At 40.8% G+C, this 57,671-nt stretch carries 46 protein-coding genes (1 of these 46 running past the window's edge); 24 read left to right on the top strand and 22 right to left on the bottom strand.

Annotated elements, in window-relative coordinates:
* The 5 genes from IEY03_RS09525 to IEY03_RS09545 form a co-directional block, all read left to right on the top strand.
* A protein-coding gene (locus tag IEY03_RS09525) for a membrane anchored protein in chemotaxis locus (protein WP_373290857.1) crosses the window boundary here: on the top strand, nt 1-69 show its final stretch. Its footprint begins 363 nt before the window's first position; only the last 69 of its 432 coding nucleotides appear in the window; its start codon lies off the left edge, out of view; the stop codon is at nt 67-69.
* Between the two features lie 49 nt (nt 70-118).
* Entirely contained in the window at nt 119-913 is a 795-nt protein-coding gene (locus IEY03_RS09530) for a ParA family protein (RefSeq protein WP_188841135.1), read from the top strand.
* The gene (locus IEY03_RS09535) at nt 897-2,105 is read left to right on the top strand and encodes a chemotaxis protein CheW (protein WP_188841136.1); all 1,209 of its coding nucleotides are present in this window, start codon (nt 897-899) and stop codon (nt 2,103-2,105) included. The genes IEY03_RS09530 and IEY03_RS09535 overlap by 17 nt, the downstream gene beginning before the upstream one ends.
* Before the next feature lie 2 nt (nt 2,106-2,107).
* Nucleotides 2,108-2,602 carry a chemotaxis protein CheW gene (locus IEY03_RS09540; protein ID WP_188841137.1) on the top strand — a complete coding sequence of 165 codons (495 nt, stop codon included), beginning with the start codon at nt 2,108-2,110 and terminating at the stop codon, nt 2,600-2,602.
* 77 nt (nt 2,603-2,679) lie between these two features.
* The gene (locus IEY03_RS09545; RefSeq protein ID WP_188841138.1) at nt 2,680-3,078 is read left to right on the top strand and encodes a DUF2802 domain-containing protein; all 399 of its coding nucleotides are present in this window, start codon (nt 2,680-2,682) and stop codon (nt 3,076-3,078) included.
* 153 nt (nt 3,079-3,231) lie between these two features.
* Here the strand turns inward: IEY03_RS09545 and IEY03_RS09550 are convergent, their stop codons facing one another.
* The 3 genes from IEY03_RS09550 to IEY03_RS09560 form a co-directional block, all read right to left on the bottom strand.
* A complete protein-coding gene (locus IEY03_RS09550; RefSeq protein ID WP_188841139.1) occupies nt 3,232-4,569 on the bottom strand; it encodes an RsmB/NOP family class I SAM-dependent RNA methyltransferase in 1,338 nt (445 codons plus the stop codon).
* 104 nt (nt 4,570-4,673) lie between these two features.
* Entirely contained in the window at nt 4,674-4,991 is a 318-nt protein-coding gene (locus IEY03_RS09555; protein WP_188841140.1) for an EscU/YscU/HrcU family type III secretion system export apparatus switch protein, read from the bottom strand.
* Nucleotides 4,992-5,009: 18 nt separating this feature from the next.
* Complete coding sequence (locus IEY03_RS09560; RefSeq protein WP_188841141.1) at nt 5,010-7,166, bottom strand: hypothetical protein; 2,157 nt, start codon at nt 7,164-7,166, stop codon at nt 5,010-5,012.
* Between the two features lie 278 nt (nt 7,167-7,444).
* Between IEY03_RS09560 and IEY03_RS09565 the strand changes: the two genes are divergently transcribed.
* Both IEY03_RS09565 and IEY03_RS09570 read left to right on the top strand, forming a co-directional pair.
* On the top strand, nt 7,445-8,233 hold the full coding sequence (locus IEY03_RS09565) for an MlaA family lipoprotein (RefSeq protein ID WP_229778262.1): 789 nt from the start codon (nt 7,445-7,447) through the stop codon (nt 8,231-8,233).
* Nucleotides 8,234-8,277: 44 nt separating this feature from the next.
* The gene (locus tag IEY03_RS09570; protein ID WP_188841142.1) at nt 8,278-9,411 is read left to right on the top strand and encodes a response regulator; all 1,134 of its coding nucleotides are present in this window, start codon (nt 8,278-8,280) and stop codon (nt 9,409-9,411) included.
* A 72-nt stretch (nt 9,412-9,483) separates the two neighbouring features.
* Here the strand turns inward: IEY03_RS09570 and IEY03_RS09575 are convergent, their stop codons facing one another.
* The 3 genes from IEY03_RS09575 to IEY03_RS09585 form a co-directional block, all read right to left on the bottom strand.
* Nucleotides 9,484-9,849, bottom strand: a complete 366-nt coding sequence (locus IEY03_RS09575; RefSeq protein WP_188841143.1) for a cytoplasmic protein — start codon at nt 9,847-9,849, stop codon at nt 9,484-9,486.
* 225 nt (nt 9,850-10,074) lie between these two features.
* On the bottom strand, nt 10,075-11,223 hold the full coding sequence (gene yiaY / locus IEY03_RS09580) for an L-threonine dehydrogenase (RefSeq protein WP_188841144.1): 1,149 nt from the start codon (nt 11,221-11,223) through the stop codon (nt 10,075-10,077).
* A gap of 225 nt (nt 11,224-11,448) precedes the next feature.
* Nucleotides 11,449-12,072, bottom strand: coding sequence for a peptidylprolyl isomerase (locus IEY03_RS09585; protein WP_188841145.1), 624 nt, complete (start codon nt 12,070-12,072; stop codon nt 11,449-11,451).
* Between the two features lie 214 nt (nt 12,073-12,286).
* Between IEY03_RS09585 and IEY03_RS09590 the strand changes: the two genes are divergently transcribed.
* Both IEY03_RS09590 and IEY03_RS09595 read left to right on the top strand, forming a co-directional pair.
* Nucleotides 12,287-13,576, top strand: coding sequence for a DEAD/DEAH box helicase (locus tag IEY03_RS09590; RefSeq protein WP_188841146.1), 1,290 nt, complete (start codon nt 12,287-12,289; stop codon nt 13,574-13,576).
* The gene (locus IEY03_RS09595) at nt 13,573-14,640 is read left to right on the top strand and encodes a CobW family GTP-binding protein (RefSeq protein ID WP_188841147.1); all 1,068 of its coding nucleotides are present in this window, start codon (nt 13,573-13,575) and stop codon (nt 14,638-14,640) included. The genes IEY03_RS09590 and IEY03_RS09595 overlap by 4 nt, the downstream gene beginning before the upstream one ends.
* A 122-nt stretch (nt 14,641-14,762) precedes the next feature.
* Here the strand turns inward: IEY03_RS09595 and IEY03_RS09600 are convergent, their stop codons facing one another.
* The 3 genes from IEY03_RS09600 to nadK all read right to left on the bottom strand — a co-directional run bounded on the left by IEY03_RS09600 (nt 14,763) and on the right by nadK (nt 20,527).
* Nucleotides 14,763-17,567: an FAD-binding and (Fe-S)-binding domain-containing protein gene (locus tag IEY03_RS09600; protein WP_188841148.1), complete on the bottom strand. Its 2,805-nt coding sequence runs from the start codon at nt 17,565-17,567 to the stop codon at nt 14,763-14,765.
* A 67-nt stretch (nt 17,568-17,634) separates the two neighbouring features.
* Entirely contained in the window at nt 17,635-19,290 is a 1,656-nt protein-coding gene (locus IEY03_RS09605; RefSeq protein ID WP_188841149.1) for an L-lactate permease, read from the bottom strand.
* A gap of 358 nt (nt 19,291-19,648) precedes the next feature.
* The gene (gene nadK / locus IEY03_RS09610; protein WP_188841150.1) at nt 19,649-20,527 is read right to left on the bottom strand and encodes an NAD(+) kinase; all 879 of its coding nucleotides are present in this window, start codon (nt 20,525-20,527) and stop codon (nt 19,649-19,651) included.
* Nucleotides 20,528-20,685: 158 nt separating this feature from the next.
* On the opposite strand from nadK, the gene grpE reads away from it, so the two are divergent.
* A complete protein-coding gene (gene grpE / locus IEY03_RS09615; protein WP_188841151.1) occupies nt 20,686-21,300 on the top strand; it encodes a nucleotide exchange factor GrpE in 615 nt (204 codons plus the stop codon).
* 341 nt (nt 21,301-21,641) lie between these two features.
* Here the strand turns inward: grpE and dxs are convergent, their stop codons facing one another.
* From dxs to xseB, 3 genes are read right to left on the bottom strand one after another with little or no spacing between them, the layout of a single operon-like run.
* Complete coding sequence (gene dxs, locus IEY03_RS09620) at nt 21,642-23,507, bottom strand: 1-deoxy-D-xylulose-5-phosphate synthase (protein WP_188841152.1); 1,866 nt, start codon at nt 23,505-23,507, stop codon at nt 21,642-21,644.
* An 18-nt stretch (nt 23,508-23,525) separates the two neighbouring features.
* Nucleotides 23,526-24,407, bottom strand: a complete 882-nt coding sequence (gene ispA / locus IEY03_RS09625) for a (2E,6E)-farnesyl diphosphate synthase (protein ID WP_188841153.1) — start codon at nt 24,405-24,407, stop codon at nt 23,526-23,528.
* Between the two features lie 31 nt (nt 24,408-24,438).
* Nucleotides 24,439-24,669 carry an exodeoxyribonuclease VII small subunit gene (gene xseB / locus IEY03_RS09630; RefSeq protein WP_188841154.1) on the bottom strand — a complete coding sequence of 77 codons (231 nt, stop codon included), beginning with the start codon at nt 24,667-24,669 and terminating at the stop codon, nt 24,439-24,441.
* A gap of 237 nt (nt 24,670-24,906) precedes the next feature.
* On the opposite strand from xseB, the gene pomA reads away from it, so the two are divergent.
* The 3 genes from pomA (at nt 24,907) to thiI (ending at nt 28,431) form a co-directional block, all read left to right on the top strand.
* A complete protein-coding gene (pomA, locus tag IEY03_RS09635) occupies nt 24,907-25,674 on the top strand; it encodes a flagellar motor protein PomA (RefSeq protein ID WP_188841155.1) in 768 nt (255 codons plus the stop codon).
* Nucleotides 25,675-25,676: 2 nt separating this feature from the next.
* On the top strand, nt 25,677-26,603 hold the full coding sequence (locus IEY03_RS09640; RefSeq protein ID WP_188841156.1) for a flagellar motor protein MotB: 927 nt from the start codon (nt 25,677-25,679) through the stop codon (nt 26,601-26,603).
* A gap of 373 nt (nt 26,604-26,976) precedes the next feature.
* Entirely contained in the window at nt 26,977-28,431 is a 1,455-nt protein-coding gene (gene thiI, locus IEY03_RS09645) for a tRNA uracil 4-sulfurtransferase ThiI (protein WP_188841157.1), read from the top strand.
* 178 nt (nt 28,432-28,609) lie between these two features.
* On the opposite strand, the gene IEY03_RS09650 is transcribed toward thiI, so the two are convergent.
* The gene (locus IEY03_RS09650) at nt 28,610-28,846 is read right to left on the bottom strand and encodes a hypothetical protein (protein ID WP_188841158.1); all 237 of its coding nucleotides are present in this window, start codon (nt 28,844-28,846) and stop codon (nt 28,610-28,612) included.
* Nucleotides 28,847-29,027: 181 nt separating this feature from the next.
* Here IEY03_RS09650 and IEY03_RS09655 point away from each other — a divergent pair, with 181 nt between their 5' ends.
* From IEY03_RS09655 to rlmM, 4 genes are all read left to right on the top strand, one after another.
* Nucleotides 29,028-29,939 carry a transcriptional regulator GcvA gene (locus tag IEY03_RS09655; protein WP_188841159.1) on the top strand — a complete coding sequence of 304 codons (912 nt, stop codon included), beginning with the start codon at nt 29,028-29,030 and terminating at the stop codon, nt 29,937-29,939.
* A gap of 1 nt (nt 29,940) precedes the next feature.
* Nucleotides 29,941-30,642 (top strand): alpha/beta family hydrolase, encoded by a 702-nt coding sequence (locus IEY03_RS09660; protein ID WP_188841212.1) that lies wholly within the window; start codon nt 29,941-29,943, stop codon nt 30,640-30,642.
* 52 nt (nt 30,643-30,694) lie between these two features.
* On the top strand, nt 30,695-31,078 hold the full coding sequence (locus IEY03_RS09665) for a DUF423 domain-containing protein (RefSeq protein ID WP_188841160.1): 384 nt from the start codon (nt 30,695-30,697) through the stop codon (nt 31,076-31,078).
* Between the two features lie 81 nt (nt 31,079-31,159).
* A complete protein-coding gene (gene rlmM, locus IEY03_RS09670; RefSeq protein ID WP_188841161.1) occupies nt 31,160-32,263 on the top strand; it encodes a 23S rRNA (cytidine(2498)-2'-O)-methyltransferase RlmM in 1,104 nt (367 codons plus the stop codon).
* 116 nt (nt 32,264-32,379) lie between these two features.
* Here rlmM and IEY03_RS09675 read toward each other — a convergent pair whose 3' ends face one another.
* Nucleotides 32,380-33,390, bottom strand: a complete 1,011-nt coding sequence (locus tag IEY03_RS09675; RefSeq protein ID WP_188841162.1) for an isocitrate dehydrogenase — start codon at nt 33,388-33,390, stop codon at nt 32,380-32,382.
* Between the two features lie 454 nt (nt 33,391-33,844).
* Here IEY03_RS09675 and IEY03_RS09680 point away from each other — a divergent pair, with 454 nt between their 5' ends.
* Nucleotides 33,845-36,595 carry an alpha/beta hydrolase family protein gene (locus IEY03_RS09680; protein ID WP_188841213.1) on the top strand — a complete coding sequence of 917 codons (2,751 nt, stop codon included), beginning with the start codon at nt 33,845-33,847 and terminating at the stop codon, nt 36,593-36,595.
* A 707-nt stretch (nt 36,596-37,302) separates the two neighbouring features.
* On the opposite strand, the gene IEY03_RS09685 is transcribed toward IEY03_RS09680, so the two are convergent.
* From IEY03_RS09685 to IEY03_RS09705, 5 genes are all read right to left on the bottom strand, one after another.
* Nucleotides 37,303-37,716, bottom strand: coding sequence for a DUF3192 domain-containing protein (locus tag IEY03_RS09685; RefSeq protein WP_188841163.1), 414 nt, complete (start codon nt 37,714-37,716; stop codon nt 37,303-37,305).
* A 52-nt stretch (nt 37,717-37,768) separates the two neighbouring features.
* Entirely contained in the window at nt 37,769-38,545 is a 777-nt protein-coding gene (gene xni, locus IEY03_RS09690) for a flap endonuclease Xni (protein WP_188841164.1), read from the bottom strand.
* A 4-nt stretch (nt 38,546-38,549) separates the two neighbouring features.
* Nucleotides 38,550-39,905 carry a nucleotide 5'-monophosphate nucleosidase PpnN gene (gene ppnN / locus IEY03_RS09695; protein ID WP_188841165.1) on the bottom strand — a complete coding sequence of 452 codons (1,356 nt, stop codon included), beginning with the start codon at nt 39,903-39,905 and terminating at the stop codon, nt 38,550-38,552.
* A gap of 50 nt (nt 39,906-39,955) precedes the next feature.
* Entirely contained in the window at nt 39,956-41,512 is a 1,557-nt protein-coding gene (locus IEY03_RS09700) for a GGDEF domain-containing protein (RefSeq protein WP_188841166.1), read from the bottom strand.
* A 227-nt stretch (nt 41,513-41,739) separates the two neighbouring features.
* A complete protein-coding gene (locus tag IEY03_RS09705; protein ID WP_188841167.1) occupies nt 41,740-43,890 on the bottom strand; it encodes a tetratricopeptide repeat protein in 2,151 nt (716 codons plus the stop codon).
* Nucleotides 43,891-44,087: 197 nt separating this feature from the next.
* On the opposite strand from IEY03_RS09705, the gene IEY03_RS09710 reads away from it, so the two are divergent.
* The gene (locus IEY03_RS09710; RefSeq protein ID WP_188841168.1) at nt 44,088-45,914 is read left to right on the top strand and encodes a M61 family metallopeptidase; all 1,827 of its coding nucleotides are present in this window, start codon (nt 44,088-44,090) and stop codon (nt 45,912-45,914) included.
* Between the two features lie 143 nt (nt 45,915-46,057).
* On the opposite strand, the gene IEY03_RS09715 is transcribed toward IEY03_RS09710, so the two are convergent.
* Nucleotides 46,058-46,615, bottom strand: a complete 558-nt coding sequence (locus tag IEY03_RS09715; RefSeq protein WP_188841169.1) for a glutathione S-transferase family protein — start codon at nt 46,613-46,615, stop codon at nt 46,058-46,060.
* A 37-nt stretch (nt 46,616-46,652) separates the two neighbouring features.
* Nucleotides 46,653-47,564: a recombination-associated protein RdgC gene (gene rdgC / locus IEY03_RS09720; RefSeq protein WP_188841170.1), complete on the bottom strand. Its 912-nt coding sequence runs from the start codon at nt 47,562-47,564 to the stop codon at nt 46,653-46,655.
* 304 nt (nt 47,565-47,868) lie between these two features.
* Between rdgC and IEY03_RS09725 the strand changes: the two genes are divergently transcribed.
* The 5 genes from IEY03_RS09725 to IEY03_RS09745 all read left to right on the top strand — a co-directional run bounded on the left by IEY03_RS09725 (nt 47,869) and on the right by IEY03_RS09745 (nt 55,456).
* Complete coding sequence (locus IEY03_RS09725) at nt 47,869-48,798, top strand: porin (RefSeq protein ID WP_188841214.1); 930 nt, start codon at nt 47,869-47,871, stop codon at nt 48,796-48,798.
* A gap of 226 nt (nt 48,799-49,024) precedes the next feature.
* Nucleotides 49,025-49,714, top strand: coding sequence for a phosphate regulon transcriptional regulator PhoB (gene phoB, locus IEY03_RS09730; RefSeq protein WP_188841215.1), 690 nt, complete (start codon nt 49,025-49,027; stop codon nt 49,712-49,714).
* Between the two features lie 148 nt (nt 49,715-49,862).
* Nucleotides 49,863-51,161 (top strand): phosphate regulon sensor histidine kinase PhoR, encoded by a 1,299-nt coding sequence (gene phoR / locus IEY03_RS09735; protein ID WP_188841216.1) that lies wholly within the window; start codon nt 49,863-49,865, stop codon nt 51,159-51,161.
* A 186-nt stretch (nt 51,162-51,347) separates the two neighbouring features.
* Nucleotides 51,348-52,319: a PstS family phosphate ABC transporter substrate-binding protein gene (locus tag IEY03_RS09740; protein ID WP_188841171.1), complete on the top strand. Its 972-nt coding sequence runs from the start codon at nt 51,348-51,350 to the stop codon at nt 52,317-52,319.
* Between the two features lie 1,322 nt (nt 52,320-53,641).
* Entirely contained in the window at nt 53,642-55,456 is a 1,815-nt protein-coding gene (locus IEY03_RS09745; RefSeq protein WP_229778265.1) for a M1 family metallopeptidase, read from the top strand.
* 259 nt (nt 55,457-55,715) lie between these two features.
* Here the strand turns inward: IEY03_RS09745 and IEY03_RS09750 are convergent, their stop codons facing one another.
* Nucleotides 55,716-57,185, bottom strand: a complete 1,470-nt coding sequence (locus tag IEY03_RS09750) for a peptide MFS transporter (protein WP_188841172.1) — start codon at nt 57,183-57,185, stop codon at nt 55,716-55,718.
* Nucleotides 57,186-57,671: the final 486 nt, after the last annotated feature.

Genomic DNA, 57,671 nt, shown 5'->3' on the forward strand with positions numbered 1-57,671 from the left:
ATCCGTTTACCCCATGGTGGCATCCGGGTTACAACACGAGAGCTACCTAAGAAAAATGAGTCACAATAATAAGTAAACTTAATGCGACACACATCATTGCACACTGAGGGATGAATACTTGAAAGTTTGGACTGTAGCAAATCAAAAAGGCGGGGTAGGTAAAACCACTACCGTAGCAAGTTTGGCTGGCGCTTTTGTAAAGCGAGGTCAGCGCGTTTTGATGATAGATACTGACCCCCATGCTTCTCTTGGTTATTATTTAGGGATTGATTCCGAAGAAGTTCCTGGCTCGCTGTATGATGTGTTTGTGAATCACAAATCATTAACTCAAGAGTTTATTAAGCAATATATATTGCCCACTCAAATCGAGGGGCTTGACCTTATCCCTGCAACCATGGCGTTAGCGACACTAGACCGTGCGCTTGGGCATCAGGAAGGAATGGGGTTGGTATTACGTAATTTGTTGGTATTATTAGAAGACAGTTATGATGTGGCGATTATTGATTGCCCCCCCGTGTTAGGGGTATTAATGGTAAATGCTTTAGCGGCGAGCCAGCACATCATTATTCCTGTCCAAACTGAATTTCTAGCGATTAAAGGGCTAGATAGGATGATAAAAACAATGGAGTTGATGGGGAGGTCAAAAAAAACTCGTTACAGTTATACTGTGGTGCCGACTATGTATGACAAACGTACCAAAGCCTCTCCAATTGCACTGGCTTATATGCAAGAAAAATATAATAAGAATCTATGGCCAGATAATATTATTCCCGTCGATACAAAATTCAGAGATGCCAGTTTAGCTCATTTGCCAGCATCGCATTATTCACCATCAAGTCGGGGTGTCAAAGCATACAGTTTGTTATTAGATTATCTTGAACAGCAGGAGTTCGCACATGTCAAAATCGGTTGATGAAACTGTTTTTGATTATTTTGCATTGCTTCTCAAAGAGCCTGCTGAGGAAACTGTTGAGAAACCAAACATTGCGCAATCTAGTTCAAAGACGCAAGGATCTGTTGCGACTCATAATGATGTTACAGCGGCATTAGTGACAAAAAAATCCTCCCAAGTAAATACTTTTGATATTGAAGCTGAACCATTAAAAGCGATTGAGGATTCGATTAAATCAATATCTGCAGAATCACACAGAGATTTTCCTCAGGATAAAGATAAACCACCATCAGATCACTCGGTTAAATCAACTCCAATTAGCCAGTATCAGCCAGCGACAAAAGTGTCTTCTGAGCGAAGTTTTGCCGAACCGATTGAAAATATCGATAAACAATCTTTGGAAAAATTACTTTCGGCAGTGTCAAAACCTGAATATCAAACGACAGTTGATACGCAGGCTAAACCTGCTCCGACGGTGGCTGAAATTAAAGCCAGTGCAGATAAAGTCAGGCAAGCCTTAGGTCTAGCAACCGATGTTGTGGTCAATAAAGCACCTGTTGCTTCAGCTTTAACGCAAAAAAATCTTGTTGCAGATAAAGAAATCAAGCCGTTAGTCGATATAAAGTTAGCAGAAACAACCCCAAGCCCGATAAATCAGGCTATTATTAATGATGAAGAACAACTTGGTCACCAACCTAAAACTCAGTTAGGAGCGGCACCACCAAGTGTTACTGAAGATCTTCAACAAGTCCTAGATGAAGAGTTTCAAGTATTGTTTTTTAAAGTTGCAGGGTTAACACTCGCAGTTCCATTGGTTAGTTTAGGTGGCATAGTGAAGGTTGAACGGATTAATCATTTAATTGGACGACCTAAGTGGTTTCTAGGTGTTCAGCCTCACAGAGAAGAAAAAATTAATGTGGTCGATACATGTGCATGGGTTATGCCTGAAAAGTATTCACCGCAGATGGCAGAATCTATAGATTATCAGTATCTTGTAATGTTAGAGGGCAGTCGATGGGGACTGGCTTGTGAATCATTAGTCAATGCTGTAAAAATTGATAAATCACACGTCAACTGGCGTGAAAAGCCCGGAAAGCGTCCATGGCTTGCTGGGGTAGTAAAACAACAAATGTGTGGCATATTGCATGTACAAGCGTTAATTGACATGCTTGATGCAGGTTTAGGTTGTCAGGATTCGATTGACCGAGGTTAACTATGAGTGATTCTAGAAGTGTAGCAGCTGTCGCTGCAGGTTCAGACGATGCAGTATTACAGTGGGTTACATTTAAATTAGATAATGAAACCTATGGTATTAATGTAATGCAAGTGCAAGAAGTATTGCGTTACACGGAAATAGCGCCTGTGCCGGGTGCGCCTAATTATGTATTAGGGATTATCAATCTTCGTGGCAATGTTGTTACGGTTATTGATACCCGATCAAGATTTGGTCTTCAATCTGCTGATGTCGATGACTCAACGCGTATTGTGATTATCGAAGCGGAAAAGCAAGTGATTGGTATTCTAGTTGATAGCGTGGCTGAAGTCGTTTATCTTCGCCGTTCTGAAATTGATAACGCACCTAATGTCGGTACTGAAGAAAGTGCCAAGTTTATCCAAGGTGTAAGCAACCGTGATAATGAGTTATTGATCTTAGTCGACCTTGATAAGTTATTGTCAGATGATGAATGGGCTGAATTAAGCGACATTTAAATACCTTTTTCAGTGACAAAGCGCCAGCTCATTCAGTATGCTGGCTTTTTTGTTATAGGCCTTTTTGAGAATCAAACATGGGTAATGAATATTTAATTGCAGCCTTAGTGTATGTTGTTTCGAGCGTTGGATTAATGTTTTACTTGCAGCAGCAATCAAGTAAGTTGAAAAGTAAAGTCGATGCGTTAACCTTGCTCGTTAAAGAAAGCGATCGCCAACGTGAGTCGGTAAAAAGAGAGCTTAATGAACTCCGCAGCGGTACCATTGGCATGGGACGAAAGCTGATTGAATTAGAAAAAAAACAAAATGCTCAATCTGAATTAATTGAAGAAACTAGCCAGCAAGATCCCCAAGCTAAGTTATATTCCCGCGCCGTTAAAATGATTGCTTTAGGTGCAGATATTGATGAGCTTATGCGGGAATGTGAATTACCCAAAGCTGAGGTTGAACTATTATTACGTCTACATAAGAAGTAACTACCTCAATAAAAAATGCCATTACAACTGTAATGGCATTTTTTAAAGCGAGTTGAACACGAAAGCCACCTCAAATATCATCTCTTAAAACCATCGCTTAAAGAGGTATACGTCCACTATTGACTAGCGAGAGCAAATTTTTATCATGTTGAATTAACGTTTGCGACGCATTTTGACAACGAACATCCCATCTGTGTCTGCTTGTTGAGGCCATACAGTCAGCATAGTCGTTGTTTCGCCAGTAAACGGATGAATAAGGCGTTCAAGTTCAAAATGTGAATTGGATTTTAAAAAAGCCGCTACAACAGATTGATTTTCAACTTCCATTAATGAACAAGTGGCGTAGACCAATTCTCCGCCCACTTTTACCGCAGCTGCGCTACGCTGTAAGATATCCAACTGTAATTCAGGTTTTTCTGTAATAGCGCTGGAATCATCAATCCAGCGCATATCAGGGTTTCTTCTCCACGTACCTGTACAGCTGCAAGGAGCATCAACCAAGACGCCATCAAAGTAACTTGCTTTTACTGGAAGTAAATCCGTTTTCCAAGGTGCAATGCTGATATGATTAAAGCGAGATCTTTTGGCTCGTTTTAACAATTCAGTAAGAGCATGAGTGCGAATGTCAGATGCAATAATATTCCCTTCAATGCCGCTATGCTGCATTAATGATAATAGTTGCAGGCTTTTACCTCCTGCACCAGAACATGCATCCCACCATTGACTGTTTGCTTGCGGGGCGCACATTTGGCCAATAACCTGAGAAGCTAAATCCTGTATTTCTAAGTACCCCTCAGTATATGCCGCTACTTGATTGAGATTTAAACTGTTATGTCCCAGATTAATCGTATCATCGAAGAATTCAGACCCACTGGCCTCAACGTTATCCCGCGATAACTTTTGCAATACGACCTGTCTTGAAGCTTGCTGTGCTCTGGCCCAAATAGGAGGGCGAGTACTCATTGCCTGCACTAATAACTGCTTTTCGAGTCCCGATTCAATAGCACAATGTTGCCAAAACCAATCAGGTAGTAGTTGCTCAACGGTTGCCGTATGAATATTTGAAAACTGTTGAAAAGTATTAAGCTTATCGTTAACACTTTCAGATATAGGTATGGGAAGAGGCTTTGCGGCATCGTACTGCATGCTAAAGGCTAGCCAACCATCGCGAATATCTATCCATGGATGGTTTTCGAGTTGGGCTGCGCTGGCTAACATACTGAAAAATATTTCTTCTTGTTTATGGTTGCCAAGTTGTTGTATCCAGCCCCACCAACGGAACAAACCAAATAAGCTTTCTCTAATTACGCGGCGATCTTTAGAACCGTGTTTTTTATGCTCTCTGAAGTAATTGGCGATGACACGATCAGCGGGTTGTTTAGTACTAAGGACATTATCAAATAGGTTAAAAATTGTGCTGGCATAACTTAGAGCACGCTTTTCGGCGCCAGTATTGGCCACTTTGCTGATAGGTAATAGAGAGTCAGTCATGAATATTGGATGTCATTACTTAAGATAATAGAAATGACAGTTTATCACGTTGGACATTGATTTGACCATGCCATTACCCGCGCAGTTAAAGAGCTGGATGCGGTTTATACTTCAGTCAAAATACGCTGATGTAAGTTATTCCATTGCTCTGGAAATTTACCTTCAAGCATATAAACGAATGCAATCAGCTCGGCAATTAACAAATACAATTCTTTAGGAACCTCATCACCCACTTCAAGTAATTGTAAAAACTCTGCTAAGTGAGGATCTTGGTGGATATGAATTCCAGCATCTTTGGCCAGTGCTATAATCTCTTCGGCAAGGAGATCTTTACCGGAGGCGGTTACTTTGGGGGCATTTTTGCCATCAAAACTAAGCGCAACAGCCTGTTTTATTTTCGGTGAAGAATCATTATCTTGCATATGTATTTCTCAAGTCAGTTAAGCTCGTGTTTTTACTAAAAAGTGATCGCCAGGCAATAAGGTTGCGGGAATACTGGCTATCTGTGTTGTGAACTCACCCGGTGTAAAGCCAATTTGGCTAATTTTTTGGGCTAACTCCGAATTAAAACGGGTGATCTTATCTAATAGATACTGGTTATTGCCTTTAAACTTTAGATCCAGTACGTGAGCTTTTTTATGCGCTTGTATCAAAACAGCCCCTTCAGATAAGTTAAATTTTAGCTGTAATCGCCAGTTAGTTTGCTTGTCGGCATCATCACTCTCTTCTTTTTGAAAATGTCCCTCAAATTGCTCATTTCTTTGATTAAGAGAATAGGGCAGAGCGAAGTACCAGTTTAGGGCTTGTTCATTACCGCTACTGGCTTGTTGATATAATTGAAAACTGCTAGCTAATTGACTCATGCTATCAAGCGTTCCGGCTTTTTCTAGTAGGCCAAGCAAACCGCCTAATCCGCCACTATTTTTTCCGGTCAATCGTTGCAGCAGCTGTAAATGGTTTTGTAGCTTCTCACTGATTTGTTTGCCTGTGCTCTGAGCTTTTACGCCTAACATTAACTGAAATAAGGTTGTAATGGCTCCACCAGAAAACAGTTGTGATTGCGATGGAGTATGGCTTTGAGCAAGATTTAAACTGGTAATACTTTGTAACTCACCTAATAATTGCGCCGGCTCTGTTAGCGTGCTCAAAGGTTGTGGGGCAAGTTGAGGTATTAGCTTTAGTAGCTCTAACGCCAAATTTTGCGGCGGTTGAATGTTTTTTTGGAGCATCAGCGGCATAGCACCTGCTTTGGATAATGCTTTTTGTAGCACCGCCATGGGGGCTAGGGTCTCTTTATGTGCAATTGGGGGAGATAACTTTGGGCTTTGTGCTGCGACGCCTAAGGGAGCGTTTTCTAAACCTTTAGTGATATTTTTTACTGAATCAGTTGTTAAGACTGAACCTTTAAGTGAACCTGCAATATCTTGCGCCATTTTTTGAGCGGCTGATACGTCAATTTTATTTTTGGAAATGCTATCTGAACCGATAATGGATTTAGTATCGGCATTCGGCGTCGATGATGGCGGTAACTTTTGTTGATTGTCGGCTGTAGCTGTCAAGCTTTGCGGTTTTTTAGTTACTGATGACTCTGTCACTATCAATGATGCTTCAAGCTTTTTAAACAACAAATTCAATACCTGAGAGGCCTCTGGTTTACTTATTACAATTGATTCTTGTTTAACATTGGCCGGCGTATCAGGCATTAAGGTTGAGGGCGTTAAATTAACTTTAACTTCGGCCTGAACAGGAGTCAGCGTTAATATGAGACGTTGATCTACCTTAACAATGCTGGCTAAATATTGTCCTTTAGTTAAGCTGATGTTGTCCAGTTTAATCGTCGGGCCATCAACAAACGTTAACTGTTGCTGATTAATAAAAGCATTCGGTAGTGGATATCCCTGTGGACGAGAGGCCAGTTGTGATAGTTGAGTTGTAGAAACCCCATTTTGTGCAGCAAGGGCTGTTAGTGATGCTGGCAATTTGATTTGAATGGCTTGAGCCAACAATACTAATTGGCTCTGTATCTTTGGGTTTTGTTCTATAATCGCTTTTGGTTGTGAAACAGTTGGCGTTGATGGTGCAAGGCCTGTTTCTAATGATATTTTTTGTAAATTGATAGCTTTTACAGCATCTGCAGTAATCATTATTTTACTTGTGGTTTGTAATAATTTCTGTAATTCGGCGCTCAAGTTAAGTTGGTACTGCTGATTTGCGATAGCAACATTCACCGTTTGTGATGGCGTTGCACCCGGCTCTGGAGTTATTACCTGCACCGGCTGTAGATTATTTGTCGCAATCAAGGATTTATCACTAACGGTTATTATCGTTGCAGATGTTTGCCCCGCACTTGGTATTGGCGTAGATGTAGATTTTACACCATCGGGAATCTTGGTCGCGGATGGGGCGGCGGCAGAACTATTTGAGCTACTTGAGTTATTTGAATTAGCCGGTGGCGGAACGTTTGCAGAAACCGGGTTACTAGGTGATAAATTTTGGATTTGGTTAGCTGAACCCGTAATCTTGTTAGTGAGTTCTGGTTTGCCAGCGTCTTGGCCTACTGGTGACGAAGATTGCAATGTAACGTTTGGCGCCTGCATGTTATGGCCTTAAATGTTCCCTTTTTGTAAAATAGTAAACTAAAGATTAATCTATTATTACAATTTTGATTTTGCGATTTATCAAGGCTGCAGTATCCTTAGCAGCTTGAAAGCTTCTTACAGTTAATGGTCACTAGTGACTCATTTAATTGCCAAGAATTGAAATCGAGATTTACTATCTCAATATTTATCGACTTGAACAATCATTGCTTTAATAAAAACGACAAAAATAGCAGTTTGTTTATTAGCTTTAGCCGTTGTCTTTTTAAGAGAGTGTTATGACGAAGTATAAAAGGATGTTGCTTCCTTTGTTGTTGCTTAATTCGAGTTTAGCTACTGCAAATGAGCCAGAGAGTAAGTCACTTCAAACAGATGAAGTAACCCCTTCGGTTACCCTTACCTATAATGATCCGCGCGATCCTTTTGAAGGATTTAACCGTGCAATGTGGGATCTAAATTATTTGTATTTTGATAAGTACTTATTCAGACCCGTTGCCCATGGTTACAATGATTATATTCCCCGCCCCGTAAAAACTGGGGTTGATAATTTTGTGCGTAATTTTGAAGAACCTAGTTCGATGGTCAATAATGCTCTTCAGGGTAAATGGGGATGGTCTGCTAATGCAGGTGGACGTTTTACTATTAATAGTACTTTGGGGCTTCTTGGAATTGTTGATGTTGCTGAAATGATGGGGATGCCGCGTAAAGATGATGACTTCAATGAAGTCCTTGGTTACTACGGTGTGCCAAACGGACCTTATTTTATGGCACCATTTTTAGGGCCTTATGTTACGCGTGAACTCGCTACAGATTGGGTTGATGGTCTATACTTTCCTTTGTCTGAGTTTACTTTGTGGCAATCTGGATTGAAGTGGGCTTTAAAAGGCTTACATTCTCGTGCAGCCGCAATTGATCAGGAAAGATTATTAGACAATGCGCTTGACCCATATACCTTTGTTAAAGAAGCCTATTTTCAGCACATGGATTATAAAGTTTATGATGGTAATGTGCCTCAAATCCAACAAGATGATGCGCTTTTAGATGAGTATATGGATGAGCTAGAATAGCCAGAGACGAGCACTCTGGCAGTTTTCATCTGTGGAGTTGTAGTATGGCACTAACAGATATATCCGTTTTATTTGTTGAAGATGACCCAATTTTTAGTCAATTATTGACAGACTTTTTACACAGTAAAGGGGCGAACGTTAAACATGCTAGTAATGGCAGGCAAGGGTTGGATTTTTTCAGTGAGCTTAAATTTGATATTGTCATAGCCGATCTTAATATGCCTAAGTTGGGTGGTTTACCCATGTTAAGGCAAATGATGGTTATTAATGCTAATGTGCCTGCGATTGTTATTTCGGGTAACGATGTGATGTCTGATGTGGTTGAGGCATTACGGATTGGTGCTTGCGATTATCTTGTGAAACCCGTTGCAGATTTATTTATTATTGAGGCAGCTATTGAGCAGGCACTCAGTCAATCTGCTTCCCATAGTGCAAAAGTCGCTTATGATCCTACTGATGTTTTTGAACGTCAATTGGCTGAATTATCTTATCAAGAATTAAACAATAATCTGTTGATGTTAGAGCAAAGTGCTCACGCAGCAAAAAATGTGCAGCAACAGCTTTTTCCCACTTCTCACATTCAATATCCCCATGCATCAATTGATTACAGTCTATTCAAAAATAGTGATGTCAGTGCTTATTTTATTGATTCAACTATGGTGGGAGAGAAACATCTTATTATGTATATGGCACATTTTCAGCCAGAAGATAATAGTGCCGCTTTCGGCTGTGTCTTACTGAGTAGTTTTATTAATCAGAAGCTTAAAAACTTCCGAACAGGTTCAAGCAATGTACTTATTTGCCCTGTGGAGATGTTGAACTATTTAAATGACCGTATGGTGGGATCAGGGCTACATATCATTACGGATATGATTTATATCAGTGTTGATTTATCTAACTACGAAGCAACAATAGCTCGAGCGGGTTCAGGACTAAGATGCTATTTACGCAACATCACAGGGCTATTACCGTTAGCATTGCCAGACTGTCAGCCCATCGGCTCTGTATTGTGGAGTAAGCCTAGCATACAAAAACGACAACTTGCCGCAGGGGAAAACCTTTGTATTGGTACCCACCATCAGGAACATCAACAAGAATTGCTTAAAAATCATTTCAAAGGGTTAATTTTTGATGAAAGCACCCATGCTGGTGGCTTTATGCAACTCGATTGTGGTTAGTGTTTTCCCAAAGGTTAAAATAAAAGGCTTAGCATTTGCTAAGCCTTTTTGTGTTTCCTAACGCTTAGCTGATCAACTAATTTTTTCGCAGCGTTGCTGATAATCCTGGATCAAATGCGTCATGATGTCGTTTACAGACGCATCTTGACAGCAATTATCTAAATAGACTTTAAATGTCACTAAGCCGTGACAATCGTTCTTCAAACGACTGCTTCGCATAGCAAAGTAAGCTTCTTCTTTATCGGCTTTACGAATAGTCATGCCGTCGATTTCAAATAGTTTGCTACCAGCATTGTTATGCCATTTGGTGATTCTGTCTAAGGCAATTTCGCAAGAGTGGTTAACTTCGATATGATTATGCCAGCTAGCTTGTTTGTCATTTTCTTGATAATGAGGGCAACGAACGGTGTAATTGTGAACATGAGTAATCGCTGTCATTGTGAGTACCTTTTTTTTTAAGTTGATTCATCATAGACCTTAAATTCCTTGGGGGTCAATCGATATTATCAGAACTGAGAGGTAGGTTCGCTTTTACTAATGTATCGACTAACCAGTTGTTGGTAAACAAAATTTAACCAATAAAAAGCCCGCGAAAACGCGAGCTTTAGTCATATCACTCAGCTGGTTTATATGTGCTATGTGATTTTTAATCTTCGCAAAACACTATAATGCCGCTTGGTAAATTTGACAAATCTCATCAAAGCTTGCCTGCTGCGGATTAGTAAAGCCACACGCATCTTTAAGTGCATTTTCCGCAAGAGTAGGAATATCTTCAGCTTTTACTCCCAACTCTGTGAGTGTTGCCGGAATATCTACTGACTCAGATAAATTCTTAATTGCTTCGATAGCCAGTTTTGCGCCTAATTCAGCTGATAATCCATTAATGTTCTCCCCCATTGCTTTGGCTACATCGGCCAAACGCTGAGGTACAACTTTGGCGTTATAGTTTTGCACATGGGGAAGCAAAATCGCATTGCACACACCATGAGGTAAGTCGTAAAAACCGCCAAGCTGGTGGGCCATCGCATGTACATAACCTAAACTTGCATTGTTAAACGCCATGCCTGCTAAAAACTGTGCATAGGCCATTTGTTCACGAGCATCAATATTTTGTCCATCTTTAACCGCATTCACCAAATTAGCTTTAATGAGCTCAATGGCTTTAATAGCACAGGCATCAGTTATAGGATTCGCAGCAATTGACACATAAGCCTCAACAGCGTGAGTCAGAGCGTCCATACCCGTAGCTGCAGTTAGCGATGCCGGCTTATCAAGCATTAACTCTGGATCATTGACGGATAAAATCGGGGTAGTGTTTTTATCTACAATTGCCATTTTGATGTGACGCGCTTCATCTGTGATGATACAAAAACGCGTCATTTCACTGGCTGTGCCGGCGGTGGTATTGATGGCGACTAGAGGTAATTGCGGTTTTGTTGAGACATCGACACCTTCATAATCTTTAATTTGGCCTCCGTTTGTCGCCACCAATGCAATGCCTTTAGCACAATCATGTGGAGAGCCGCCGCCCAATGAAATAATGAAATCACATTTATTGCTATTCAATAAGGCTAAACCTGCTTCAACGTTACCTGTCGTTGGGTTGGGCTGAACACCATCAAAAATAGACACTTGGATATTTTCTGTTTGTAACTTATCAGCAACTTTGGCGACTAAACCAATTTTGACTAAAGGTTTGTCAGTTACGATAAGCGCATGTTTAAACCCAAAGCTTTTAATATCTTTAACGGCTTCCTCTACGCTGTTTTGGCCTAAGATATTGACGCTAGGAATAAAAAATTTTGTCGCCATGGTTGTTACCTCTACGGATTATTTTATCTGTAGTTAACATACCAATGTCATAAGCCAGTATTTGTGAGCAATATCAAAGAATAGCGCTGTTAGTACTTATTTAGGAGTAGTTTTGTTACGGAACCGAAAGTTTTGTAAAAAATGCGATTGGACGAGTTGTTGTGTACAAAAGAAAGTGGATCTCTTTTATACACAACAAATAGCTGAAAAATTTAACGCTATAGATTAACCCGGGCAGTTAGCCTCAGTAATACTGTTAATCACAATTTCTTCAACGGGAACATGGGTAAAAGTAACGCCATTTTTTTGCACTGAAGTTGTATTTACCGCATTCATAATATCGACCACTTCCATGCCTGCAACCACCTTACCAAATACCGCATAGCCACCTTGGCTTGGGTAGTTCAAATTGTCATTATCATGGATATTAATAAAGAACTGGCTGGTTGCTGAGTCTGATATTTGGGTGCGGGCCATAGCAATAGTGCCGCGATCATTTTTAAGGCCTACGCTTGACTCATTTTTAATGGGATCAAAGGTTGTCTTAGCATTTAACCCGGTTGTAAACCCACCACCCTGATTAACAAAATTATTGGCAACACGGTGAAATAGGGTACCGTCATAAAATTTATCGGCGACATATCGACTAAAATTTGCTGCAGTAATCGGCATATGGGTGTTATCAATTCCTAGGGTAAATTCTCCCATTGAGGTGTCTACAACATAACACTGACTCACAGTTAATTCTGGTGCGGGGGCGGGCGGAGTTGTGGGTGTTTCGGGCGATGAGTCAGAACCACCACAAGCGGTTAAACCGCAAATAGCAGCGGCAAGTAAATAGTGTTTCATACATTCCTTGATGAAATTGTTATAAATTTGCGGATATATTTGCTGTTTTAGCACATAGATTCAATAAAAAACGCTTAAGGGATACAAACTGTTACTTTGATAAGTCAGGTGTTGAGTGGCTTTTTAATTGCTGTGGTGCTGATTTTTCTGAGTTTCTGGTTAATTCGGTATACAATACGCGATTGCTAATTCTTTTTATTATGTAGAGTCTGTTATGTCATTTTTATCGCTAGGATTAAAGCCTGAAATTCAACAAGCACTTGCTGATATTGGCTATGTGACCCCCACGCCTGTTCAGATGGCCGTGATCCCACTGATCCAAGCGGGTAAAGATGTATTGGCTAATGCCGAGACTGGCACAGGTAAAACAGCAGCTTTTGCATTGCCATTAATCGAAATGCTTTCGAATGTGGATGAACATCAGCTAGCCAATCCGGCCTTAACAGTGCTGATCATGACGCCGACTCGCGAGCTTGCGATTCAAATTGAACAAAATATTGTGCAATATTGCCAACATTTACCGCTAAAAAGTGCTGCTGTATATGGCGGAGCGAGTATTCGCCCACAACTTGCCGCAATTACCCAGGGCGTGAATATTTTAGTGGCAACACCAGGCAGATTGTTCGATTTGGTCGGACAACATGATTTGCAGCTGGATACGGTGACGTATCTAGTTATCGATGAAGCCGACCGCATGCTCGACCTTGGGTTTGTTAAAGATATCGAAAAAGTGAAGCGTTTAATTAACCGTCATCACCAAACCATGATGTTTTCAGCAACGTTTTCAGACGAGATTAAACTGTTAGCTGACAAGATGTTAATAGAGCCTGAATACGTCAATGTCGCAATGGCCACAACAGCAACAACAGTGTCGCAACTTGGCTATCAAGTCGATAAACGTCGTAAAGCGGAGTTGCTCTCTGAACTGATCGGTAAACATAATTGGCAACAAGTGATGGTGTTTACTAGCCGTAAAGAAACCGCTGACCATCTTCAGAAAGAATTAAGTTTAGATGGCATTAAAAGTGCGGTGTTCCATGGCGATAAATCTCAAGGGGCACGTAGCAAGGCGCTTGAAGAGTTTAAATCGGGCAAGTTGCGGGTATTAGTCGCAACTGATTTAGCCGCAAGAGGGTTAGATATTCAAGCCTTACCGCGTGTGATTAACTTTGAGCTTCCTGAAGAGCCTGAAGATTATGTGCATCGAATTGGCCGAACTGGGCGAGCAGGATTATCAGGTGAAGCCATTTCGCTGGTCAGTCCGCAGGAGCAAGAATGCCTAATTGCGATTGAAGAAGTGATTCAGCAAAAGCTTCATTTAAGTGTGGTGGCTGGTTATGAGCAAGGCGCGCCGCTTCCAGCCCGTTACCGAGAGCAGGATGCTGAGCCGACTAAAACCATGAAAAAGCACGCACGTCCAAATCGTAATAACCGTTCAGGTCAGTTTGATAAAGACTCAGGTAAACCGCAACGTAAAGGCAAGTACAGTAAAACGAAAAAATGATAATTAATCCGGTAAAAACCAACATAATTACAGGCTTTTTAGGTGTGGGTAAAACCAGTCTAATTAAGCAGCTATTGAGTCACAAACCTGAACATGAAGTTTGGGCGGTATTGGTGAATGAATTTGGTGAAATTGGCATTGATGCCGGATTAATCAATGGCGCTAATCATACTGGCGTTGTGATAAAAGAGGTCGCGGGTGGCTGCCTCTGCTGTGCTGCCGGAGTCCCAATTCAGGTGGCAATTAATCAGATAATTCAACGTGCTAAACCAGATAGGCTATTAATCGAGCCGACTGGGATAGGCCACCCACAAGAAATCATTAAAGTGTTATCAGCTCCGCATTATGCCCAAGTAATTAACTTGCAAGCGAGCGTGTGTTTAGTCGATGCCCGTAAGCTTGCACTGCAAAGTTATCGTGACCATGATACTTATCGCCAACAATTGTTAATAGCTGATCTCATTGTTACCAGTAAAACAGAGCTGTATCAGCATAATGAGTTAGTGGATTTGCAAGATTTTCTCAGCCAACTCGTCATTAGCCCAAGAGTGTTGCAAGGCGGTAATTATTTTCTGTCCGATGATTTTATCAATGAAATACTCGCAAGTTTAAATACACCAGCACGAAAAAAAACATCTACTGTTAATACCTCACAGCACAGTTCTGCACCGACTTCACTTTTGAACCGAGCAACTTCAGAGTCAAGTATGTGGTTTAATCAAATTGATGAAGCCCCTACACCCGTTTTGATGGAAGGGGAGATCATATGCAAACTCAATCAAGGTGATGGTTGTTATAGTATTGGCTGGCTTATTAGTCCAAGTATGACTTTTAATTTTGACTTATTGATGCGCTGGGTGGAGACGTTTAAACGCCCGGATATCATCCGCCTTAAAGCGGTAATGATTACCTTTGACGGCATATTAGGGATTAACATGGTTGATTCAACATTGCATTTATCTGAATTAGATGAAGCAGTGGATTCTCGCTTAGAAATCATCACAGAACATTCACTCAATAGTGCTGAGCTACAGCAATCGTTAATCGCCTGTATTGATGAATAATGTTGACGGGTTATATTAAGAGCTTGCGATAAGGTTGATCTAAATTTTATCTTTAGTTGTTTAGCTCTCTGATAGCAATAAACCTGCCATTTGACAGGTTTATTGCGATAAGATTTAGCGACTTATCGAGTACACTCTTCTAAAAGATAGGCTAAGTGGCGATAGGAAATACCACTATGCTGCGTTAATCCCACTTCACACATTCTATTGGCGTAATAACCTTCTTTGGTGGCTGTCGGGATCAGTTTTTTTATATTTCGTAAAGCACTGGCATTGATTTCTGGTTTATATAGGCCTTTTTCACCAGCATAACCACAGCAGCTAATGCCTTCAGGCATTACGACGTGTTTCGCACACGCATCGGCGATCCCTTGAAGTTTCGGTTCGAGATGCATTTTTCGAGCACTACAACCTTGATGTAATGTCACATTGGCTTTTTGAGTAATAGTTACATTTGGTAAAATTTTATCATGCATAAACTCAACAAGATCATGGATTTCCACCTTGGGATTTCCTGTTAAAGTGCGGTAGGTACAAGAAAGCGCATCTACTACAACAGGCACTTTGCCGTTATCACTTAACTGGCTAAGGGAATCAATTAATTCATCACGTTTGGCATCGGCATTTTTAAAATCACCTTTTGATTCCCACATCTGCCCACAGCACAAGTCTCGGGTGTTATTGGGAGTAATGACGTTATAGCCAGCGCGTTCCAACAGGGTGATCACCACTTCCGCTAATGTACGATTGTCAGGATCTTTTGGCGTCGGTCCAAAAGTTCGACCGCCACAAGCTGGGAAATAGACGACCGAAGGTTGCCCTGGAATAAATGCCGATGGTTTACCCACATTGCCACCTTTGGGGAAGTCAGGATTCCAATAAGGCACTTCTTTGGTCACCATACGCCCGACATTCATGATCGAGTTAGTAATCGTTGCCCCCGTCAGTTTATGGATAGTACCGAGAATATTGAAACCAGTACTGATGGCACTATTCACCAGACCAAAATGATTGGCTTGAAAATCTAATACTTTTTGTTCTGTGGTGGTGATATACGGTGTGCGCAATTTACGCACAAGTTGTCCCATGCTGTTGTCAACCGGACAAGCAATAGTACATAACTGGCATGCTGCACAGGTATCAATGACATCGTATTTTGAGCTAACACGCATTTCAGCTGCAGCTTGTTTCTCACCAGCTTGTTCTAAGCGTTCAATTTCTCGTAATGTCGCGATACGCTGACGAGGTGAAAAGTTAAGTGCCGATGTTGGGCAGGTTTTTTCACAAAATCCACATTCAATACATTTGTCGACAAAGTCATCTACAACAGGACATGGCTTGATGTTTTTAACATGAATTTCGGCGTCATCATTTAAAATCACCCCTGGATTTAACAATCCTTGAGGATCAAAAATATGCTTAATTTGTTTCATCAAAGTGTAAGCATCTGCGCCCCATTCCATTTCAACAAATGGTGCAACAGCACGGCCAGTGCCATGCTCTGCTTTCATCGAGCCGTCATACTTATTGATAACCATTTCTGCCACATCTTGCATAAATGCGTGGAAGGTTTGAATATCAGCTTGAGTAGAGAAGGTCGGGGTAATAATGAAATGGAAATTCCCCGCTAATGCATGGCCATAAATAACCCCTTCAGGATAACCATGTTTATGGAATAGCGCGGTTAAATCAGCTGCAGCGGCGGCAAGATGTTCAAGTTCAAATGCCACATCTTCAATAATAACCGATGTGCCTTTAGGGCGTTGACCACCAATAATGGGAAATAATCCTGAGCGCATAGCCCAATATTTACCAAAAATAGCCGGATCGCTGCTGAACTCAATTGGGCGTTCGGTTTTGATATGGGCAATTTTGTTAATGACATCCTGAGTATATTGAGCGAGTGTTGCCTTATCATTAGCACGACACTCAATCAATAAAATAGCGGCACCCTCAGGCAGTTGATTCAACCATGTTGGCATGCCCGGTTTGCCGGTTACAGATTTTATCGATGCCCAATCTAATAACTCAACCGCAGCGACGCTGTCGCCTTTCATTGGTGGAACCGCACTGGCGGCATCTTCCATACTGAAAAACACCGCCATAGCAGAGGCCTTAAATAAGGCTTCTTCAACTGTGTGGTAGGTTACCTCGTTAACAAAAGCCAGGGTGCCTTCAGCGCCAACAATTAAATGGTTAATTAAATCAAAAGGATCAGTAAAATCCACTAAAGCATTAATGCTATATCCTGTGGTGTTTTTGATTGAAAACTTTTTATGGATCCGTGCTGCTAAAGTAGCATTATTCTGCGTCATCTCGGCAAGAGAGCTTAGGTTTGCAAGTAGCTCAGGATGACTTTGTTTGAATGCCGCTTTTGATTGTTCACAGCCGGTATCTAATTCAGTGCCATCGGCAAAAACCAGTTTTATCGATGCAATGGTCTGATAACTGTTTTGTGCGGTACCACAGCACATACCCGAAGCATTATTCGATACTATTCCGCCAATTTTAGCCGCATTTAAGGTGGCAGGATCTGGGCCGATTTTTTTATTGAATGGCTTTAAAGCAGCATTGGCGTCAGCACCAATTACCGCACAGCCCAAAGTGATTTTATTTTTATCATCACTGATATTGATGGTTCTAAAACCGTCATGACCTAGAATTAATAGAATGCCTTCACCAATAGCTTGGCCTGATAAACTCGTGCCCGCAGCGCGATAGGTAACAGGGGCATTGTGTTCACGTGCCACGGCTAAGGTGATTTTAACCTGTTCAAGGTTATCTGCATGAACCACTATTTCAGGTACGATACGGAAATAACTCGCATCGGTTGACCACGCAAAGCGACGCACTGGATCATTGCTTACCGCACTGTTACCCAGTTGAGCGCTTAGCTCTTGCATGATAGTTTGATAATTGATCGTCATAATGTTTTCTCTTGTTATCGCAGTAGCAAGCCATTAAGACTTGCTGCATTAATAACTGACAAATAAGTTAGAAGCCGCCCCAAATCACAGCTATTGTGCCTGCTACTAACGCATAACCCAGCGCGATAGGCATTGTTTTACGAATAATTTCAGATTCTCTACCTGCCATACCAACCACAGTCGCTGCGGCAACAACGTTCATGACACACATCATGTTCCCTGCGTTGGCACCAATTCCTTGAAGTGCTAGCACTAATGCATGGTTCATCCCAATATTGTCTGCAACTGAGAACTGTAAGCCTGAGAACATCATATTAGAGAAAGTAGCAGAGCCTGATAAGAAAGCACCGAAGATCCCAACAATAGGCGACACCCAGCCCCATACAGAGCCCATAGTATTAGCGAGTAAGTCAGCTAAGGCGACAGGCATGGAGGCTAAACCGGCTGAGTTGGCGCCTGAATTTAAGAAGATTTTTACCATAGGCACAGATGCACCTAAGGAGATAATGGTTGGCAGCATAGAACTGCATGACACAGTAATAGATTGTTTAATGGCCTTAGGCTTCATCTTAAATAAAATAAACCCAAATACACAAACCAGTACGAAGAAAATCCCTGGTGCATAAAAAGTGGCAAAACCGGCTTTTAACTCAGTGCCTAATAATCCTGTCCAGCTGATATTAAAGCTATTTAGCCACGCTTTAAATGGAGTGACGATACGCGATAACACCAAAAGCGCCGCCATAATGATATAGGGTGACCATGCGGCAATTTGTGAAAACTTAGCATCAGTTGGTTTATCGGTTTCAACGTCATCTGCAGCTTTTTCTTCATTATCGGCAAAATCGTGCCATGGCGTTGCGGGTAATAACCAGCCTTTTTTAGCAACAGGGATCACGACAGCCATACCAATTAATGCACCAATTACTGACGGAAACTCTGGACCAGCGATATAGTTAATCATCCAAGCCGGTATAGTAAAGGCAAAGCCTGCAAATAGGGCAAACTTCCAAATTTGTAGTCCTTCTTTAAATGACTTGTTTCTGCCAAAAAATCCGGTTAATACCGACACTATGACCAAGGGTAATAATGAACCAGTAATTAAATCAATGGTGATCATATGCATAGCAATAAACTGGGCATAATCAACAAAACTTCCACCATGAGCGGCAATTTGTTCGGTTGCCATCGACACACCATTTTCCATCAACCCCTGTTCCATACCAAATAAAACAGGTAAGCCAATTGCGCCAAATGATACAGAGGTTGAATCGGCAATGAGTGCAACCACTGCCGCGGCAATGGGCGGAACACCAAGTAATACTAATAATGGTGCCCCAATCGCTGCGGGAGTACCAAAACCTGCAGAACCTTCGATGAATGATCCGAATAGCCAACAAATAATGATTACTTGAACTCGAGCATCGGCACTGATATTCGTAAAGCCTGCTCTAATGGTGTCCATCGCACCAGAGTATTTAAGCGTATTAAGCAAAAACACCGCCCCAAAAATAATGGTCAGCGGTGTCAGTGCAGAAAGAAGCCCCTCTACAACAGAGGCAGCTAGTAAGGTGGTATCCATTTGCCAAATAAAAATGGCGGCTAGACCTGTGGCAATCATTGAGATTGGCATCGCTTTTGATGCGGGTAATCTGAGTAACACGAGAAAAACCATAACGCTTATTATTGGCGTTAAGCTCGCGAGTAGCTGTAACGTTGTCATGAATACCTCTTTGCTTGTCGAATATTAAATTAAGGTCTGAATTTTATTTGGGCTTTATGCTTCAATATTGCGCGAAGTGAGTCTAATAGACTGTATTTTGTGACTTGAATATTTGATCAAGATCATCTTAAAACCAGACTGTCACCTAGCCCACAGATATTGCGACACGGATCGATTTTAACTTTTTGCATTAGTGATCTTCGTCATGCTTTGTATGGGGGTGAATTGTGAGGCAACTTTACTGAATATTAGTGATTGTGAATGTGAACTAACTCACGAGGTGAGTAATCAGGGTGATAAATATGGCTTTACCACCCTGATATTAGATGTGGATGATGAAAAATAATACCGTGTACATTTAGAATAATTTGCTTCCCCAGCCTAATTTATTTCGTAATACGTGAAAATAATTATGCCCTTTAGGGTGGATGAGTCGCAGTTGCTCGCTTGAGCGGCGAATAATAATTTCATCTCCGGGTAAAACGGCTAGATGAACATGACCATCACAGCTAACTTCAAGATTTTCACCGTTATCCGGTGAGACCACTAATTTTATGGTACTACAAGCATCGACGACGATAGGTCTGCATGACAAGGTATGTGGAAACATAGGAACCAAGATCAATGCCTGCAAATTAGGTGTTAAAATAGCCCCTCCAGCGGACAATGAATAAGCGGTTGAACCGGTTGGCGTGGAAATAATCATCCCATCAGCACGTTGGCTATACATAAACTGCTCGTCAATGTAGACCTCAAACTGGATCATATGAGCAATTTTGCCAGGGTGCAAAACCGCTTCGTTTACCGCGGTGTTACTGGAGGTGATTTTGCCATAACGATGGACTTCAGCTTCTAACAAAAATCGGTGTTCTGTTTCAAATTCACCGTCTAATACATCAGCCAAAGCATCTTCAAAGTTGTCAGGTGGCAGGTCAGTTAAAAAGCCTAAATTACCACGGTTAACACCTATTACGGCAACATCAAAGCGTGCCAGTACTCTTGCCGCGCCCAGCATATTACCATCACCGCCGACGACGATGGCCAGATCACAATGTTCGCCCATGTCTAATAAGTCCATAGAGGCAACATCATTACCCAGTTCAGCCGATACGCGAGATTCGACAATCACTTTGTAGCCTTGCACTGATAACCAATGATGCAAACGTTTTAAGGTTAAGTTTGTACCTTGGTGATGCGGTTTGCCGATAAGGCCGATAGTATTAAACTTTTTGGTCATATTGATATTTGTTGGCCTTAAAAGGCTTGAAACGCCAAAATTGATCCCCATAATATACCCAAACGAATTAAAAGTGTCAGTGTGGTGATAATTAATCTGCATCTGGCATGTTTCAATTATGATTACCAAAAAAATCGCATTTTTTAGCTGGAGTGAAAATGAGCAACGAGTCAAACTACGATCCACAAGATATCGAAACCAAAAATCAAGTGGAAGAAGGTATAGTCATTGAAGCTGATGAAGCGAGCTTAATGGATGAGTTAACCCAAGCAAACTTTCGCGTTGAAGAATTGGAGCAATTATTAGCGGCCTCAGAAGCGGCTTTAGCAGAGCGCAAAGATGTTGAAATACGTGCTGCTGCAGAAACTCAAAATATTCGTACTCGTGCGGCCAAAGACGTTGAGCAGGCACGTAAGTTTGCCTTAGAAAAGTTCGCCAATGAGTTGCTACCTGTGCTTGATAACATGGAGCGCGCGTTACAAGGGACTTCTGCTGAAAATGAAGCCACTAAAGCGTTATACGAAGGCGTTGAGTTAACCATGAAAGGTTTCTTAAGCTCAGTTGAAAAGTTTGGTGTCGTTCAAGTTAGCCCGTTAGGTGAAACTTTTAACCCTGAACATCATCAGGCGATTGGCATGCAACCCAGTGCTGAATATCCTGAAAACACTGTGATGTTAGTGATGCAAAAAGGCTACATTTTAAATGATCGTCTTTTACGCCCGGCAATGGTGATGGTATCGCAAGGCGGAGCCAGTATCGATACACAAGCATAATCGAGTGATTGTTAGTCGAATAATGTGAATGGATGAATGTAAAAAAGGGCTGATAATTCAGCCCTTTTTTGTAGTTAAAGAGTATGACACTAACAACCACTGTAAGCGGTAGTTTGAGATAGTCTCTGACTTGTTACGCTATGCCCGTGGCGTCAAGCTTTAACTAGCTGATAATTAAGTTCTTATTGTGGTTAAAGAGTATATCACCAACAACCACAGCAAGCGTCAATTGAGATAGTCTCTTATTTGTTGAACAATGCCTGTGGCATCAAGCTTTAACTAGCTGATAATTAAGTTCTTATTGTGATTAAAGAGTATGTCACCAACAACCACAGCAAGCGTTAATTGAGATAGTCTCTTATTTGTTGCTCAATGCCTGTGGCATCAAGCTTTAGCTCACTGATAATTTCATCCGGTGCGCCATGCTTAATAAACTCATCAGGCAAACCAATTTGTAGCACAGGCTTAATGATTTTAAGCTTCTGTAATGCTTCCATTACGCCGCTACCAGCACCACCCATAATGGCGTTTTCTTCCACCGTGACAATAATGTCATGGCTATTTGCTAATTCAGTGAGTAGCTCAATGTCTAATGGTTTAGCAAATCGCATGTCTGCCACTGTGGCATCAAGTGCTTCTGCGGCGGTTAACGCCGCAGCTAAAGTGGTCCCAAAATTAACAATCGCGATGTTTTTGCCCTGACGCTTTATTACTCCTTTACCTATAGGTAAGGCTGTCATCAATTCGATTTGCTCTGCTCCTGTAGCAAAGCCTCTTGGGTAGCGAACCGCTGTAGGGCCATCTTGATAACAATATCCGGTATACAGCATTTGGCGACATTCGTTTTCATCTGATGGCGTCATGATTACCATATTAGGAATGCAGCGCATAAAGCTTAAATCGAATGCCCCTTGATGGGTTGGGCCATCTGCGCCGACAATCCCACCACGGTCGATGGCAAATAGTACAGGTAGGCGTTGCAATGCCACATCATGGATTAGCTGGTCATAACCACGCTGTAGGAATGTAGAGTAAATTGCCACTACAGGTTTAAGGCCTTGAGTCGCCATGCCTGCCGCAAGGGTTACCGCGTGCTGCTCTGCAATGGCCGCATCAAAATATTGCTTGGGGAAACGCTGAGAAAACTCAACCATACCAGAGCCTTCACGCATCGCAGGGGTGATGCCCATAAGCGTGTTATCTTGTTCTGCAACATCACATAGCCATTTTCCAAAAACCTGTGAAAAAGTCGGTAAACCTGGTTTAGTTGCCGGTTTTTTGAATTGGCTAGGATCAAATTTAGGCACAGCATGCCAGCCGATAGGGTCTTTTTCTGCGGGTTCATAACCACGACCTTTTTTGGTCATAATGTGCAGAATTTGTGGCCCTTTAAGATTACGCATATTACGCATGGTTTCGACGAGAGCATCAACATCGTGACCATCGATAGGGCCTATATAGTTAAAGCCAAGCTCCTCAAAAAGGGTGCCAGGTACTACCATGCCTTTTAAGTGTTCTTCAGTACGCTTGGCCATTTCTTTAATGACAGGCATGCCCTTAAGCACTTTTTTGCTGCTTTCACGAATGGTGGTGTAAAAACGCCCAGACATTAATTGGGCTAAATGATTATTAAGTGCACCAACGTTTTCAGAAATGGACATCTCGTTGTCATTTAAGACAACTAGCATGTCATTGTGTAAATCACCGGCATGATTGAGTGCTTCAAACACCATACCCCCTGTCATAGCACCGTCACCAATAACAGCAACGACTTTACGGCCAAGGTCTTCTTTTTCTGCGGCAATCGCCATACCCAGTGCAGCACTAACGGAAGTACCAGAGTGGCCTACACTGAAAGTGTCATATGGGCTTTCTTCACGCCATGGAAAAGGATGCAGACCATTTTTTTGACGAATAGTGTGCATACGCTCGCGGCGGTCAGTTAATATTTTATGCGGATAAGCCTGATGGCCAACATCCCACACCAATTGGTCAAACGGTGTGTTATAGACATAATGAAGCGCTACGGTTAATTCAACCGTACCTAGACCAGAAGCAAAATGACCACTCGACATTCCTACTGATTGCAGTAAGAATTGTCTTAACTCATTTGATACCTGAGGCAACAAGCCTTGAGGTAGTTTTCTAAGTTCTTCTGGTGTATTAGCTTGTGCCAATACTGGATATTGAGAATTATCGAAACTCATAGTGAGATATCTGTCTTATTATATTCTTCGCGCGATAATATATCGGGCAAAGTCTGCAATTAACTGGCTATTGTATGGCAATTTAGTCAGTTCTGATAGGGCATCATCAACAAGTTGCTGTGATGTCTGTTTAGCACCTTCTAAACCTAATAGTTGAGGGAAGGTACTTTTATTCGATTGTTGATCACTGCCTTGTGGTTTACCCAGTTCCTCGGTACTGGCAATGATGTCTAAAATGTCATCTTGTACTTGAAACGCCAGACCCACATGCTGCGCGTAGCGCATTAAAGTGTCATGAACACTTTGGCTGGCATTGGCGGCGATTAACGCCATTTCAACCGCACAACTGATTAATGCGCCGGTTTTTTTGTTGTGTAATTCAGTCAGTCTTGTCAGTTCAATACGCTGATTAGTGGCGCTAAGATCAATGGCTTGCCCGCCACACATACCTTGATAACCAGAGGCTTTTGCTAACGATTTTACAATGGCAAGTTGTTGCTTAGGAGATAAACCGTCAATTGGAGTACTGATGATATCAAAAGCTAAGGTTTGTAATGCATCACCAGCAAGTATTGCACTGGCTTCATCAAAGGCAATATGCACCGTTGGTTGGCCGCGACGAAGGCAATCATCATCCATTGCAGGTAAATCATCATGAATTAAAGAGTAGGCATGAATGCACTCAATGGCTGCAGCAAGATTATCTAGGGTCGTTAACGGTACATTGAGCATATTGCCAATGCTATAGACTAAAAATGGTCTAATGCGCTTACCACCCAATAATGCACCATGTGTCATGGCAGCTTTTAAAGTGGGAGCGGCATCATCAAGATCATGTAAGTGCTGGCGGAGTACTTGATCAACGCGTTGTTGATAAGTCTTGATTGCATCTGTTAACAATGGATTACCTCAAAGTACTTCTAAAGCAATGTTATGGTTCAATATCTAATGGCGATAACGTATCTTTTTCTTCCAGAAGAATGGATACTTTTTGCTGTGCTTGCTCAAGTTTAGCCTGACTTTGGCGCACAAGCTTAATGCCACGTTCAAATTGCTTCAACGCATCATCAAGGGAAACTTCACCTTGTTCTAAATTTGCTACAATAGTTTCAAGCTCATTTAATGATTGCTCAAAACTAAGGTTTTCAGGTTTTTTGGCCACGTTTACAATTCCTCTTATTCAGCGTGTGACAAGGTATATCAGCCAAGCTTTAGGGTCAAATACAGACGCTGGATATTTGCTCAATAGCACGCTTTGTTACTGAAATTTGTTTAGAAAGTTGAAAATCGAGCTAAACTAGAAATGATTTTGACCGATAACATAATAAGATTATGCTTACCTTAGAGATAATTAGGCATTAGCACATCAAGCAGAATTGACTGCATTTGAGGAGAAGTTGTGGATTTAGCAACCCTGATAGGTATTATTGGCGCTTTTGCTTTTATTATCGGCGCTATGGTCACCAGTGGTGGCATTGGCTTATTTATCGACGTACCGTCAATTTTGATTGTTGTTGCAGGTTCTTTGTTTGTCGTGATGATGAAGTTCAATCTTAAGCAATTTCTTGGTGCAGTTAAGATTGGTCTTAAAGCATTTATGTTTAAAATCGATAGACCTGAAGACTTAATCGAACAGTCCGTGAGTATGGCTGATGCTGCACGTAAAGGCGGTTTTTTAGCCTTAGAAGAAGCGCAAATTAGCAATACCTTTATGCAAAAAGCCGTCGACATGTTAGTTGATGGTCATGATGGCGATGTTGTGCGTAACGCGCTGGAAAAAGACATAGCATTAACAGAAGAACGCCATAAAGCCGGTATCGGTATTTTTAAAGCGATGGGCGATGTTGCGCCTGCGATGGGTATGATAGGTACACTTGTTGGTTTGGTTGCCATGTTATCAAATATGGATGATCCAAAATCCATTGGGCCTTCGATGGCGGTTGCCTTGTTAACCACACTTTACGGCGCGGTAATTGCTAACATGATAGCCATTCCTATGGCCGATAAATTATCACTGCGAATGAATGAAGAGTTATTGAACCGTAATTTAATTATGGATGCGGTATTGGCCATACAAGATGGTCAAAACCCTCGTGTTATTGAAGGCTTTTTGAAGAACTATCTTGCTGAGAAACAACGTAAAGTCGATACGACGGACGGAGAGTAACCATGGCCAAGGCCAAGTGTGATTGTCCACCCGCAGGCGCGCCCATGTGGTTAGCAACCTTTGCTGACCTAATGTCCCTGTTGATGTGCTTTTTCGTGTTACTGCTAGCGTTCTCTGAAATGGACGTGATGAAGTTTAAGCAAATCGCGGGTTCAATGAAGTATGCATTTGGTGTACAAAATAAAGTTGAAGTAAAAGATATCCCTAAGGGGACGTCTGTTATTGCGCTTGAGTTTCGCCCTGGACGACCTGATCCCACACCGATTGAGATTATTAACCAGCAAACCAATGAAATGACTCAACCCACCATTGAGTATCAAGCAGGTGAGGAAGACAGTGCTGGTGGCGTTCAAAAGCAAAATGGTGCTCAACGGGGGGGGAATGCTAGCGCTACAGCACAAAAAGAAGCTGAAGCGGTTAAAAAAGATGCCGCTTCGGCTCAAGACAATATCAATGAAGAACTGAAAAAAATGGCTGAACAATTGAACGAGCAAATCGTTGATGGTGCCATTGAGTTAGAGTCTTTAGGCCAACAAATTATTATTCGTATTCGAGAGAAAGGATCGTTTGCATCAGGCTCTGGTTTTTTACAACCTAAATTCAGGCCCATCGTTCGTTCAATCGGTGAGTTACTTAAAGATGTGCCTGGTGTAATCACGGTATCGGGTCATACTGATGGTGCCCATATAAGTAACGAGCTTTATAGCTCAAATTGGGATTTATCTAGCCAGCGTGCCGTTGCTGTGGCTCATGAGTTAATGAAAGTGCCAGGTTTTGATGAAAGTCGCATGAAAGTAATGGGGGAAGCATCCAATAACCCACTGGTGCCTAACGACAGCAATAGTAATCGAGCCCGAAATCGCCGTGTTGAAATTGCCATTGAGCAGGGGAAACCCAAAGAGTCAGATGAAATTAAAGTGATCCAATAAGCTGATTTATTTGAGGTAAGCTTACTGATAAAAGCGCAGTCATTTGATTGCGCTTTTGTTTAGTTCACTTGTTTGTCGGTTTCACAATTTATCCGTTTAACTAAGATAAAATTTTATCAGCTTGTATGAACAGGGCATTGTCATTGAATGCCTCGCGAATGCTATTACATGTGGTGATAAATTTGCTATAATCCGCCGCAATTGCTTGCTTACTTTTACCCCGTGTAATCATTTTATCGACGCTGTTTTACTCGGTGCTGAGATTTTACGCTGTAGAAAATAAGTCTTTATTCTATTAATTCAAATCATTAAATGTCACATCGGCAAAACTAATGTTAGTTTTTAGTCGGTCATTTATGTTGCCGGAACTGCTATGAAGTTTATCGTAAAGCTATACCCAGAAATCATGATGAAGAGTAAATCGGTAAGATTACGTTTTACCAAAATGCTTGAAACCAATATTCGCAATGTACTTAAAAAAGTTGATGAAGAGGCAAAAGTACAGCGTTTATTTGACCGTATCATCGTCAAGGTGCCGGAAGATAAACCTGAATTGCAGGGTAAATTTGCGGAACGTTTAGCTTGTATTCCTGGTATTGCCCATGTGGTTCAGGTCAGTGAATATCCGTTTGATACCGTTGACAGTATTTATCAGTTAGCGTTACCGCGTTATCGCGATGAGATTGCGGGTAAAACTTTTTGTGTGCGGGTTAAACGAACAGGCAAGCATGATTTTAATTCGATAGAGGTAGAGCGCTACGTAGGTGGTGGTTTAAACCAGCATACCGATGCATTGGGGGTGAAACTTAAAAATCCTGATGTGACTGTGAATCTTGAAATCGATCGCGATAAACTTTACATGGTTGAGCGTCGCATAGAAGGATTAGGCGGTTTTCCAATGGCAACCCAAGAAGATGTGCTATCGCTGATTTCTGGCGGGTTTGACTCTGGTGTATCAAGTTATCAATTTATTAAGAAAGGCGCTCGAACGCACTATTGCTTTTTTAATCTAGGTGGTGCTCAACACGAGATAGGTGTGAAGCAAGTGGCTTATCATTTATGGCAGACCTATAGCGAATCGCACAAAGTACGTTTTATTACTGTGCCATTTGAACCCGTCGTTGAACAGATCTTAGAGCGGATTGATAATGGTCAAATGGGGGTTATTCTGAAGCGTGTCATGATGCGTGTTGCGGCTCAAATCGCTGAGAAGTATGGTATCCAAGGTATTGTAACGGGTGAGAGCCTAGGTCAAGTATCTAGCCAAACCTTAACCAATTTAAATGTTATCGATCGCTGCACTGATATGTTAATTATGCGCCCGTTAATTGCCATGGATAAGCAGGACATTATTAATCAAAGCAGATTAATTGGTACCGAAGATTTTGCTAAAACCATGCCTGAATACTGTGGCGTGATTTCGCAAAAACCAACAGTTAAAGCGGTATTATCTAAAATTGAAGCTGAAGAGAAAAAGTTTGATGAAGACTTAATTGAACGCATCGTTGCTTCTGCAAAGGTAATGGATATTAGGGATATTGAAACAGAAATGAATCAACAAATCACTGAAACTGAAACGGTTACCGATATTGCTACTGGTGAAATTGTCATTGATGTGCGATCACCTGAAGAAGAAGAGCGTAAGCCTTTAGATATCGACGGCGTGGAAGTTAAAACCATTCCTTTCTTTAAATTAGCGACTCAGTTTGCTGATTTAGATAAAAGTAAAACCTATTTACTTTACTGTGATCGTGGTGTGATGAGCAAACTTCAAGCATTATATTTGATTGAGCAAGGTCATCATAATGTGAAGGTATATCGCCCGTAACAGAGATAAGTTTATTGAGGACGAATATGGCTATGTTCGTTGTTAAAAAATGTGCTTACTAAAGTCGGGTTGAAAAATGCCACATAAAAAAACCGCAATCTATGCGGTTTTTTTATTGCATTTATGGCAAGCTATCAAAGCTAGCATACATGAGGGAAGTACTGTTCAATAATAATTATTAATCAGCCACTTGCGTGCGAACAGTTTTTATTTGTTGATCATTTTCAGTAATTAAAACTTCATTGACATCTTTAACTACTTCTTGTTGCATTTGGTTTAGATTATCAGCTAATTGTGCATTAATAGTTGCGTATAAATCGCTAATATCTACTTGAGCCATTTCGTTAGCTTGTGCGGCACTCAGACTGAGTGACGACATCATAGCCAGTGCGAGAACAGATTTGAAATTGAACATGAGTGAGCCTCCGGGCTGACAAATCGTTTGATTGCCGGACACTCCCAAATACGTCGAAGAGACTGTCCAACTGACTTAATTTCATTGATGCTAATTTAATCAAAAACACTGTTCTTTACAAACGACAAAAAATACCGATAATCATTAGAAAAACTAATTAAAAAACGAGAGATTGATCACCATGTCGAGACGGTTACCTCCCTTAAATGCGGTGAAAGCATTTGAAGCCGCAGCAAGAAATCTCAGCTTTACAAGGGCTGCAGAGGAGTTGTTTGTGACTCAGGCTGCTGTAAGTCATCAAATTAAAGCATTAGAAGATTTCTTGGGTTTAAAGTTGTTCAGACGCAAAAATCGATCATTATTGTTAACAGAAGAAGGCCAAAGCTACTTTCTCGATATCAAAGATATCTTCACCCAGCTTGGTGAAGCTACCGAAAGATTGCTCGCTCGCAGCGCCGTTGGCTCACTGACGGTGAGTATGTCACCCAGTTTTGCGATTCAATGGCTAGTGCCTCGTTTAGCTAAGTTCAGTGACAAAAATCCAGATATTGATGTGCGTATCAAAGCGGTCGACAGTGACACTGGATCATTAACTGATGATGTGGATGTGGCGATTTATTATGGTCAAGGCAATTGGCCAGGGCTTCGTGCAGATAAACTGCGCAATGAAGTGTTAATTCCAGTGTGTTCGCCATTATTACTCAATGGCCCAAAACCGTTAAGTTCCCCAGCTGATTTAAAACATCACACCCTACTGCATGACTCTAGTCGCCATGACTGGCAAGCTTGGTTTAGGCAATGTGGCGTTAGTGACATTAATGTCAACCAAGGGCCGATATTTAGTCATTCATCTTTAGTATTACAAGCCGCAGCTCATGGACAAGGCGTCGCATTAGGATACAGTGTGTTAGCACGCCCAGATATCAAAGCAGGGCGCTTGGTTTGCCCTTTCTCTGAAGTATTGGTAAGTAAAGATGCCTATTATTTAGTGTGCCAGCAAAACCATTCTGAATTAGGTAAGGTCAGCGCGTTTCGTGAGTGGATGGTCGATATGTTTGCCGAGGAGTCTCGCAGTGATTTACTTGCAGGATAGTATTAATCAAAATGCTGAATTAGCCCGAGATTATTTAATTGATGGTCCAGTGGATAGCGGCACGCTTATCGTGTTAGCTCATGGGGCCGGGGCCAATATGCACCATGCATTTATGCAGCAATTAACTCAAAGTTTGGTTGCCAAAGGTTTTGCTGTTTATCGATTTAATTTTTTATACATGCAAGCCAATATGCTTGATGGTAAAAAGCGCCCGCCAGATCGGGCGCCAAAGTTAGTGCAGCATTTAGAAAGTGTACTGGCAGATATTCAACATAAACAGCAACAGGGTGAACTTAACTACAAGCGTATTATGTTGGTCGGTAAATCGATGGGCTCACGTATGATGGCAACGTTAACCTCAAGTTTGCATCAATGTGAAATGCCTGATACCAAGGCCGCGCTTGATAGCGTCATTGGACAAGTTTGCTTGGGTTATCCATTTGTGCCAATTAAAGGTGGTGTGCCACGATTGCCTCCGCTGAATGAATCAAGCATGCCGACATTGGTGCTTCAAGGTGAGCGAGATAAGTTTGGCCTTCCTGAGCAAATAGCTTCGTGGACATTTCGCAAAGGAATTGAATTCACCTATATTCCTGATGGCGATCATAGTTTTGCCCCACGTAAGTCATCTGGAACAACATTCGACGCTAATCTCGCGCTTGTGGTGGCTGAGATAGATCGTTTTTGTGGATCTTTATCCTAAGTTTGTTAGCCAAAGGTTTGTACATCAACCAAGCCCAATATTAAGGCAAATTATGAAGCATCGTTTATTATCTGTCGCTGCAATGAGTGGCTTTCTCGCCGTGGCTTTAGGGGCATTTGCTGCTCATGGCCTAAAAAAAGTCACCTCAACAGAAATGATTAATATTTTTAATTTGGCTGTCGAATATCAGTTTTACCATACTTTTGCATTAATAGGCCTGGCGTTTGCTGCAAACTGGTTGAGCCCTAAACTGGTTAACTTGGCGGCTGGGTTTTTCATCACAGGTATCGTGTTATTTTCCGGTTCGCTCTATTTGTATGCGCTAATTGGTCAAAAATGGCTAGGTCCTATCACCCCCATTGGCGGTATTTGTTTACTGATTGGCTGGGCAATTTTTGCAACAGCTGCATGGCGTAAACCTGTTAATACGGATTAAATCTAAATCTGCTATAGCGGCATATTCTTGCTATAATCCGACAAAATTTTGCTTCAAGTTCGACTATTGCTAAGGCTTTACATGAAAAACCTATTCCTATTTTGCCGTGCTGGATACGAGAAAGAGTGCGCTGCAGAAATTCAACAACGCGCTGCAGAACTTAATGTTGGTGGTTTTGTAAAAACCAATAACAATGATGCTTATGTTATTTATCAATGTTTTGATGATAATGGTGCCGATGAATTAGCTGAGAAATTAGCGTTAAGCTCACTCATTTTTACTCGGCAAATGTTTGCAGCGGCAGATCTATTAATCGATTTACCTGAGCAAGATAGAGTAAGCCCGATTATTCAGGCATTAGGTGAATTAGCTAAATGCGGTGAACTGCGTGTTGAAACTCCTGATACTAATGAAGCGAAAGAATTGTCGGCATTTTGTCGTAAGTTCACTGTGCCTTTACGTCAAGGCTTGAAAAAAGCGGGGATTCTACTTGGTGCTGAAAATGCACGTCGACCTATTATTCATGTGTGTTTTATCGGCTCTGGTAAAGCGTTTGCTGGCTATTCATTAAGCCATAATAGTTCGCCTCATTTTATGGGGATTCCGCGCTTGAAAATGGTTGCGGATGCGCCAAGTCGCTCAAGTTTGAAATTGGATGAAGCCTTCGGTGCCTTTTTAACCAAAGAAGAGCAAGACCTACGTTGTCGTAGTGGGTTAAATGCCGTTGATTTAGGCGCTTGTCCTGGTGGTTGGACTTATCAACTAGTGCGCCGAGGTATGATGGTCGCAGCAGTTGACAATGGCCCGATGAATGAGAAATTGATGGAAACGGGTCAGGTTAAACATTATCGTGCCGATGGTTTTAGATTTGAACCGCCACGTAAAAATATCTATTGGTTAGTTTGTGACATGGTTGAAAAACCTTCCCGTGTCGCTGAGCTAATGGAAGCCTGGGCAATTAATGCTTGGTTTAAAGAAGCCATCTTTAACCTGAAACTGCCAATGAAAAGTCGCTATAAAGAAGTGCGAGTTATTTTAGATACCATGGCCGAGATTTTTAAAGAAAACAATATCGAATATAAGATGCAGTGTAAGCACTTGTATCATGATCGCGATGAAGTGACTGTGCATTTATGGTTATTCCCAGAAAAAGGCGTTAACTATGCCGTACTGGGTGAAAGATAAAACGCTACTGTGCTGCGCTATCGCTCACGTGTCAGTCTTTAACCTAAAATCAGCTTATTTAGCAACTAAAAAGCCCTAATATATTAGGGCTTTTTGCTAAGTTTAACGCCAACAGATTAATCTAAACGTTCTAATACCGCTTGGGTGAAATCTGTTGTGCCATATGTGCCACCTAAATCACGCGTTGTGCGGTCGCCTTCTTCAATCACAGCAGATACAGCATTGCGGATCATCACCGCTTTATCAGACATACCAAGATACTCCAGCATTTGAATCGACGCTAAAATAACGGATGTTGGATTGGCTAAGTTTTTCCCCGCAATATCAGGGGCGCTTCCATGTACGGCTTCAAATATTGCAGCATCACGACCGATATTGGCACCCGGCGCCATGCCTAAACCGCCCACAAGGCCCGCACACAAGTCTGATAAAATATCGCCGAACAAGTTAGTGGTTACCATCACATCAAAGTTTTCTGGGTTCATGACTAATTTCATGCAGGTTGCATCAACGATCATTTCTTCAGTGATGATATCTGGGTAGCGAAGGCTGACTTCACGGGCCACTTTCAAGAATAAACCCGAGGTTGATTTCATGATGTTAGCTTTATGCACTATGGTAACTTTTTTGCGGTTTTCTTTACGTGCTAATTCATAGGCGAAAGTGACAATTTGTTCAGCGCCCTGACGGGTAATAATACTGGTGGCTTCTGCTGTTTCACCGTCATCTGATACTTTTTGACCTAAGCCAGAATACATACCTTCGGTATTTTCACGAACGGTAATAATGTCGATATTTTCATATCGCGCTTGAGTGCCTTTAAATGAATTTACAGGACGCACGTTCGCATACAGGCTGAATTTTTTTCTTAGGCTGACGTTGATTGAGGTAAACCCTTCTCCAACAGGCGTGGTTAATGGACCTTTAAGAGTAATGCGGTTTTTTTCAATTAAATCGAGAGTACGTTGTGGTAATAATTCACCGTGTTTTTCTAGCGCCGTAAGGCCAGCATCCGCAAATTCATATTCAAAATTACATCCTGCTTTGTCGAGAATTTTTAATGCAGAATCGATAATACTTGGGCCAATTCCATCACCTGGAATTACGGTTATTGTACGTTTTGACATCAGAAGTCCTTACACGCTAGGGTTACTGCAATGATTACAGCGCATTAATTGGGGCCGCAGTATGAGATTTCAGTCTCACAAGCGGTGATTTGATGATTTTATTCATCTGTTTTCTAGCGACTATTTTAACGATTTTTAATCTTTATTTACAGAAAACTGTGGATGAAATCGCATTTAACAAACATTTGTGATGTGTTTTAGATTAAAATAGCCGCATTAATGACAAATGAATGTGATTGCACTTTATTGAATTGCCAAATCCTTTTTATACAAAAGGTTAACTTTACAAAAGTAGGGTATTTTGTTCACTTCTGTGCATCGTTTGCTAGACGACCATAGTCGAATATTCAGGTTTACTGACGTTGACACTTTTAGCTGATGTTGTGGTTTGTGCCATCATAATTATAAGAAGAGGAATTTTGTGAAACTATCTTATCGGTTTACCTATCCATTGATGGTGATGTTATTACTGTCACTTTCGACAAGTTTTACATATGCAGAGCCGTTATCGCTAACGGATATTATGCACTTTAACACCTTACAGCAACCGGTTATCGCTGATGATGGCCGCATGATGGCGGTTGAGGCAAAGCCCGACCGTGGTGAAAGCTATGTGATTGTGAAATCAATTGATGGTACTAAGAGTTTTAATATTGCCAATGGGACTAAGCCAAAAGTCAATGCCAATGGCCGATTTGTGATTGCCACTATTCCAGCCAGCCTGTTAGCGAAAGAAACTAAAAAGAAGTCTGAGTTAACCCAAGATTTAGCCTTGCTTGATACTAAAACGGGCCAACAACAAGCCTTTACTAACATTAAATCGGCTCAGTTTAATGATAATGGCGAATATTTAGCTGTGTGGTTTAAAGAAGATAAAACCGCAGATGAGGATGCCAAACCGGCTGAGACCGCTGCCAGTGAAACTGACACTGACACTGTTGAAGATGATGATAAAGGCACTCGATTAAGCCTGATCCATTTAGCGAGCAATAAAACGGTTCAGCTTACTGATGTGACTCAATTTGCTTTCGATGAGTCAGGTTTTAACTTTGTTGCCGCGATAAATCGTCACAATCAAAAGCAACATCAAGTCATGTTAGTTAATTTAACCCATCAGACACAGCGTGATTTATATAGTACTAGCGATGACCAAATAGGTGAATTAGCCTTAAGTAATGACGGACGTTATGTTGGATTTACCACAGGTAAACTGAGTCAAAAGCGTAATGCACGCCAATATCAATTACATGTGATGAATATCAGCTCTGGTAAACATCGCCAGCCAACAAGCCAGGAGTGGACGCTAAATCAATATGCCACTGTGATGTTTTCCCGTGACAGCGAGCGTTTGTATGTAGGCCGAGTCCCGCAAGTAGTTGCGCCGCAAAAACAGCAAAAGTATACCGATGACAATTCACTGTTTGATTTGAATGTCATTGCCGACAACAAAAATCTACGCATTTGGCATGGTGACGACGCCAAAATTAAACCGCATGAAATAAAAGAATATCAGGATGAATTAAAGCGCACTTATTTAGCGGTTTATCACCTAGATGCTGATCGTATTATCCAATTGGCAGATAAAGAGGTGCCGACGGTTCAGTATGGTGAACAAGCGCGCTATTTGGTTGCGACATCAGACGTGCCATATCAGAAAATGATTACCTGGGCGGGTTTCTATCAAGATGTATATCTTGTTGATTTAAATACCGGACGCAAAATTTTGGTGTTGGCACAGCAACCTAGTGACGCTATCCCTACATTGTCACCAAATGCAAGATTCTTACGTTATTACCAACAAGGGAACGTGCATATTTACGATATTGCTCAGGCAAAAAGTTTTAATTTAAGTGGACAATATGCGGTGCCTTTTGCTGATGAAGACCATGATTACCCCAGTTCGGCTCCGGGTTATGGTTTTGGTCCATGGCTTGATGATGGTTCAGGTTTCATTAGTTATGACAAATACGATGTTTGGCAATTTAATACCACCTCGCATAGCGGATTTATGTTGTCTAATGGCGAAGGTCGCAAGCAGGGTGTTGAATACCGAGTTAAAGGGCTTATTAAAGACAAACAACCCGCAACGGTTAAAGCCGACCAAACCATATTGTTAAAAGGCTATAGCCATCGCACCAAGGCTGATGAATTCTATGTTGCCAAAGTCGGTGTAGCAGGGGTTAAAAAACTAACCGATAGCCAAAGTAAATTAACCGTATTGGCCAGAGCAAAGCAAAGTGATCAAATCCTGTATTCAAAACAGCGCTTCGATTTGTATCCAGACGTTTATGCCGCAACATTAGATGATATAAACAAAGCCAAGCAGCTGACATCATTAGATAAGCAACGCCGAGCATTTAGCTGGGGGAAATCTGAACTTGTACAGTGGACCGATGCTGATGGCAATCTCGCTGACGGTGTTTTGATTAAACCAAGTAACTATCAAAAAGGTAAACGTTACCCTGTGATGGTGTATTACTATCGCTTTATGAGTGATCGCTTACATGCTTTCCCTGATATGAAAATCAACCATAGGCCCAATTTTGCTTGGTACACCAATAATGGCTATGCCATTTTTCTACCGGATATTCGTTTTGAAATTGGCTATCCAGGAATTTCCGCGGTCAAAGCGTTAACCACGGGCGTGCAAAAAATAGTCGATATGGGCATCGCCGATCCGAAAAAAATTGGTCTTCATGGTCATTCATGGAGTGGTTATCAAACAGCATTTGCTGTGACTCAAACGAATATGTTTGCCGCAGCCGTATCGGGCGCCCCTGTGTCTAATATGACTAGCGCATACAGTGGTATTCGTCATGGAAGCGGCCTTGCAAGACAGTTCCAATATGAAACGGGACAAAGTCGCATAGGGGAGAGTTTATTTAAAGCACCGCAGAAATATATTGAAAACTCACCCATTTTTTACGTTGAGCGAATTCAAACACCCATGATGATTATGTTTGGTGATATTGACGATGCAGTACCTTGGGAGCAAGGCGTTGAAATGTATTTAGCGATGCGCCGCGCCGGTAAAGATGTGGTTTTTTTACAGTACGAAGGCGAACCTCATCATTTGAAGAAGTACCCGAATAAATTAGATTACACGATTAAAATGCGTGAATATTTTGATCACTATTTACTCGGTAAACCCGCTCCGTTATGGCTTGAAAAAGGTGAGGCTTACCAAGAGTTTGCTAAGGATTAATGCTATTCGCTCGAGCCTGTTGAACTTTGTAGGCTAAGTTTTGTTTGAGTTAAATAGGATTTTATTTGCGGCCAGTGGATTGATGCCTAGTCATCTAGGCAAAAACTATTTAACCAAGCGTAAAAGTGTTTAGCCGAAGCCTAGCGCTGTATGTTGATCATTTTCACTTAGTTATCGACTTTTATCTAGCGCCACGACTATGTAGCGTCATTAAAGCGCTACGTCTGTGAATTGTAAGGTAACCAAACACTCGCAACGAAAATAACCCTGAAAGACCAACAGGCCGTATGACACTTAACAATGCAGACTTAACGGTCTGCATTTTTTATGGCACAAATTACGTGGATCACAGGTGATGTTGAGTAAATTGAAACCCCTAATTAAAACATTCTGATTTTATGGGGGGCAAGATGGGAGCGCTAGTGATTGCAACATTACTTAACCTTAACTCGGATAAGAGATGAATAAACGATATTTAAAATATTCATATTCTGACGTTTACAGTCAAACTTTAGCTTTGCACCGATACAAGGTGAATTGATGCGTCAATAAGAGGATTTTGCAAGTCAATTGAACGCAGTTAGCGGTGTAATAACCTGCTTTATAAGTATTTGTCGCCCTGATTTGAGATGGTTTCGGGGGGCGCTAAAAAAGCAACCAAGGGACTTGCGACTCAAGGGCTCTTGAGCCGCTAAATGAAAATTAAATTAATGAGCTAAAGCCGCTTGTGTGGACTCAATTAATATTTCGCTGTCTAAATATTGTTGGTAGGTTTCTAAGCCCCAAGCAATAAGGATATTGTTTTTAAACAGCAAAGGGGTGCATTCGTCCCGTGTTGTAATACCGTCTGACTTTAGATGATGAGTGCGATAAAACAATATTTGGTATTGGCCATCAATAGCCGTTTTGGCTTCAACAAAGTCGGCACTGCCGAATAATTTCTTGATAGTCTCTAAAGATTGCCCAAAGCTAATTTCAGTCATTTTTTGACTATTGTAAGCTTGTCTATCTTCCCAGGCGCGGTCTTCTGGGAGAGGCTCATAAATAAACATCACCACGGCAACAAATAAGAGATAAGCAATAAATATCCCACCGATAATATACGTTGCACTGGCTTTCATTTAATACTCCATGGTGGTGCTATTTGAATGTTAATTATTGAGTGTAAAATATTTAGACATTTTTTGTTATATCCGCTTGATAGCGAAATTGTTTCAAATTGATATTAAGGGGCATATCGCATTGTAATTGCGCCAGCTTATAACTGATACGAGCCAGTTCTTTGCCTTCTGCAAGTTTCTGCGCCTGTTTAGGGCCTAGGTTTTCAAGAGAACGATATAAGTTAGCTAATGTACGAAATTTATTGAGTAAATCCGCTGCAGACTTAGGACCAATACCAGCAATGCCGGGGATTTTATTACCACTGTCGCCAGCCAGTGCAATAAAATCTAAAAATTGGCTATGTACCACACCCAGTTTACGTTCATGCTCAACTAAATCAAACGCCTGCTGATTGAAGTGATCCCAAATCATTAACTCATGATGAGGTAGTTGGCTAAATCCCTTGTCTGTGGAAGCGATAATTGCTTGGCCTTGATTTTGGGTGATTTTAAGTGCCAAAGTGGCAATAACGTCATCAGCTTCTGAAAGGGCATCAAGTGAGTGAATGTGTTCTGCCGCTAAAGCCGATTTAATGTCTTTAAGCCCTTTCTGCAGGGCCTCAGGCATTGGCTTACGACCTTTTTTGTAATCTGAATAAAGCTTTTTGCGCCATGATTCTTGGTCACCGTCCCATACCACAATCACATGGGTTGGTTGATGTAACTGTAGCATCTTATGACAAGCTGCTAACGAGCGCATTTTTACGCTTTCGATATCATTTTCATTCGGTAACACCGCATGAATGCGGCGAACCAGATTGAGTCCATCAATAATCAGTAATTTATTCATTAAGTTATTTTATTATTTTGTAGCATGGCTCGTAGGCACTGCCAGGGAGTTTCATTCGTTGTTGTTCTACAAATGCACTCAGCAACTTATCCATCATACTCATCAATTTAGGATCACCTTTAATATGAAACTTGCCATGCTCTTTGATGCGTTTAATGGTTTCACCTTTTACATTGCCCGCAACAATACCCGAAAACGCTTTACGCAAATTAGCGGCAAGTTCAGCTTTATTGTTTTGGAAGTATAAGTTTAAATTTGCCATAACTTCATGGCTAGGGTCAAAAGGTAATTGGAACTCGGGTTCAATTTTTAATGACCATTGGTATTGATAAGCATCGCCTTTTTCTTTGCGATAGGTTTTTACTTCTTCCATACCTTGCTTCATGACTTGGCCAACTTTTACTGGATTATCAATGATGATTTGATATTTGCTCTGCGCTTCTTCACCTAAGGTTGCACCAATAAATTGATGGATTTCTTCAAAGTATTCCGCACTCTCTTTTGGCCCCGTCAGTACCAAAGGGAAAGGGGTATTTGCATTTTCTTTATTTAATAAAATACCTAAAAAATACAATAACTCTTCAGCGGTACCCGCGCCGCCAGGAAAGATAATAATACCGTGACCTAAACGTACAAAGGCTTCTAAACGTTTTTCTATGTCAGGTAATATAACCAACTCGTTGACGATTTGATTTGGTGGCTCTGCTGCAATAATACTTGGCTCAGTTAAGCCTATGTAGCGAGCATTTTTAACCCTTTGCTTGGCATGCCCAATAGCAGCCCCTTTCATCGGGCCTTCCATCGCACCCGGACCACAACCAGTACATATATCAAGTTCACGAAGACCCAACTGATAGCCAACTTCACGGGTATATTGATATTCGATGGCATTAATACTGTGACCGCCCCAACAGACAATAACATTGGGATCTTTCATCGGTGAAATAGCGCGGGCGTTTCTTAAGATATCAAATACCACATTGGTGATGTGGCTAGCATTGGTCAGATTGATGTGTTTAAGATTGTCGTATTTATTGCTGATGTAAATAATATCGCGTAAAACAGCAAATAAATGCTCTTGAATACCCGCAATAATTTTACCGTCAACAAAGGCTTTTTCTGGGGGATTAATTAGCTCAAGTTTTATGCCGCGCTCACGCTGCAGTACATTGATGTCGAAGGTGTCAAACTTTTCGAATAAAGCTTCGGCATTATCGCTAATAAGGCCTGACGATAATACCGCTAAGGAACAACTGCGATACAGCTGATAAAGCTCACTTTTCGCACCTTGTTTGAGGCGATCAACTTCTAGTTGAGATAATTGATCTAAACTGCCTCTAGGACTAATCCTTATAATCATAAGCAACTCCTTTGGACTTAAGTGCACAGACACTTAAGCGCTTGTGCTGCTTACATGTCTATTACGACTCGGTCTCTGCCATTGTTTTTTGCTTTGTATAGCGCAGAATCAGCACGTTCAAATGCTTCTTCGATGGTCTCATTGTCCATCACTTGCGCAGCACCTATAGATAATGTAACTGTAATTCTCTGATTTTTAAACTTAAATGGAATATTTTTTACCTTTTCTCTTACGCGATTGAGTAAGGTTGAAATATGATCTTGGGTAATGTCAGGCAATAATAATACGAACTCTTCACCACCATAGCGTGCAACAAACTCACTGTCACGTAGTGAGTTTTTTAATGCCATAGCAATGACTTGCAAGGTTTTATCTCCTGTACTGTGACCAAAGTTATCGTTAACCGTTTTAAAAAAGTCAATATCCGTAACGGCAATCCATAATGGCGTTTTGAAACGAATATGGTTGCGGTATTCCTGATCCATTCTATCTTCTAATGCTGTACGATTAGCTAGCTGAGTGAGAGGGTCAAGAAGGTTTAGTTTTTGGTGTTCAAACAATTTTTCTTTATAACTATTAGCTTCTTGGGTGATGCTGTTTAACTCTTTACGCATAGATTCAATGGATTTACGTAAAATAGTTTGTTCACGACTTTCAAGTGCTTCTTTGCGCGATAAGGCATCACGAAGCGATGAAAGTTGTACCGTTAATTGGGTTTTTAAATCCAATAAATCTTCAACATCTGTGATAATGCCGCCAGCGTTATCAACTCTTAAATTGATTTCTTTGTTCAGCTGTTGTTTTAGCTGTTGGCTGCGTTCGTTATTGTTATGTGAGCTATTCACCACGTCACGAACAACTGTCAATGCATCATTAAGAGCGTATAGAAAGTCTTGTGAAGCCGATTTCTCTCTTGCGATATTATCTAGTAATAAGCTTAGGATAGTTTGATACGATTCAAGTAAAGTATCTAAGGTAATTTCACCTAATAATACTTCTTTCATGACTAAAATTTGATCGCGTTGATCTTTACGAAACTCAATTTCTGATATTTTTACCGCTAACTCTCGGGCAAGTTGAATGTGTTGTGGCAAGATGTCGTAATCATCTGCAGAGGTAAATTGCTGTTGTAAAATTTCCTCATAGAAACCAATTAGCTTTTCAACTTTAGGAATGTATTCCCAAACAGTATGAAATGGTTTAGCCAGATCTTGCTTGAAATAATTGATCTCTTTTTTAACTTTCTCTGGGGCTGAGTTAACACGCTGAATTTGTCTTATTACCCTTGAAAGACCCATACGACTCTCTTCAAGTTGAGTCATGGTATGGTTATATTGCCCCTTCAAAATTCGCTCAATATCGACTAATTCAGGTAATGCTTCATCGATTTGTTCATAACTGTGAAGATGGTGTCGTAATTTGGCTAATTTATTATCGAGTTCTAAGTTTTGCCCTTTACAGGCTAAGCTTAAGTGGCCAATAAATTGGATCAGGGTTTTCAGCTTGTCATTGCGATCTTTATTGATGTCATCTAAAGCCGAACGTGCAGCATGAAGTTTTTGTTTCATTAGCGTTATTTGTGATATCGCTATTTCAGAATCTTTCATAAATGGCCTTGTTGCTTAAGATGAACGTTTGGTCAGAAAAAAGCCTAGTGATCATAAATCTTCTACTAAATTGAAAATTAAAACCCAAATAGCTAATGCGACTTAGTATAACGAAAAACTCAGATATACACATTGTAGCAATGTTATAACAAAGCGTGAGCGACCGATATCTAAAATCCATACAAAAAAAGGTCCATTTGGGTGATTGCTGGTTAATTGTTCGATAGTTATTTGGGCCACGACTTTTCAGTAATAACTTGATTGCTTTCTGCTTTTATTATTCCTCTCTTCAATGCTTGAGTGAGATTGAGGTATAAAGGCGCACTAAAAATCGTCGCAGGAGCAAAATTAAGCGTTTTTAATGAAACATAGGTACTGTCAGCTTGGGTCATGGCGGTTGCCAATGCATATTGTGCCGTTTCAAAATGAAGTTCTGCAGAAATGTTGGCATCTGGGTTTGCTAATAGTGGTAGCGACAGATGACCTATGTATATCTTTGATTGAGCAATATCACGATTAAAACAGGGGATAGTCGGATTGTTTAGTACCGCGGTAGACAGATAGCTTGTAATGGCAGCAAGGAGATCATTTGCGCTGATACTGTGATTAAAACAGCATGCAAATTGTCCAGGTTTTATTATGTAGATGTCTGCAGTGAGTTCTTGGCTAAGCTCATTGATAAATTTATGGATAATTTTAGCTGATTCCGTTAAGCCCATTTGGGTATCGCTATGGGTTAATGCTTCAACTTTTATCAGTGTGAAAGTTGAAATCTCACTTATACGGTCAAAGTTGAGCCTTTGTAAACAGGCTCGAAGACCGTTTAGTTGGGAAATCGGCTCTAATAAATATTGTTTTTTAAATCTGCGCTGTGCGTTAATTATTTTGCTTGAACGACTTAATGCAATTAACAATACGATGGCAATAAAAACTAAAAAGCTCACCAAGCTGATAATAATAAAGTGTTTATGGTTAATTTCGTCGGCTTGTTCGTTTACTTTGTTTTGCAGTAAGTCCAAGTCAAACTTTAATTTTTGCTCGGTTAACTCGGATGAAGATGTCGGTGAGCTCTGTTGATCTTCAGCAATCTTGGTGAGGTCAATAATCGCATCAACAATATTAATTGCTGACGCTAAGTCACCAAGTTGTCGATAAGCGGTAGATAAATATTTAAGCGCTTCTAATTCTTGCTCTGTAAGATTTTTCTCTTTGGCTAAGGCTAATGATTTATTGGCATGTTCTATTGCTTCTAACCACATAGATTGTTTTAGCAAAATCTGTGCGTACAACGCCTCATTATATACCAAATAATGTTTAACATTTTTTGCAGTAAAAATCGCATTGGCTTTGGCTATTGAGGTTAAAGCATCATTGCCATTATCGAGGTTGAGATACGCTTCTGCGATGTTGTGGTGATTCAATCCTTGACCAATTTCATTGCCAAGGCGCTCATTGACTTGCAGTGCGTTAAGGTACTGAACAATGGCTTGGTTCCATTGTTTTTGTTCGCCATAAACCATTGCGATAACGGTTAACGCTTCTGATATATATGAGTCTTGATTAAGGGCTTGAAAGCTTGTTGCGGCATCATGAGCATGTTTTAAGGCTTCATCCCATTGTTCCAAATCACGATAAGTGCGGGCTAAATTCAATTGTGCATGAGCTTTAATGCCGGGATAGCTGATACGATTACCGACACGGAAAGCTTCACCATAATATTGTAATGATTTAGCATGTTCATTTCTGCGGTTGTAATAACGACCTAATTCCAATTCTGATAATGCGATAAAGTAGTCATTTCGCATTTGATAGGCGATTTCTCGGTAGCGGTTTAAGTGAGTTAGATTGGCCGCGGGTTGCAACACCATTTGATATAGGCCGCTTAGGTGTTCATGTAAGGTAAATTTGAATAGGGTGGCTTCTTCAGATGGATCAGAACTAACCTTATTAAGGGCTTCATTGTACTGGTCTATGGCAAACGCGTAATCTTGAGTTTTTCTTGCTTTAAGGCGAGCGTTTAACATGATTAAGACTGCTTGGTCATGCGGTCTTGATATTACTATTTCTAACTGTTTGATGAGTATTTGCGCATCATCATATTTAGTTACGGAATGAACATTAGATTCTAGATTGAGTCTGGCAAGTAGGATTAATTTTTGAATCAGTTTTTCAGAATCAATATCAAGTCTGTCAGCTATTTGATCAAATTCAACTGAATTTGAAAACGACAATGGAAATTGAGTGCTTTTGTTCAGTTCCACAAATAACTCTTGTGGTGCTTCTCTAAAGCGTACTTCCTGATCTTCAAGTACGCTTGCATTCACCACAACAGGCGAAAAAAACAATAACAGCAAAATTGAAACCATAAAATGCCGCATAAATCGTTGACCTTCTTCCTTGATAAGCCGACTTCGGCCGGATTCAAAATAAATGATAAATTGTAAATGAATGTTGTTTATTGCTGAGACGTACACGATAGATTGGTATAATTTTCTCCAGAAAGCAAAACAATCTGCATAAATATAAAACATTGTAATAAAAATAATAAATAGAATCATATCAGAAGGAAATCATAGTGAAACCCATCTCTTTAGCAATTATGTTCAGTAGTGCTGTTTTTATTGCCAGTTGGACACCAAAAGCCTTAGCCGACGTTCAATACCAGATAGATTTAACACAGCCTCAGCATCATATCGCAAAAGTGGCCGTCAGCTTTCCAAAAACTGACGAGAAGTTATTAACGATTAACATGCCTGTTTGGCGAACAGGGCGTTATGAAGTGTTACCTATCGCCGATGCGGTAAGATTATTTAAAGCCACCGACAGCCAAGGCAACGAACTCGATTGGCGTCGAACTGCTAGCGGAGAGTGGCAAGTCAGTCTAATTAAACCGTCGAGTGTCACAATTCATTATCAGGTTTATGCTAACCAATTGGGTGACCGTTTGCGTCATATTGACCGTACTCATGCCTACCTAGATGCCAGTGGCATATTTATGTATAGCCCATTATTCAGAGATGATGAGGTAAAGGTTAATTTATCTGTGCCTAAAGAGTGGAAAAGTTATTCGGGGATGAAATCAGGCAATAAGGCACACTCGTTTATTGCGGATAATTATGATGTATTAGTCGACTCTCCCATTGAAACCGGAATTAACCAACATTTTGCTTTTAAAGCCGATGGTCGCAACTATGAAGTGGTTTTTTGGGGGGAAGGCAATTATGACACAACTGAAATTGTCGCTGATTTAGAAAAAATCAGTCATCAAGCATCCGCAATTTGGGATGGTTATCCTTTTGAACGTTATGTTTACATGGTGCATGCTACAAGTGGCGCTCGCGGTGCAACTGAGCATTTAAATTCCACGGTTATACAGTTACCTCGTTTTAACTTTCGTGAGCGTGAAGACTACTTACGTTTTATCAGCACAGCATCGCATGAGTTTATCCACACTTGGAATGTTAAAGCGTACCGCCCACAAGGGTTAGTCCCTTACAATTACCAAACTGAAAACATGACTGAGTTATTATGGATAGCAGAAGGGTCAACCAGTTATTTTCAGCATCAGCTTTTACTGCGTGCTGGCATTATCAGCGCCGAAGAGTTTTTTGATGATTTAAGTAAACGTATTACCAGTAACCAGCGTAATCCTGGGCGTGAAATTCAGTCGATTGCTGAAGCCAGTTTAGGTCAGTGGAGCAGTACTTGGGGAGATTATGCGGTTAACCATAGTGTGAATATCTACTCTGAGGGTTACATGACCTCTTTAGCGTTAGACTTTGATTTGCTTTCACAAACCCAATTAAACCATTCATATCGTGATGTTCATAAAAAGCTATATCAAGATTTTAAAGTGCCTATGGGATATCAGGTTGACGATGTTAAAAAGATTCTCAAAGGGCTAACAGGTAAAGATTATCAGGCATGGTGGCAACAGCATGTGAGTTCGCCTGTGTCATTAGATTTTGATGCCTTGTTATCTCAGGCTGGGTTGCAAATTGGCTATGACAAAGACGCAAAAACCTTAGTTGATGCAGGTTTAACGCTTACTGGCTCACATAATGATTTAACCATTGCAAATGTGCGCCGAGAAGGCCCAGCATGGCAAGCTGGAGTTAATGCTGGAGATGAAATCATTGCTGTAAACGGACTTAAAGTGACAGCTTCTGGTTGGGATAAACGTTTGGCTGATTTTAAAGCGGGTGATAGCGTTGAGTTGACCTTGTTCAATAATGATCAACTAGCCAAACGCACTATTACCTTAGCAGAACATCCAAAAGGTGAGCAAAAAATTTCCCCCGTTGAGTCGGTAACGGCTGAACATAAAGCTTTCTTAAAGGCTTGGGTAGGGATTGACTGGCCGTTCGACAGTGATGGGAAATTTATCAAACCAGCAAAGTAAGCACATCCTGAGCAGGAGCAAACTTTGGCGATAAATTGTCTTGGTTATCCTTATTGCTATTAACAATATGAAAATGCCCATCAACTTGATGGGCATTTTGGTTTGGCAGCGTCACTTGCACAGTTGATCAACATGAGGGCTAATTACTGCGGTGGTTTAGTATCGGCAAAAGGAGGATAGGTGGCGATTGCTGCTAAAAAACGCTTCAAGTTAGGGCAATTATCAATATTAATACGTTGTCGGAATAATCCCCAATCTAAATAACAGGCCAACCTTAATTCGGCATCGCTATAGGGCGCCGAGTTGCTTAACGTAAGCTGTTCAAATTGTGCAATACTTGACGCTATTCGAGCGGCTTGCCGTTGGGTATAAGCCACTGCATGAATATCCACACCATCTTTTTCTAAAAAGAACAGGTTTACCGTGCTATCAAGGGCAGTATTTACCATGCAAAAGGTATCAAGTTCTGCAGGTGAAGCTAAATAATCCTGACCAGCTTGTTGACGAATGTAGAATAAAATCGCGCTAGAGTCGGTTAAGAAAGTGTCCTTGTCCTGTAAAAATGGCACTCGCTGTGTCGGTGAATGAATTGCACTACTGGCTTGATCGGTTTCAATAAACTCAAAAGTTTGGCCTGAAGTCATCAAAGCCATACGGCAATGACGTACAAAAGGTGAAGTATAGCTACCATAAAGTTTCATTCTGACTCCTGCTATTTATGCGATTGCGATATTAAACTTAAATGCTTTGTTCCATTGGCCCAAAAGCGCCATGCAATGCTTGAATGAAAGCAATAAGTTCACTGCCCATTAAGGCGAAATCGGCATCTAAACGTGCCATAGGATCTTCATTGCCGACATCATCGTTACCCGCTCTAAATTCTTCGGAGAATTTAATACGTTTTACGCTGGCATCAGATTGCATCACAAATGCGATTGATTGAGCAAAGTGCAGTGCAAGTTTATGTACTTGTTTGCCCGTGGCTAAGTGCGCAAGCACTTCATCTTCCTGTAAAACTTGTTGTTTAAAGCGAACAATTCCACCTTCGTCAGAATCGGATTTTAGTTCTGCTTCATCTTGCATTTCAAATGGTAAAGAGGCGGCACCAGCCTGAAGCCATTCAGTTAACGTTTGCTCGATTGGTTTAGCATAACTTAATGGAATAACAGGTAAACTGCCTAACGCTTTACGTAATAGCGCTAACAATTCCTCAGCTTTGGTAGCACTTGAACTGTCGACTAAGATCATTTCTAGTTCAGGTAAAATTAGTGCTCGGGTTTGGCTGCGACGCGAAAACGCACGTGGAAGTAACGTGGTCGTGATGTCATCTTTCATGGCATCTTTTTCTTTCTTAGTCACTTTACGATTTTCTTGCTCTTCAATTTCAGCCACTTTTTCATCTAATGCTTCTTTAATTACCTGACCAGGTAATATTTTCTCTTCTTTAGTGACACAAATTAAGTGACGGTTTTCAGCGCTGTGGACTAAAGATTGGCCTTTTTTACCTAAAGCATTGGAGAAACCAAATTTGCTGATGTCTTGGCTAGTACAAGGCGAAAATGTGAAGTCAGCTAAAGCTTGTTCGAGCGTTTCAGTGTCGGTTGAAAACGGTTTATTGAAACGATACAGGGTGAGATTTTTAAACCACATAAAAAGACACTCATTAATAAATAAATTAGTTGGCCAAGCAGTTTACGGCATCTTAATGGTTGGGTAAACAGCGGTTTTTGTTGATTTTACATTGAAACAATCAGGTTTAATAAAAATGTCACATTTATGTTTTTAGGTTTATTTATTGTTATTTTTCAGTGACTAACGTTTTTTGGTTGTTTGCTTAACACTATTAATTAAGGCTATGCTTATTTATTGCAATATTTCTGAAACATTTCCAAGGCAAACTTCGGCTCGTTCCAAACAACAAACACATGACGAAATGAAACGTCGAAAGGATGAAATGATGAACTTATTTGCTAAAACTCTACTGGCTTGTGCGGTATCTGCTACGACAATTTCAACTGCTTACGCGGCAGAACCATTATTAGTTTATGGTAAGTTAAATGTGTCAGCACAATCTAACGATGTAGCCGGTGAGACAGAAACGACAATTCAAAGTAATGCATCACGTTTTGGTGTGAAAGGTGATTTTGACCTAGGTAATGATCTTCAAGCTTTTTATACCATCGAATATGAAGTTGATACTGGCGATGATGCAAAAGAGAACTTTAAAGCGCGTAATCAATTTGTCGGTTTACAAGGTCACTTTGGTTTAGTCTCTGTGGGACGTAACGATACAATGTTAAAAGTCTCTCAAGGTAAAGTTGATCAATTTGGTGATTTAGCGGGCGATCTAAAAAATGTGTTTAAAGGTGAAAACCGTATGGCACAAACCGCAACTTATATGACGCCTATGTTTGGTGATTTTCAAGTTGGCGTAACTTATGTTGCCGATGGCGATGCTGAACAAAATGCTGAAAATGGCGTGAGTATGGCTGCCACTTATGGTGATGCTGATTTAAAACAAACACCAGTATACGCAGCTATTGCCTATGATTCGAAAGTAAAAGGCTATGACATTGGCCGTGCTACGGTACAAGGCAAGCTTGTGGGTGTTGTATTAGGTGGTATGTACCAGCAGCAAGAAAAATTAGATTCTGGCATTACCGATAACGGTTATTTATTAAGCGCGGCTTATGGGATTAACGATGTGACCTTAAAAGCCCAATATCAAGACATGGATAACAAAGGCGATTCATGGTCTGTTGGCGCAGATTATAAATTAGCTAAACCTACAAAGCTTTTTGCTTTCTATACTACCAATGCTTGGTATGAATCAGGCGATATGGATGATTCATACCTAGGCTTAGGTTTAGAGCATAAGTTTTAAGCGTTGCGCTAAATAAAAAAGGAGCTACGGCTCCTTTTTTGCTTTTGGTCAATATGTTTTATGGATTATTGGGCAGCTTTTAAGTGTAACTCAGTTTATAGATGTGAATTAGCCAAGCAATTGAAGTAGTTTATCGATTAATATGGTTAAATATTTCCAAGATCATAATTCTGTAATAAAACTGACCAATAATAGTCATCGTGGCAAATTACTGATAGAAGCGAATATGACAGCAAGGATATTAATTGTAGAAGATGAATCAGCCATCCGTGAGATGCTGACATTTGTGATGGAACAACACGGGTTTACAACCGCTGCAGCTGAAGATTTTGATTCCGCCATCGAGTTATTGGCGGAACCTTATCCTGATTTAATTTTGCTAGATTGGATGTTCCCTGGTGGCAGTGGTATTCAATTAGCTAAACGGCTAAAGCAAGACGAGTTTACTCGGCAAATCCCGATTATTATGCTGACGGCTCGTGGTGAGGAAGAAGATAAAGTCAAAGGCTTAGAAGTAGGTGCTGATGATTACATCACTAAACCTTTTTCCCCCAAAGAACTGGTAGCGCGTATCAAAGCGGTATTGCGCCGCAGTGCACCAACACGCTTAGAAGAAACCATTGATGTTCAAGGTTTGCAGTTAGATCCTGTGAGCCATCGTGTTTCAGTAGGCGATACAGTTCTGGACATGGGACCGACCGAATTCAGACTTTTGCACTTCTTTATGACACATCCAGAACGTGTTTATAGCCGTGAGCAGTTATTAGATAATGTTTGGGGCACTAACGTTTATGTAGAAGATCGTACCGTAGATGTTCACATTCGCCGCTTAAGAAAGGCCGTTGAGCAGGGTGGATACGATAAGCTAATTCAAACGGTTCGTGGCTCTGGCTACAGATTTTCTACTCGCATGTAGTGAATTGATTGCCAATGATTAATTTGGCGATGTTTGCTGGGTTAATTAATGATAATCTAGCCACTCAACAGTGAAGTCTCACTGTGTGGCAGTATGGCGTGTTTTATTGAATGCGTTAAAGACTGCCATACAGCCATTTAGGTAACATATATTGAACTCTTATTCAGGTTATCGCCTGCTTTTTCGCCTTGGGGTGATGGTATTGTTATTGGTGCTGGTGGGCTGGATAGTCGACCAAATCGCATTAACCGTGTTACTTGGTTTGACGGGGTTACTGTTTTGGCATTACCGCCAATTAGCTCGGCTCAACTACTGGTTGTGGAAAGATAAAAAACTGACACCACCGCAAGGCCGAGGCAGTTGGGAAAGCATCTTTAATGGCATCTATCGGCTGCAAGGTAAAAATCGTCGACGAGTCGGGCAATTAGCGGCTTTACTTGGGCGATTTCGCCAAGGCGCTGAAGCATTACCAGATGCGGCAGTGGTGTTAGATTCTGAACATAATATTTTATGGTGTAACAAACTGGCGCAGCTGATTTTAGGATTTGTGTGGCCGCAAGATAATGGTCAACGGATTGATAATTTAATTCGTCATCCAGATTTTTCAGCTTATTTGCGGAAAAACAAATACTTTGAACCGTTAGAAATTCCATCTCCTGTATCAGAAAGACGTTTGTTAGAAATTCGATTAATGCCCTATGGTGACAGGCAATTATTATTAATTGCGCGCGATATTACTCGAATTCATCAACTAGAAAGTATGCGTAAAGACTTCGTTGCTAACGTGTCCCATGAGCTGAAAACACCGCTTACCGTGTTGCAAGGGTATTTAGAGATCATGCAAAGCATGGAGGATGAAAACTCACCTAATCAAAAACCACTAAATTTGATGCAACAACAAACTAGCCGAATGCAGTCCATGGTGGAACAGTTACTGGCTTTGTCGCGGATTGAAGCGGGTGCGAATGTCGACTTGTCGAAGACGATTGATATGCACAATATGTTTAGCCAGTTAAAAGTGGAGGCATATGCGCTAGCCGCAGAGCAATATACCCTAGAGTTTTTCTGTGAGTCAGAATTAAATACCCATGGCGATGAATTGCAACTTAGAAGTGCGTGTTCAAATTTAATTTCAAATGCCATTCGTTATACCTCGCCAGGGGGTAAGATCACGATAAAATGGCAAAATGTAGCAAGTGGAGCCAAATTTTCTGTCACAGACACAGGCGTGGGCATAGCACCTCAGCATATTAATCGTTTAACTGAACGCTTTTACCGTGTCGACAATGCACGCTCAAGTAAAACCGGTGGTAGTGGATTAGGCCTAGCCATTGTTAAGCACGCTCTAAGTCACCATCACAGTGAGTTAACGGTTGTTAGCGAGCTTGGAAAAGGCAGTACCTTTAGTTTTATTATTCCAACCCATTTACTTGAACGAAAAATCTAATTTTTTGCATCTGTCAATGCCGTCTGCTGACGGCATTTTTGTTTCTAGGGCAAAAATAGGTCGAAAACAAACAAAATATATTTCCGTTGTCACCGAACTGTCATATTAGAGTCATAGACTTGTCATCATTGAAGTTGATACTGACTACGTTTTAAAAACTTAGTACGCTTAATTTGGAGCAATACAATGAAACTGAAAAAACTTGTCGGCGCAATTACCCTTACAGCCGCTGGTGTGTTCTCGGCAGCATCAATGGCTGCAATTGATCAAACGTTACCTGTATATGAAAAAACAAGTGGTGTTTCTGGTAACTTGTCTTCTGTTGGTTCTGACACGTTAGCCAATATGATGACGCTTTGGGCAGAAGAATTTAAGCATATCTATCCAAACGTAAATATCCAAATTCAAGCTGCAGGCTCTTCAACAGCGCCTCCAGCATTAACTGAAGGGACTTCACAGTTTGGCCCAATGAGCCGTAAAATGAAGCCTAACGAAGTCGAGTCATTTGAAAAACACTTCGGTTACCAGCCAACCGCTATTCGCGTTGCAATTGATGCATTAGCTGTGTTTGTTCATAAAGATAACCCAATCAAAGGGTTAAGTATTGAGCAAATCGATGGTATTTTCTCTTCGACGAATAAATGTGGTGGCAATCAAGTTGAACGTTGGGGCGATTTGGGCTTAGACGGTAACTGGGCTGCAAAAGACGTTCAATTATACGGTCGCAACTCAGTATCAGGTACTTACGGATACTTTAAAGAAAAAGCTCTGTGTAAAGGTGATTTCCGCGCCAATGTAAACGAACAACCTGGATCAGCGTCAGTTGTTCAGTCAGTATCACAAGGCTTAAACGCAATTGGTTATTCAGGTATCGGCTATAAAACGGCCGGTGTTAAAGCGGTAGCCGTGTCGAAGAAAGGTGATAAGTTTATTGAAGCGACCTCTGCAAATGCTGCAAATGGTACCTACCCACTTTCTCGTTACTTGTATGTGTATATCAACAAGCATCCAAACAAAGATTTATCGCCAATGGATCGCGAGTTCATTCGTTACATACTTTCAAAGCAAGGTCAGCAAGTTGTTGAAAAAGATGGTTATGTACCATTACCTAGCTCAGTAATTGCAAAAGATTTAGAAAAAGCCGGAATTCGCCTTTAAGCTAAATTAATCGAAACTGAAAAGACCTCTTAATGAGGTCTTTTTTATGGGTGAATTTGGGTAAAAAAAAGCAACCCACTTGAGGTTGCGCTTACTGCAATTTGCAATATGTTGATAGGGAAAACACTATCGAATAGGGGGAATGATGATGAACAAAACATTTCAACAAAGTCGCATTAAAAATTCGGTTCATATAGTCAGAGTGGGATTATTTTAATAAGTTCCGCAGTGCAGTAAAAAAAATCAAAAATATCGATATTTTTTAATTAGCCTGTTGAAGGTGGCAAATAACAGGTAAAAAAAAGCAACCGGGTTAAGGTTGCTATCACTGCAATATGCAATTCATTTGATAGGCATAAACACTATCTAAGGGAGGATGATGATGAACAAAACATTTCAACAAAGTCGCATTAAAAATTCGGTTCATATAGTCAGAGTCGGATTATTTTAATAAGTTCCGCAGCACAGTAAAAAAAATCCAAAATATCGCTATTTTTTAATTAGCCTGTTGAAGATGGCAAATAACAGGTAAAAAAAAGCAACCGGGTTAAGGTTGCTATCACTGCAATATGCAATTCATTTGATAGGCATAAACACTATCGAAGGGGAGATGATGATGAACAAAACATGTCAACAAAGTCGCATTAAAAATTCGGTTCATATAGTCAGAGTCGGATTATTTTAATAAGTTCCGCTGTGCAGTAAAAAAATCAAAAATATCGCTATTTTTTAATTAACTTTTTTAAGGAGGCAAATAACAGGTAAAAAAAAAGCAACCGGGTTAAGGTTGCTATCACTGCAATATGCAATTCATTTGATAGGCATAAACACTATCGAAGGGGAGATAATGATGAACATAATATTTCAACAAAGTCGCTTAAAAAATTCGGTTCATATATTAGGACTGATGGTCTTTGAAAAAGTTCATCAGTTTTCAAATTATTTTAAATAAATTGGCTTATATGCAGTTTGTTGGTTGTATTTTGTGCAATTAAAGCATTTCAAGTTATGTAAGCCGATAGCTACTTAGTCATTTTATTCAAATAGGTTGCGTAATCTTTAATGTTTTAGGTTGAGTCTTTTGTGCTGTGTTAGTCGGATGGATGGTTAAGCAAACAAGATCATCAAGCCTTTTTCGTCGTTTTACGTTTAAGTAAAGCTCTATAATCGCAACAAGCAATCCTCAAATATCGACTGGCCATAATAAATTACCTTATTGAAACTGCGACCCCCATACAAACATCATCTTCAAAATGCTATCTTTAGTCACAATAGTCAGATGTGTTTTTTATAAAACTTGAGCTTAGCGAAAGGATATTAACGTGACCAAAATTGTAGAAACTCAGTGGGATTATCAGCATGATTACCATTCCAGTGCGAATGCTGACTCATTGAAAGTCACTCACTTAACACTCGAACTCAGAGTCGATTTTTCAGCCAAGCAGTTAATTGGTCATGTACAACTTCAATTTGAACCAAATAATAATCTTACAAATGTTCAGCAGCTTATCTTGGATTGCCGTGATTTAACCATATTCAAGGTAACTGATAAGCAAGGTGCCGCGCTTGAGTTCACCGTGAGCGAGGGTGATGAGGTGTTGGGACAAAAACTGGCCATTAACATCCATCAATCAATACGTGACGTTGTCGTTTATTATGCGACTTCCCCTCAAGCACAAGGTTTACAATGGTTAGCGCCAGAGCAAACACTGGGGAAATTAAAACCCTATTTGTTTAGCCAGTCTCAGCCAATTAACGCCCGCAGCTGGATCCCGCTGCAAGATACCCCAAAAGCCCGAGTGACTTTTGATGCTGTTATTCATGTCAACAACGGCTTGCGGGCTGTGATGAGTGCATTGAATACTCCACAAATGCCTGAAAATGGCGTATTTCAATTCACTATGGATAAACCTATTCCAACGCATTTACTCGCATTAGCGGTTGGCGATTTAGCGTTTGAAGCAACTGGGCCTCGAAGTGGCATTTACACTGAGCCAGGAATGTTAGCGAGTGCGGTCAAAGAGTTTGAAGATACAGAAGCCATGATATGCGTTGCCGAGTCGTTATTGGGGCCTTATGCATGGGGGCGTTACGACATGATAGTGTTGCCGCCCAGTTTTCCATTTGGCGGCATGGAAAACCCTATGTTGGCATTCATGACCCCCACATTGATAGCAGGGGACAAAAGTTTAGTTTCAACGGTTGCCCATGAACTGGCTCATTCTTGGACGGGAAATTTAGTCAGTAATGCTACCTGGCGTGATTTGTGGCTTAATGAAGGTTTTACCACTTATTTTACTAATCGAATCGTTGAAGCGGTATACGGTAAAGAACAAGCTGACTTAGAGTGGGTTAATGAGTTCACTCGCCTAGAGTCGGAGATGCATTCATCTGATTTAGCTGATCAAACTTTGCCAGCCAATGTGCAAAGTCGAGATCCAAATTTAGCGTTTAATCGTTTTACCTATGATAAAGCTTCTATGTTTGTGCATGAGTTAGAGCTACGTTTTGGGCGGGCAGCATTTGATGAGTTCCTGTTTGATTATGTCAGTCATTTTGCTTTTAAAGCGATTACGACTGAGACATTTATAGGGTATATGCAGCAACATGTTATACCAAAGTTTACAGGTAAATTGTCGCTCGCAGAGCTCAATGAGTGGGTTTATGGCCAAGGGCTGCCAAATTGGTTTATGCCTCCGATCTCAAACAGTTTAGACAAAGTCGATTTTGCTCTGGCTCATTTTGCCCAAACAAAACCTGCTAGCGCATTAGATGTTACCGGATGGCGAGTGCATCATTGGCAATATTTTTTAAATCAATTACCGCAAGTCATTACCCAAGAACAATTACTTGATTTAGATACCACCTTTAATTTCACTTTAAGTCAAAATGCAGAGATTGCATGTGATTGGTTTAGAGTGGCTATTCGTAATCATTTTGATCCTGTGCTTGAAGCGCTATCAAGCTTCCTTATAACGGTTGGGCGCGCTAAGTTTGTTAAACCTCTGTATATCGAGTTACAAGTTGCCGGTTATCAGCAAGAGGCACAACAGATTTATCAGCAAGCTAGAGCGGGCTATCACCCGTCATTGCAGGTGCAATTAGATAAGTTAATTGCCATAAATACGACAGCTTAGTGGTTAGTTTCATGATTTTTTGGCTGAAAAGCCTGACATTACCTGAATGTCGAATTACCAACTTTTGGAATAGCACTAGGGGACTGAGTATTTAGATTCAATAGCAACCACGCCAAACCTTAGCGAATAAGAGTGATTGGCGGTATTTTCACTCGCTTGAATTGACGAATTAGTCACAAGGAGTAAGCAATAAAAAAACCTCAGAGAATATCTGAGGTTTTTATTTGCCTAACAAAATGATAAGGCTTAAAACATATTATTAACGCTTGATGGCTTCATGCTCGCCAGTTACGCCAATTTCTTCGGTCAATGCCGCTTCTTCAGTGTCATTGTGTCCTTCAGCACCGTGCATCCAATCAACTAGCTTGTCAGCCATGAAGTATAAGATAACACCAGAGATTGCCGCAGTAATTGCGATACCGGCGAAGATTGACATTGCATTTGCTAGCTGATCTTCAACACTGCCGCCATGACCAATCAATGAACCAACTAAACCACCTACTTTGTTCGCAATCGCAATAAATAGGAACCATGCGCCCATCATTAACGATGCAATACGCAGTGGAGCAAGTTTAGTGACCATAGATAAACCAATAGGAGATAAACAAAGCTCACCCATGGTGTGGAAGAAGTAGGCGCCGACTAACCACCACATGCTTGATTTAGCTGAAGCGTCACCGCCCATTTCTAACACGGCACCGATCATGAATAAGAAGCCGATACCCAGTAATACTAGGCCTAAAGCAAATTTAACAGGCGAGTTTGGTTCATTTTTACCTAGACGTACCCATATAGAGGCAATGACTGGAGCAAAAATTACAATAAACATGGCGTTTAATGATTGGAACCAAGTGGTCGGAACTTCCCAGCCGCCAATCATACGGTCAGTAAAATCATTGGTGAACAGGTTCATTAAGCCGCCGGCTTGTTCGAAACCTGCCCAGAAAATGATGGTAAATAAACCCATAACCATGATCACTTTAATACGATCACGTTCAATTTTTGTCAGAGGCTCTTTTCTAACTTCCCCTTTGGCTGCATTCTTCGTTGCTTCTAATTTAGCAGCAGGAACAGTACCAATATCTCCCAGTAACTTTTGTGCGAAAAGATATTGGATAATTAAAGACGCTATCATACCGATACCAGCACAAACAAAACCTGCTTGGAAATTACCATCATATGCAGCTACAACTGAGCCAACAACGATACCAGATAAGAATGCACCTACGTTGATACCCATGTAGAAAATTGTAAAAGCACCATCTCTACGATGATCACCTTCAGGATATAAATCGCCTACCATAGTTGAAATGTTAGGTTTAAAAAGTCCATTACCTAAAATCAAGGTACCTAAACCTAAATAAAAGACTTCAATTTCCATTCCTGGGATCCAGGCGTGTGGTGTGCCTAATAGAAATTGCCCAGCAGCCATTAAAGCACCACCTATGTAGATAGCTTTACGCTGACCTAAATAACTGTCTGCTAACCAACCACCGATAAGCGGCGTTAAATAAACAAGACCGGTAAAGGTACCGTATAAAGAGATAGCATCAGCTTGGCTCCAACCTAAACCATGGCCACCTTCAGATTGTACTTTATCAACCAAATAAAGTACTAAAATAGCGCGCATTGCGTAGTAACTGAATCGTTCCCACAATTCTGTTGTAAACAGTAGGAACAATCCCTTTGGATGCCCAAGCATCGTTCCTGGTGCTTTTACTTCACTCATTAAGTTTTCCACCTTAAAGCTTGTGATTGGCTGTGGCGCAAGTTGCACCACAGAATAGTTGTTTGCAAAATTAGCCTGAGTATTGCAAAGACAGTGCAGTTCACTAAGATGAAGTGCAACTTAACTGGGCAATCTTGGCCTATTTATTGTTCATTTTTATAATAAATAATATTTATTCGATGCTTTATTTGTTTAAAACATCAAAAATCCCACCTTATATACCTTTTTAAGACCGCTAAAGTCAATGTTTGTGCGGGTATTGGAAACATTTTGATGGTTGCAAAAATGTAAACGTCACTCTACTTTTTACATTCAGCTAAATCGTCTTTTAAAAGTCACTTAAGTTATTCCAGTACTCAGACATGATTGCACTAGAGTCAAGTTTGCCGACACTTGGTCGATAAAGAGTGACTTTGTAAATAGAAACCTGATGACGTTATTTTAGGCAAGTAGGCGGTGTTTTTTAACTTGTTTACAGCAATTAGC

Origin of the sequence: Shewanella aestuarii, from assembly GCF_014647215.1 — a bacterium.
Lineage (GTDB): Bacteria > Pseudomonadota > Gammaproteobacteria > Enterobacterales > Shewanellaceae > Shewanella > Shewanella aestuarii.

Excerpts from the sequence above, each read along its gene's own strand:
- IEY03_RS09535 (WP_188841136.1), top strand. The coding sequence starts at position 897 with ATGTCAAAATCGGTTGATGAAACTGTTTTTGATTATTTTGCATTGCTT.
- IEY03_RS09540 (WP_188841137.1), top strand. The coding sequence starts at position 2,108 with ATGAGTGATTCTAGAAGTGTAGCAGCTGTCGCTGCAGGTTCAGACGAT.
- IEY03_RS09545 (WP_188841138.1), top strand. The coding sequence starts at position 2,680 with ATGGGTAATGAATATTTAATTGCAGCCTTAGTGTATGTTGTTTCGAGC.
- IEY03_RS09550 (WP_188841139.1), bottom strand. The coding sequence starts at position 4,569 with ATGACTGACTCTCTATTACCTATCAGCAAAGTGGCCAATACTGGCGCC.
- IEY03_RS09555 (WP_188841140.1), bottom strand. The coding sequence starts at position 4,991 with ATGCAAGATAATGATTCTTCACCGAAAATAAAACAGGCTGTTGCGCTT.
- IEY03_RS09560 (WP_188841141.1), bottom strand. The coding sequence starts at position 7,166 with ATGCAGGCGCCAAACGTTACATTGCAATCTTCGTCACCAGTAGGCCAA.
- IEY03_RS09565 (WP_229778262.1), top strand. The coding sequence starts at position 7,445 with ATGACGAAGTATAAAAGGATGTTGCTTCCTTTGTTGTTGCTTAATTCG.
- IEY03_RS09570 (WP_188841142.1), top strand. The coding sequence starts at position 8,278 with ATGGCACTAACAGATATATCCGTTTTATTTGTTGAAGATGACCCAATT.
- IEY03_RS09575 (WP_188841143.1), bottom strand. The coding sequence starts at position 9,849 with ATGACAGCGATTACTCATGTTCACAATTACACCGTTCGTTGCCCTCAT.
- yiaY (WP_188841144.1), bottom strand. The coding sequence starts at position 11,223 with ATGGCGACAAAATTTTTTATTCCTAGCGTCAATATCTTAGGCCAAAAC.
- IEY03_RS09585 (WP_188841145.1), bottom strand. The coding sequence starts at position 12,072 with ATGAAACACTATTTACTTGCCGCTGCTATTTGCGGTTTAACCGCTTGT.
- IEY03_RS09590 (WP_188841146.1), top strand. The coding sequence starts at position 12,287 with ATGTCATTTTTATCGCTAGGATTAAAGCCTGAAATTCAACAAGCACTT.
- IEY03_RS09595 (WP_188841147.1), top strand. The coding sequence starts at position 13,573 with ATGATAATTAATCCGGTAAAAACCAACATAATTACAGGCTTTTTAGGT.
- IEY03_RS09600 (WP_188841148.1), bottom strand. The coding sequence starts at position 17,567 with ATGACGATCAATTATCAAACTATCATGCAAGAGCTAAGCGCTCAACTG.
- IEY03_RS09605 (WP_188841149.1), bottom strand. The coding sequence starts at position 19,290 with ATGACAACGTTACAGCTACTCGCGAGCTTAACGCCAATAATAAGCGTT.
- nadK (WP_188841150.1), bottom strand. The coding sequence starts at position 20,527 with ATGACCAAAAAGTTTAATACTATCGGCCTTATCGGCAAACCGCATCAC.
- grpE (WP_188841151.1), top strand. The coding sequence starts at position 20,686 with ATGAGCAACGAGTCAAACTACGATCCACAAGATATCGAAACCAAAAAT.
- dxs (WP_188841152.1), bottom strand. The coding sequence starts at position 23,507 with ATGAGTTTCGATAATTCTCAATATCCAGTATTGGCACAAGCTAATACA.
- IEY03_RS09640 (WP_188841156.1), top strand. The coding sequence starts at position 25,677 with ATGGCCAAGGCCAAGTGTGATTGTCCACCCGCAGGCGCGCCCATGTGG.
- thiI (WP_188841157.1), top strand. The coding sequence starts at position 26,977 with ATGAAGTTTATCGTAAAGCTATACCCAGAAATCATGATGAAGAGTAAA.
- IEY03_RS09650 (WP_188841158.1), bottom strand. The coding sequence starts at position 28,846 with ATGTTCAATTTCAAATCTGTTCTCGCACTGGCTATGATGTCGTCACTC.
- IEY03_RS09655 (WP_188841159.1), top strand. The coding sequence starts at position 29,028 with ATGTCGAGACGGTTACCTCCCTTAAATGCGGTGAAAGCATTTGAAGCC.
- IEY03_RS09665 (WP_188841160.1), top strand. The coding sequence starts at position 30,695 with ATGAAGCATCGTTTATTATCTGTCGCTGCAATGAGTGGCTTTCTCGCC.
- rlmM (WP_188841161.1), top strand. The coding sequence starts at position 31,160 with ATGAAAAACCTATTCCTATTTTGCCGTGCTGGATACGAGAAAGAGTGC.
- IEY03_RS09675 (WP_188841162.1), bottom strand. The coding sequence starts at position 33,390 with ATGTCAAAACGTACAATAACCGTAATTCCAGGTGATGGAATTGGCCCA.
- IEY03_RS09680 (WP_188841213.1), top strand. The coding sequence starts at position 33,845 with ATGGTGATGTTATTACTGTCACTTTCGACAAGTTTTACATATGCAGAG.
- IEY03_RS09685 (WP_188841163.1), bottom strand. The coding sequence starts at position 37,716 with ATGAAAGCCAGTGCAACGTATATTATCGGTGGGATATTTATTGCTTAT.
- xni (WP_188841164.1), bottom strand. The coding sequence starts at position 38,545 with ATGAATAAATTACTGATTATTGATGGACTCAATCTGGTTCGCCGCATT.
- ppnN (WP_188841165.1), bottom strand. The coding sequence starts at position 39,905 with ATGATTATAAGGATTAGTCCTAGAGGCAGTTTAGATCAATTATCTCAA.
- IEY03_RS09700 (WP_188841166.1), bottom strand. The coding sequence starts at position 41,512 with ATGAAAGATTCTGAAATAGCGATATCACAAATAACGCTAATGAAACAA.
- IEY03_RS09705 (WP_188841167.1), bottom strand. The coding sequence starts at position 43,890 with ATGCGGCATTTTATGGTTTCAATTTTGCTGTTATTGTTTTTTTCGCCT.
- IEY03_RS09715 (WP_188841169.1), bottom strand. The coding sequence starts at position 46,615 with ATGAAACTTTATGGTAGCTATACTTCACCTTTTGTACGTCATTGCCGT.
- rdgC (WP_188841170.1), bottom strand. The coding sequence starts at position 47,564 with ATGTGGTTTAAAAATCTCACCCTGTATCGTTTCAATAAACCGTTTTCA.
- IEY03_RS09725 (WP_188841214.1), top strand. The coding sequence starts at position 47,869 with ATGATGAACTTATTTGCTAAAACTCTACTGGCTTGTGCGGTATCTGCT.
- phoB (WP_188841215.1), top strand. The coding sequence starts at position 49,025 with ATGACAGCAAGGATATTAATTGTAGAAGATGAATCAGCCATCCGTGAG.
- IEY03_RS09740 (WP_188841171.1), top strand. The coding sequence starts at position 51,348 with ATGAAACTGAAAAAACTTGTCGGCGCAATTACCCTTACAGCCGCTGGT.
- IEY03_RS09750 (WP_188841172.1), bottom strand. The coding sequence starts at position 57,185 with ATGAGTGAAGTAAAAGCACCAGGAACGATGCTTGGGCATCCAAAGGGA.